The sequence below is a fragment of the Micromonospora cabrerizensis genome, from assembly GCF_022230955.1.
Classification (GTDB): domain Bacteria; phylum Actinomycetota; class Actinomycetes; order Mycobacteriales; family Micromonosporaceae; genus Micromonospora; species Micromonospora cabrerizensis.
In genome coordinates, this window is the sequence record NZ_JAKKFI010000074.1 from 1 (window position 1) to 56,475 (window position 56,475).

The window sequence follows — 56,475 nt, forward strand, 5'->3', positions numbered from 1 at the left end:
GCCCCGCGCCCCGAGCCCCGCGCCCCGCGCCCCGAGCCCCGAGCCCCGAGCACGGCTCAGGGCGCCGCGGGGCGGCGCCCTGAGCGTCTGCGTGCCGCCGGACCAGCCGACGCGGAACCGCCGCCGGACTAGCCGATGCGGAACCGCCGCCGGACCAGCCGACGCGGAACCGCCGCCGGACTAGCCGATGCGGAACTGGTCGCCGTAGACGGCGAACGTCAACGGCGTGTTCAGGTTGAAGTTGCCGTTGTTGAGGAAGACCCGCTGGGCGGTGTCGACCCGGGACGTGTCCGAGTGGGCCGCTTCCTTCTTCATCTCGATGACCCGCTCGTCGAGGAACGCGTTGAGCCAGGTCCGCTCGTCGCCGCCCTGCGCCGGGGGCTTCGCCCGAGCGAGGGCGCGGTTGCGGATCTGGCGCATGCCCTCGTACCCGTGCATGACCGCCGCGTCGTAGTAGGCGAACTGACCGAGTGCCCGGACCTGGTCGTTCTTGCCGTCGCGTACGGACGGGTTGAAGTAGACCCGGTCCCGCTCGGCCTCCTGGGCGGCCCGGAACACCGAGTCGTTGGCCGCGGTCCGCCAGTCGCGGGGGAAGTTCGGGTCGAGGCCCGAGTGCGAGGGGGTGCCGTTGACGGCGCGCAGCGCCGGCAGGTAGCCGGCCAGCACGTTGCCCGGCTTGGTGGTCGTGTACCGCTGCACGAGTTCGAGCATGTCGCCGGTGCCGGAGCAGAAGCCGATGATGCCGGCGGTGTAGCCGCGTCCGTCGCCGATGTCCTCGATGTAGGAGAACTGCGCACGCCAGTCGAGCGAGGAGTTTTCCGCAGCTGAGACGAGCTGCATGGCGACGTCCTTCTTCGCCGGGTCGTCGAGGTTGGTCCCGGCCGGGGTGGTGGGCGTGGGGTTGCCGCCGCCGCCGGGCAGGGTCCACTGCTGGTTCGAGGTGCCGCCGCAGGTCCAGATCTGCAACCGGGCGCCGTTCGCGGTGCTCCGGTCGGTGACGTCGAGGCACTTGCCGGAGGCGGAGTTGACGAGGGCGCCGTTGCTGGCGGTCCACTTCTGCGCGCCGGTGCCGTTGCAGTCGTACAACTGGATCTTGGCGCCGTTGGCGGTCGACGCGGCGGTCACGTCGAGACACTTGCCGAGTGCCCGGATCGAGTTGTCCGTGTTGCCGACGGTCCACGTCTGGGCCGCGCTGCCGTTGCAGTCGTAGAGCTGCACCGCCGTGCCGTTGGCCGAGCTGGCGGCGGCCACGTCGACGCATTTCCCGCCGAGGCCGGTGATCGGGCCGGCGGTCGCGGCGCTGGCCGACGGCAGGCCGTAACCGACGGCGGCGACGCCGATCAGCAGGGCGCCCACGACGTAGGCGGCTGTTCTCTTGTGAACCATGGTGTTCCTCGGGGAAGGGGCGGCGTGCCGCCGGCCGGTCGGTGCCCGGCGCGGCGGATCGGCCCCGGCGGGCACCGCGAGCATCAGGAAACTGTATTAACAGATATCAGTACGTCGGTGCCTCGTCAATCGATGTCAGCAGGCCGTGACGACGCGTGTTCATCTCGGTGTTGGCGGGCGTACCGAGTAAGGACGGGCACCCGAGAGGTCGATGCCCGGCCCGCACAGTTAGATGTCGTCAGCAGTGCCGCGTTCCGGGCGAACAGACCCGGAACGGCACCGAGACGCAAGGAGCGCTTGATGGCAGTCCCTCTCCGCCGTACCTGGTCGCTGTGGGCCACGGCCGCCGCCGTGCTCGTCGTGGCGGCGTTGTCCGCCTGCGGCGACGCCGACGCCGCCGACCCGGTCGCCGCGCCCACCACCGCGCCGACCGAGGCCACGCCGACCGGCGCCGCGCTCCCGGCGGTCAAGGGCAAGCTGCGCGGGTACGGCACGGTGCGGCAGCTCAGTGAGGCCGCGGACCTGGTGGTACGGGGTGAGGTCGAGGCGACCGGGTTCCGGGTGGACGAGGTGCTGCGCGCGGCGAACGGATCGTTCGTCGGGGTCGGGGCGCGGATCACGCTGGCCAGCCTGGACCGGGGCGTGGCGGACATGGCGCACATGTCCACGCTTACGGCGGGTCAGGTCGTGGTGCTGTACCTCGCCGCGGACCCGGCGGCCCCGACGTTCCGCACCCTCAGTGGCGACTTCGGGGTGTTCGACGTGACCGGGGCCGGTGACGACGCGGTCGCGGTGTCCCGCTCGCAGGCCATGGCCGTCAGCGGCCTGGTCGCCGAGGACCCGACCGCGTCCGGCCGGGGCTTCCGCACCACCCTCGGCCAGCTCCGCGCCGTCGCCGCACAGGTGAAGTAGGACGACTAATTCGCGGGCGGCACCCACCGGGGTGCCGCCCGCGTGCTCACTGCTCCCGGTAGGTGGCCAGATCGAAGTCGGCGTACGCGCCGTCACCGCCGAGGTCCTGCACCCACAGGCCCAGGAACGCCCCGGTGAAGCCCCACGCCGCCGGCTCACCGTCGATGATCAGCGCGGCGTGCTCGTCGGACAGGATCGTCGCGTCCAGGTCGACCGGTAGCCGCTGCCAACCGGTGCCGAGGTCATAGTCGAAACGCACCACCGGCCCCTCGAACACGGCCCGCAGACCGACCCGCTCGACGCCGCTGGCGTCGACGGTCAGTTCCGGGTACGGGGTGCGCCGCCCGTTGTCGGAACTGAGCAGCTCCAGCACCGTCCGCCCGTCGTCGGCGCGGGTCAGGTAGAGGTGGTGCCAGTTGAGGGTGTTGTAGTAGGCGGTGAGCCCGGCGAGCTGACGGTGGTCGACCGGGTCGAACTCCAGCACGGTCTCCAGGGAGCAGTGCATCGCGCCGACGCGTCGCCCGACCAGGCTGGGGGCCTGTCGACCGACCGGCGACTGCCCGCCGTGGATGCGAAGGTGCGACGGGCGGCTGTGCAGGTCGACCCAGTCAGCGGTGGCCGGCCGGCGCAGCGTCGACCAGCACAGGCCCAGCTCCGGGGCCTCGAAGTGGTCGGTGTCGGGCTCCGCCGGCCACGGGTGCGCGGGCAGGTCCGGTGCGACGACCTCGTCTGCTGGCACCCCTCCGGCGATCTGCGGCCAGCCGTCCGACGGCCACTCGACCCGCTGGATCGCGGTCTCCCGGCCGAGCACGCAACTGCCCAGTGGGGAGTAGGGGCGACCCACCAGGTGGGCCAGGTACCACTCGCCGCCCTGCGTACGGACCAGGCTGCCGTGACCCGCCTTCTGCAACCGGAGTTCGGGGCGGCCGACGGAGGTGAGCAGCGGGCCGTCCGGGTCCACCTCGTACGGCCCGAACAGCTCCCGGGACCGCGCCACGGTGACCTGGTGCTCCCAGCTCGTGCCTCCCTCGGCGGTGATCAGCCAGTACCAGCCGTCGTGCCGGTAGAGATGCGGGCCCTCGGTGACCCCGACCGGCGTGCCGGTGAACAGGATGCGCGGCCGGCCGACCAGGCTGCGCGCGGCCCGGTCGTACTGCTGGATCTCGATGCCGCCGAAGCGGTCCCGGCCGGGTCGCCAGTCCGCGCTCATGCTCAGCAGCCAACTGGTGCCGTCGTCGTCGTGGAACAGCGCGGCGTCGAACCCACGCCCGTGCAGTTTCACCGGATCCGACCAGGGGCCGTTGATGTCCTCGGCGGTGACCAGGAAGTTCTGCGGGTCCCAGTAGCCGCTGGCAAAGCTGGCCACGTCGCTGTAGACGAGATGGAACTGACCGTCGTGGTACGTCAGGTCGGGTGCCCACACCCCGTTGGAGTCGCCGCAGCCACGCAGGTCGAGCAGGCGGCGGTCGGTGAGAACCCCGCCCAGGGGGCGCCAGTTCACGAGATCACGCGAATGGTGCACACGCACGCCCGGATACCACTCGAACGTCGAGGTGGCCAGGTAGTAGTCGTCCCCGACGCGCAGGATCGACGGGTCCGGGTGGAACCCGGCGAGGACGGGATTGCGGATCGACCGGGTAGCGGTCGCCACGTTAGCGAGGTCGGTCGACACGAGGGCTCCTCTGGACGGGGCTGTCTGGAACTTCCGGAAACTTGCGGTCCCGGATCACTGGAAGTCCTGACTACGCTAGCCGGTCTTTTCGCAATAGGACAGAGGTCTTGACCGTTGCGGAAACAGCTCGTAGCGTGCCGGCCATCGACCGGTAATACCGGCGAAGCTTTGAAAGTTCCGGAGATCCATAGGTTCCACCCCGCCGGCTCGGCCGGCGTCCGAGCACCCCGTGAGTCCCCGAAGGGATGGATCATGACCACGCACCTTTCCCGCCGAACGCTGCTCGGCCTCGCCGGTGCCGGCGCCGGCGCCTACCTGCTGAGCGCCTGTAGCGGCGACGAGGGATCCAGCGACCCGAACGCCCCGCAGACCATCAACTGGTGGCACATCCAGAACACCGACCCGATGCTGCCGGTCTGGGCCGCGATGGCCAACGAGTACAAGACGGCACACAGCAACGTCACGTTGACGATCCAGCCCCTGGAGAACGAGGCCTTCAAGGCCAAGCTCACCACCGCCACCCAGGCGGGCGACCCGCCCGACCTCTTCCAGTCCTGGGGTGGCGGTGTGCTCAAGCAGCAGGTCGACGCGGGCCTGGTCAAGGACCTCACCGACGACGTGAAGGACCTGGTCGGCGGCATCCTGCCCGCCGCCATGCAGCCCTACACGATCGACGGCAAGATCTACGGCATTCCGTTCGACATCGGCATGGTCGGGTTCTGGTACAACAAGGACCTCTTCACCCGCGCCGGCATCACCGAGGCTCCCGCCACCTGGGCCGCCCTGCTCGACGCCGTCCGCAAGCTCAAGACCGCCGGCATCACTCCGGTCGCGCTGGCTGGCAAGGACAAGTGGCCCGCCCACTTCTACTGGTCCTACCTCGCGATGCGCATCGGCGGGGTGGGCGCGTTGCAGAAGGCCGTCGACGACAAGAACTTCGACACCCCTGACCTCGCCGCGGCCGGCGAGCGGCTCAAGGAGCTCGTCGACCTGCAGCCCTTCCAGAAGGGGTTCCTGGGCGCCGAGTTCGGCTCGCCCGACGGGCAGGCCGCCACGATGGGCAACGGCGGCGCGGCCATGGAGCTGATGGGGCAGTGGGCACCGGCGGTGCAGGCGTCCAGCTCCACCAGCAAGAAGGGCCTCGGCGACAAGCTCGGCTTCTTCCCGTTCCCGGCCGTGGACGGCGGCAAGGGCACGTCGACCGAGGTCTTCGGCGGCGGTAACGGTTTCGCCGTCGGCAAGGACGCCCCGGCCGCCACCATCGACTTCCTGAAGTTCCTGCTCAGCGTCGACAACCAGAAGCGGTCCGCGCAGACCGGCGCGGTGCTGCCCACGGTCAAGGACGCCACCTCGGCGATCAGCGACGCCAACAACAAGGTCGTCGCGGAGACCCTGGCCAAGAACACCGGCTTCCAGCTCTACCTCGACCAGGCGTACGCGCCCGCACTCGGGCAGCAGATCAACGACAGCGTGGCCGAGATCATCGCCGGCAAGAAGTCGCCGGCGGCGATCCTCAAGGACATCACGCAGGTGGCGAAGACCGCCTGACCGTGATCCAGCACCCATCCGTAGCCGGCCGTAGAACCCGAGTGGAGCAGGCATGACCAGGCCATCGACCGTGTCGGACACGAGGCGCGGCGACACGGCGACCGATCCGCCGGCACCGGGGCCGGGCACCGCGCGACAGCGCGGCCGCCAGCCCCGGCCGGGCCGGGGTGGCGTCCTCGCCGTGTTCCTGGCGCCTGCCCTGGCGCTGTTCCTGCTGCTCGTCCTCGCCCCCATCGTGGTGGCCGGCTACGCCAGCCTCTACAAATGGAACGGGTTCGGGCTGCCGGAGAACTTCATCGGGCTGGACAACTACACCCGAGCCTTCGGCGACCCGACCTTCCGCGGCGACCTGCAGCGCGGCCTCGTGCTGGTGGTGCTGTCCCTGGTCGTGCAGCTGCCGGCCGCGCTGGCCCTGGCCATGCTCCTCAACCAGCCGCTTCGCGGCCGGGCCGTCTACCGGCTGATCTTCTTCGCCCCGTACGTGCTCTCCGAGGTCACCACGGCCGTCCTGTTCACCCTGGTGTTCTCACCGAACCGAGGGCTGGGCGAGGGGGTCTCCCGGTGGCTGGGCGCCGACGCGGGCGCGGTCTTCGCCGACCCGGACACGGTGCTGTTCGCCGTCTTCCTGGTGGTGTCCTGGAAGTACTTCGGCCTCTACATGATGCTCTTCCTGGCCGCCCGGCAGGGGATCCCGAAGGAGCTGTCCGAGGCGGCGGTCACCGACGGCGCCACCGCGTGGCAGGCGTTCCGACACGTCACCCTGCCCCTGCTCGGCCCGACGATCCGGATCAGCGTGTTCCTGTCCGTCATCGGCACCATCCAACTGTTCGACATGGTCTGGGTGCTCACCGGCGGTGGTCCGATCCACTCCTCGGAGACGCTGGCCGTCACGATGTACCAGTACGGCTTCCGCCGCTTCGAGGTCGGCTACGCGAGCGCCATCAGCATCGTCATGTTCCTGTTGAGCCTCGTCTTCGCCCTGCTCTACCAACGCATCGTGCTGCGTCGTGACACCGCGGGCGCGATCACCAACCAGGGAGGCCAGCGATGACCGCCACGGCGAGCCGTGCCCAGCGGACCCGCAGCGTCGTGCTGCACCTCGTCTGCATCGCCGTCGGCGCGCTCATCGTCGTGCCGGTGTGGTTCGGCGTGCTCGGCGGCTTCAAGGACAACGGCCAACTGTCCACCAACCCGCTGGGCTGGCCCGACCCCTGGGTGCCGAACTATCTCGACATCCTGGGCAACGGCGTGTTCTGGCGGCAGCTCGGCAACAGTCTCCTCATCGCCGTGAGCAGCACCGTCATCGTCGTCGGCGCGGCGGCGATGGCCGCCTTCGTCTTCGCTCGCTACGCCTTCCGGGGCCGCGAGTTCCTGGTGACGCTGTTCGCGATCGGCCTGATGTTCCCGTTCGCGGTGGCCATCCTGCCGCTGTTCGTCCTGCTGCGCGGCATGAACCTGTTGGACAACCCGCTCGGTGTGATCCTGCCCCAGGCCGCCTTCGGGCTGCCGATCACCATCATCATCCTGCGTCAGTTCTTCCGGACCATCCCGGCCGAGGTCGAGGAGGCCGCCGTCCTCGACGGCTGCGGCTCGTTCGGGTTCTTCTGGCGGGTCCTGCTGCCGATGGCCCGTCCGGCCCTGGCCACCGTGTCGGTGCTGGCCATCGTGACCAGCTGGAACAACTTCATGCTCCCGCTGGTCGTCTTCAGCGACCAGAGCTGGTGGACGCTGCCCGTCGGGGTCCAGGCCTTCCAGGGTCAGTACGCCGACGACACCGCACGGGTGCTCGCGTACGTCGTGCTGTCCATGTTGCCGGCCCTGGGCTTCTACGCCGTGGCCGAACGCCAGCTCATCGGCGGTCTGACCGGCAGCGTGAAGGGGTGACACCGCGTCACCGCGAGCAGACCTGACGCTTCCAGCACGACGAAGGGAGGACCGTGGGCACGGAGAACGGCCGAAACGTCACCATCGCCATGATCGCGCGGTTGGCCGGTGTCTCCGTGCCCACGGTCTCCCGGGTCATCAACGGTCGTTCCGACGTCGCGCCGGACACCCGGGAGCGCGTCGAGGCGCTGCTCAACCGGCACGGTTACCGCCGCCGGTCACCGGCGCGACGCACCGACGCCGCCCTCATCGACCTGGTCTTCAACGACCTGGACAGCCCGTGGGCCGTGGAGATCATCCGCGGGGTGGAGGACGTCGGCCAGAGCAGCGGCGTCGGCACCGTCGTATCAGCCATCCACTGGCGCATCTCCTCGGCCAAGCAGTGGCTCGACAACATGCGCACGCGCTCCACCGAGGGCATCATCTTCGTGACCTCGATGGTGAACCCGCCACTGCAGGCGGAGCTGCGCCGCCTGCACCTGCCGGTGGTCATCATCGACCCCGCCGGGGTGGACCCCCAGGAGTCACCGACCATCGGCGCCACCAACTGGGCGGGCAGCCTGAGCGCCAACCAGTACCTGATCAACCTCGGTCACCGTCGCATCGGCTTCATCGCCGGCCCACCGCACCTGATGTGCAGCCGGGCCCGGATGGACGGCTACCGGGCCGCCCTCGGCGCCGCCGACATCCCCGTCGACGACGCCCTCATCCGACCCGGCAACTTCTACCACGAGGCCGGGTTCAGCGCGGGCAGCCAGTTGCTGGCCCTGCCCGACCCGCCCACCGCCATCTTCGCCTCCAGTGACCAGATGGCCCTCGGCGTCTACGAGGCGGTTCGCAAGCGCGGCCTGCGGGTGCCCGACGACATCAGCGTGGTCGGCTTCGACGACCTGCCGGAGGTCCGCTGGTGCTCACCGCCGCTGACCACCGTCCGTCAGCCCCTCGCCGAGATGGGTATGCTGGCCGCACGGACCGTGCTGCGCCTCGCCGGCGGCGAGAAGACCGAAAGCCCCCGGGTCGAGCTGGCCACCGAACTCATCGTGCGCGACAGCGCCGCACCGCCGCGCGCGTCCTCGCCGGGGCGGCCACGGTCGTGACACCGTTCAGCCGGCACGCAGAGCGTCGTCGACGCCCGTCTCCCGCCGGCCGAGGTGCGCCGGGTCCCGGCCGGACAGCAGATCCAGGGCCGCCTTCAGGCAGGCGCCGTTCTCGCGGGAGGAGCTGACCCGCCAGGTCTGCTCGTACTGCCTCGCGGTCTCGTCACCCACCCCGCTGGCGTCGATGCCGAGACCCCGGCACAGTGCCACCGCGCGGGGGAGGTGGAACGACTGGGTCACGACCGTCGCGCGCCGTACCCCGAAGATCCGCTCGGCCCGCGCGCACGAGTCGTACGTGTCGAAGCCGGCGTGGTCGAGCACGACCTTGCGCGCCGGCACGCCCCGGTCGACCAACCAGCCCCGCATCGCGGCGGGTTCGTTGTAGTCCGCGTTCATGTTGTCACCGGACACCAGGATGGCCCGCACCTTGCCGGCGTCGAAGAGCCGCCGCGCGATCTCCAACCGGGCCGCGAGAAACGGCGACGGGCTGCCGTCGGTGTCCACCTTGGTCCCCAGCACCAGGGCGACGGGGGCGTCCGGCACGGTTGCCTCGCTGTAGATGTGGCCGTCGGCGGCGTCGCGGATCCACCTCACGCTGGCCACCGTGCCGCCGGTCAGCAGCACCGCGCCGACCACCGCCGCCACGAGGGTACGACGAGCGAGGCGTCCGCGATTTCCGTACCACCGTCTGAGCGCACCGGATCGTCCCCGCATGTCGAGAGAGTATTCGGGCCGCGCTCGATGCCCGGTCCGGGGCCGACCATGACGGTCCGTCGGGTTGGGGTTTCGTTGCTAGGGTTCCGTGGGCCAGGACGGGGAGGCTGCGGGATGTCGGACGGTGCCGGGGACAGCTACACCGCGCGGGTGAGCGCCTACCGCCAGGAGCTGGCGGGTATGCGCGCGGGGCCACCCAGGACGGACGCGGTCGCGCAGGGCCGCGCCGACGGCGCGCACGGGTCGGTGGCCGTCGTCGCGGCGCGGGGCCGCCTGCAGTCGGTCGAGGTCGCCGCCCCGTTGCTGCGGATGTCCGGTGCGGAGCTGAGCCCTCTGGTCACGCAGGCGTCCAACACCGCGCTCGCCGAGACCCGTGCCCTGTCGTCCGATGTGGAGCAGGCCCCGGACATCGCGCGACTGACCGACGGTGTGGTGGCGGTCCTCGCGGAGAGCGAGCTGGCGATGCACCGCCTCCAGGGGGCGTTGGCCGAGGCTGTCGCCAAGGTGGGGCCGGCCACCGGGCTCGGCGGTGAGCTTCCCGCGCAGGGTCCCGCGGAGCTGCTGCACGGTGTCCTGGACGTCTTGAGGTCGGCGAGCGCGACGACGCCCGGCCCCGACCAGGTCGAGGAGGGTGAGCGTCGGTGGACCGGGTCCGACGACGCGGGGCAGGTCCTGGCCGAGGTGGATGTCACCGGCCAGGTTGTTCGCCTGGAGCTGGTGCCTCGTGCCGGTCGGTTCACCTCCGTGGAGCTCGGCGAGTCGATCGTCGAGGCGGTCAATCGGGCGCTGGACGAGATCGAGCCGGCGGACGCCCCGCAGCACGGGCCGTCGTGGGAAGACCTCGGCGGTCGGGCGGCTGAGTTGCAGGAGGCCAGCATTCGACAGATGGCTGCGCTGACCGGGGCGTTGACGGGGATGATGGCCCGCGTCCGGGAGCCGTGACGATGATCGATCGAGGTGAGGCGTGATGGCCGGCGAGATTGAGATCAACCCGGAGGCGATCATCGAGGCGGGTGACGACATGGTCGCCTCGGCTCAGCGCATCCGCTCGGCGCTGTCCGCCTTCGACGCCGAGCTGGCCGCGTTCGGCGCGCCCTGGGGCAACGACGATCTCGGTTCGCTCATCGGGATGGTGTACGAGACGATCCGCGACCTCGCGCTGGAGAGCTACGACGCCAACCGGGTCGAGATCGAGGACATCGGCAAGTTGAGCCGGGTGATGGGCCTGAACTATCAGGAGACCGAGCGTGCCATCGTGGAGCACCTCGGCCGTTTCGGGGAGATGCTCAGCTGACATGGGAATGACGCTGCCTGCCGAGTTGGTGTCCCTGCTGGGTTTTCTGGGCTATACCTGGCCCGAGGCCGACGAGACCAAGTTGCTGGAGATGGGCCAGGCGTGGCTCGCCTTCCCGGACCGTCTGGCGGCGCCGGTGGCCGACGCGGACAGCTCGGCACGGCAGGTGTGGACCGACAACCGGGACGACGCCATCGAGCGTTTCCAGGCCACCTGGCAGGCCGGCGACTCGGCGAAGACGAACCTCGACGACGGGGCCACCGCGGCGGCGTTGATCGGCGCCGGGCTGATGGTGTGCGCCGGTATCGTGCTGGCCCTCAAGATCAACGTGATTGTGCAGCTCACGTTGCTGGCCATCCAGATCGCGCAGGCCGTCGCGACGGCGGCGGTCACCTTCGGTGCCTCGTTGCTGGAGATTCCGATCTTCAAGCTCATCACCGGCGCCCTCATCGACCAACTGCTGAACATGGCGACCGAGGCGGTACTCGGTGGGTAGCCGTGGCAAGGCAGGCCTCTTCCGGCCGGTCGAGAAGTGGCTCCGGGCGCGGATGCGCCACCGCCGCTACGAGCACATCTTTCGGGGCCACGTCAACGCCAACGCCACCCCGCCCCGCGGCACCGGCTTCCACCACCGCTTCCTGGGGGAGAACCCGCCCGGCGCCCGAGTCCGCGTCGACCCCGACGGCCGGGAGATGATCCTGGAGCGGCATGTCGACGGCACGTACCGGGCCCGGGTCGACGTGCTCGACGACGGCGGCGTCTGGCGTCAGAAGCGGGGTTCGAGCACCTTCTTCCCGGACAACTGGACGCCGCAGCGGGTCGACGAGACGATCCAGGACGCGTTCCGGTCGGGGGGTCCGCACCCGGCCGATCCGAACAAGTGGCAGGGTAGGGCCAACGGGGTGGTCGTGGAGGGCTTCTACAATCCGGGCGGCACGACGTGGTATTCGGCCTGGCCAGTGGGGGGAAGCTGACGATGGGGCACGTTGAGTTCGGCCGTAACCAGTACGGTGCGCCGACCATGACGAGCGGCGACCGGCACTTTCGCGACCTCGCCTCCCAACTCACCAGCGACATCCAGAGCTACGCCCCGGACTGCCTGGAGCTGTTGCAGTGCGTCGACGACGTGGTGTCCGGGCGTTCCGCGTACGAGGAGTACGAGGGCAACTCCGCCGTCGTGCGCTGCACGCCGACCGGTGTCACGGTGGACAGCCTCGGCCCTGTCCCCTCGGGCACGACGTACACGGTCGACGAGGCGCGCGCGGTCATCCTCACCTACTTCGACTTCCTGGCCCCGTCCGTCCAGGACAGGAAGCGGCACCTGGCGACCTGGGAGCAGGAGCACGGCGGCCCGTTCCCCGGCCGTCACCTGCTGCGCCTCGACGACTGAGGCCCGCCCTCAGCTTCGGCTCCACCGCTGGCTGGTGCTGCCGGTGCAGGTCGACAGGACCACCTGCGTGCCGTTGGCGGTTGCCGCGGCGTTCGGTGTGACGCAGAGGCCGGACTGCAGCCCGGCGACGGTGCCGTCGGTGTTGAGGTTCCACTGCTGGTTGGTACCGCCGTTGCAGTCCCAGATGATCACCCGTGTGCCCGCCGTGGTGCCCGCGCCCTCGGCGTCCAGGCACTTGGTGCCGTACACCTGGAGTTGCCTGGTGGCGGTCGGCGTCCACTGCTGGTTGCTGCCGCCGTTGCAGTCCCACAGGGCCACCTGGGTGCCGTTCGTCTGCGACCGGGACGGGACGTCCAGGCAGCGGCCGGCGTTGACGTTGCGCAGCGGCCCGGCCGTGCCGCCCGGCGGCGGTGTGGTCGGGCTCGTGGTGTCCAGGCCGACGAAGCGGACGGCCTGCGCGGCGTCGAACGGGATGGAGTGGCCGTACCCCTGGAAGCTGATCGCCTCGACCGGTGCCGTGCCGCCGGTGCCGCCGTACCGGGTACGGGTGGCACTGGTCTGTGGGGAGTCGGTGTAGCCGGGGGTCTGCGACACGCCCTGCACGTTCGTCCACTGCTTGACCTGTTCGCCGAAGTTGACGTAGCTCAGCGTGGTGTCCGTGGTGCCGTGCCAGATCTGCACCCGGGGACGCGGGCCGGTGTATCCCGGGTACGCGTTGCGAACCAGGTCACCCCACTGCTGGGGGGTCCGGACGATCCGTCCGCCGGAGCACTCGCTGTTCCACTCCGCGCCGTTGCCGGTGGCGAAGCACCCGAACGGCACCCCGGACGAGCTGAAGCCGGCGTTGAACAGATCCGGGTAGAGGCCGAGCATCACGTTGGTCATCATGGCGCCTGAGGAGAACCCGCCCACGGCGATCCGGTTCGCGTCGACCGGGTAGCGACTGCGGACGTGGTCGACCATGGACCTGAGGCCGACGGGGTCGCTGCCGCCGTCGCGCCGCAGTGCCTGGGCTGAGGAGACGTCCCAGCACTTGCTGCTCCGGGTCACCGACGGGTAGATCACGATGAAGCCGTAACGGTCGGCCAGGGTGCTGAGCCCGAATCCGCTGTGCACCGCCGGGCCGCTGCCGGTGCAGTAGTGCAGCGCGAGGAGCAGGGCCGGCTGGGCCGCGACCCGGTCCGGCACGTACAGGTGCATCTGGAGGTTCGTGGGGTTGGCGCCGAAGGTGGTCACCTGGGTGAGCGTCGCGGCCGATGCCGGGGTGGCGACCGTGACCACGGCTGTCATCGTCGCCAAGGCAGTGGCCAGCGCGGCGGCCAGCGGTGCGATCCTTGATCTCATCGTCGGTTCCTCTGGTCGTGAGCGTGGACGCTGATCGCCTCGCATCGACTGTGAGCGATAACATGCGGGTCGTCAAGATGTAACGTATGACGTCTTCGATGGGCCCGAGGCGTCTGTGCTGGTGCCGCTCGGGTCGGGGCCCTTGAGATTGTCGAACCGACCATGACATTCTTGGCCGTCGATTGCCCACCGCGCCTGCGGGGGCCGACGCCCGTCCACTGGGCAGCCGGGGTCCGACCAGGATCCCGGGGGACGGGGCACGAGCGACGGGACACCGGGGCCTGTCCGTCCACGAGATCGCCCCGCCACCGCGTCGCATCCGTCCGGCTGGGCGACCCACCGTCGTTCACCGCGAAGGACATCCGCCATGAACCTCCCGAGAAGCCGCGCGACGCTGCTGGCGAGCCTGCTGCTGGCCGCGACCGCGTTCTCCGGCGTCAACCCACCCAACGCCAGCGCCGCACCCGACCCGGCCACCGTCACCGTCGACGCCCGGGCGGGGATGGCGACCGTGCCCGACACCGCGCTGGGCGTCAACCACGCCATCTGGGACCAGAACCTCGGCACCCCCGAGACGTCAGACCTGCTCCGCGACGCCGGCGTGCAGATGATGCGTTACCCCGGCGGCTCGTACGCCGACATCTACCACTGGAAGGACCACACCGCGCCCGGCGGCTACGTCGCGCCGAACACCGACTTCGACACCTTCATGGCAGCGGTCCGGCGGGCCGGCGCGCAACCGATGATCATCGCGAACTACGGCACCGGCACGCCCGAGGAAGCCGCCGACTGGGTGCGGTACGCCAACGTGACCAAGGGGTACGGCGCGCGGTACTGGACGGTCGGCAACGAGAACTACGGCAACGGCCACTACGGGTCCGCCTGGGAGGCGGACGACCACCCGGACAAGAGCGCGACACAGTACGCGAGGCTGGTCGTCGAGTACGCCGACGCCATGAAGGCGGTCGACCCCAGCATCAGGGTCGGCGCCGTGCTCACCATGCCGGGCAACTGGCCGGACGGAATCACCGCCGGCAGCGACCCGGGCCCGTGGAACCAGACCGTGCTCTCCATCGCCGGCCCGAAGATCGATTTCGTGGACGTGCACTGGTACCCGGGCGGCACCGCCGCCGACTCGCTGGCCCGCACCAGCCACATCCCCGATGCGACGTACCTGCTGCGGCAGCAGCTCAGCCGTTACGCCGGCGCGAACGCCGACCGCATCGGCATCAGCTTCACCGAGCTGAACGTCGATGCCGGACGGACCACCCAACCGGCCGCGCTCTTCCTGGCCGACGCCTACAGCGAGCTGCTGGCCAACGGCATCTTCACCGTCCACTGGTGGAACGTGCACAACGGCATCGGCACCGTCACGGAGGTGGCCGGCCAGACCGACTACGGCGACTTCGGCATGTTGTCCAGCGGCACCTGCACCGAGGACGGTTCGGTCTGCGAACCACCACTGAACACACCGTTCGCGCCGTACCACGGGCTGAGCATGATGAAGCTCTTCGCCCGGGCCGGTGACCAGTTCGTGCGGGCCGCCAGCGACGAGCCGCTGGTCAGCGCGCACGCGGTCCGGCGGGCCAACGGCGACCTCGCGGTGCTGCTGGTCAACAAGGACCCGGACAACGCCCACCCCGTCACCGTCGACTATGCCGGGTTCACCCCGTCGACCGCCGCGCCGACGGTGTCCACCCTCACCAACGGCGCCACCGGCATCGCCACCGGCCAGTCCGGCTCCGCGACCAGCCGGACGCTGCCGGCGTACTCGTTGACCACGCTCGTGCTGCGACCGGCCGGCGCGACCGCCGGGCGGCCCTCGGCACCTGGCCAGCCCACCGCCAGCGGTGTCACCGACCGGGGCGCGACGATCTCCTGGCCGGCGGCAACGCCGGGCGGCAGCCCGATCGCCAAGTACGAGGTGTACCGGCAGAACGGCGGGGTCAGCGAACAGCTCGGCGAGACGGCGACGACGTCGTTCACGGTTGGCAACCTCGTGCCGGGCAGCCGGTACACCGTCAACGTGCTGGCCCGGGACACCGCCGGCCGGGTGTCCTGGGCCTCGCCGCCGCTCACCTTCGCCACCGGTGGCCCCGCCGCCAGCGCGTGCACCGTCCGGTTTACCGCGAACAGCGACTGGGGCAACGGCTACATCGGCGGCGTCGAGATCCTCAACACCGGGACCAGCCCGGTCAACGGGTGGACGCTCACCTGGACCTGGCCCACCGGCTGGCAGCAGGTGAGCAGCGGCTGGAGCGCCACCTGGGAGCAGGTCGGCGCGGCCGTGCGGGTCACACCCACCGACGACAACCGGCAGATCGCCGCCGGCGGCAGCGTCAGCGCCGGCTTCGTCGGCGCGTACAGCGGGCCGAACGTGCCGCCCACGGCGTTCACCCTCAACGGCACCGTCTGCACCAGCGGCTGACGCCACGTCGCGGTCCGGCTGGCCCGCTCGTCGGGCCAGCCGGAAGCCCCGTCAACCCACCTGGCGGACGGTGACCGTGGCCGACCCGGTCTCGTCCGCCCACGGGTCGAGCACGAGAGCGTACGTGCCGCCCCTGGTCAGCGGGCCCACCTCGAACCGCTCGGTGCCGCCGATGACGCAGCCACTGCCGATCGCGTCGCCGTCCGGGCCGGTGACGGTCAGGATCGCGCACCGGTCGGGAACGCTGGCCGAGGTCACCTCGACGACGAGGCGTCGACCGCCGGCGGCCGGGAACCGCAGACGGCTCACCGCGCCCGGCCGGCTGACCGACAGGGTGGTGGACCGCCCGTCGGCAACCGAGTCAGCCTGCTCGTCGCGGGCGTCGCGCAGCCGCACGTCGCCCCAACCGGTGTCGGTGGAGGTCCCGTCCACCTCCAGGACGTACCGGCCGTCGGCCGGCAGGACGAACCCGTCGACGTGGCCCTTGCCGCCGATCACGCAACCGGTGGCGACCTCGTCGCCGGCCGGGCCGCGCAACCGCAGCAGGTTGCACCGGTCGGGCACCGTGGCACCGGTGACCTGGAGGAAGATCTTCTGGCCGGCGCGCCCGGCGAAGGCCAGGCGGCTGATCGCCCCGGGCTGGGCGAGCGTCGCCCGGACCGCCGGCCCGTCCATCGTGAGCGTCCGGTCCTCGTCGGTCACCGTGACGACCCGTACGGTCGCCCGGCCGAGGTCGGCGTCCCACGGGTCGAGCACCACCTGGTGGTCGCCGGTCGCGGTCAACGTGGTCGTGTCGATGAAGCCCACACCGGAGATGACGCAGCCGGTGGCCAGCTGACGGCCCTGCGGGTCGAGCAGCACCAGCACGCCGCAGCGGTCCGGCACGGTGGCGGCGGGCACCTCCACGAAGATCTTCTGACCGGCCCGACCGGGAACCTTCATGGCGGCCGTGGCACCGGCCCGGGTCACCTCCAGGTTGACGTCGCCGACGGCGGGGACGTCGCGCTGCGTCCGGGCGGCGTCCTCGGCGAACGCCACCTGCCCGGTGAGGCCGACGTCGAGCGCGCAGTCGGCGAGGGTCTGCGGGTCGGTGACGCCGGCCCGCCGGCAGACGAGCTCGGCGGTGGCACGGTTGGGCAGGTCCCCGACGGTGAGCAGACGGTCCGGGAAACGACGGTCGGTGAACGTGGCGGTGGACTGACCCGGCTCGTAGTCGAACAGCGACCGCGGGGCCTCGACCCGCCAACTGTCGGCGTAGCCGGGGTACAGCGACTCGAACGTGGGCGGCTGGCTCACCCTCGCTCCGCCGCGGCTGGTCAGGTCGTCACCGGGGTCGCCGTCGTGGTCACCGAGAAGGCCCTCCAGCGTTCCGGCCCGCGCGGGCGGCGCGCCGACGCTCACACTCAGCCCCCACACCCCGATCGGGTGCGCGATCAGCCGCACGCCGTCCGGCCCGTCCACTGTCACCGTGCCGTCGGACCAGGTGGTGACGGTGCCGCCGCGCGGCAGCTTCACCCCGTCGGGCGCGTACACCGGCGGGCCGCCGTTTACCCGGGTCACCGGGCCGTCGGGTGTCTGGTACACGCCCACACGGTCGCCGGCCACGCGCAGCGCCACCGCGGAGTTGACGGCCACCACAGAGCTGGCCGGGAACATCGTCTGTCGGACCTGCACCTCGAAGTCGTCGGCGGTCGAGCGGGTCAGCACGAACTCCCCGGCGGCCTGGAAGTCGTAGCGGAGACCGTCGAAGGTGAGCAGGTGCGGGTCGCCGTTGCTGTTCGCGCAGCGGTAACCCTTGCCGATCACCGAGATCGAACAACCACCACCGCCGGGCGGTCGCGGCCTGGGCTGGTCGCAGTCCTTGCCGTTCGACGGCAGCTTCATCCCGCTGTACGTGGTGCGCGTCGGCAACCCCACGGCCTTGCGGTACGCGTTCTCCGCCAGCACCGCGTGCACCTCGGCGGGGTCCACCCCGCTGGCGAACTGACCACCCTGGGTGCAGAACTGGCCCCGGTCGGTGTCGTTCGCCTCGTCGAGGGCGTGGTTCATCTCGTGGATCAGGGTGGCGCACCGGTCCTCGGTGAAGCCCGCGCCCTCCTCCGGCAGCGCCCGCCCGTCGTTGTCCGGCCACCAGTTGACCTGGACATCACTGCCCGGGACGTACGTCGTGGTGCTGCTCTCCGTACCGAAGATGGGTTTGCGCACCTTGATCTGCTTGCCGGAGCGTTCCAGCGCGTCGAGCACCGCGCCGTTGCCGGAGCTGCGGATCTTCGCGACGCAGCCCGCGTACGCCGCCTGCACGTCGGTGTTGACGCTGACCACGGCGGACGCCGCCTGTGGCGCGAGCAGCACCAGCACGCCCGCCAGCACGACGCCCAGCCGCGTTCGGCTCCGCACCCCGGTCATCCGCCCTTCACCTCGAACGACACGGTGCCCTGCTCGGTCGTCGCGGCGCAGGCGTCCGCCGGCACACCCCGCAGCGGTGCCCGCAGGTAGCCCAGCACCAGCCGGTACGCCCCTGGCTGGTCGACCGGCCACCAGGTGACGGTGGCCCCGCCGCGGCCATCCGGCGCGGAGGTGGTGAACGCCGCGCCGACCGGGCTCTCGGGGTCACTGACCAGGGTCAGCTCCACCGACCCGCGCGGTGGCACCCGCACCAGGTTCTCGACGAGATGGCGGGTGAAGTCGCGGTAGTAGGCGGCCCCACCCGTGGTGGGCGCCACCGCCGCGTCGTCGCGGGTCAGCGACAGCACCGTGACCGCCCCGTCGGGTACCCGGCTGAGCTGGCACTCGGCGTCGCGGTTGTTGACCAGCTTGAGCCGAAGGTTCACCTGCTCACCCACCCGGTACGCGGGCTGTGACGCGCCGACGGTGAGGCCGACCGTCGCCGGGGGACCGGCGGGGGAGGGCGCCGGTCGGGACCGGCGGCACCCCGCCGTCGCGCCCGTCAGCAGCAGGGCGAGGCAGCCGGCGAGCGCCGCGCGACCCACCGACCCTGCCCGGGGTACGCCCATGGCCGCGCGCCTCCTCCCGGTGCCGACGTCTGTCGTCGAAGATCCCGGCCAGCCTGCGCCGTGAGGTGCCGGATGGCTGTCGTGATCCCGCCGGATAGGTGTCCGCTAGCCGACGCGAGGGACAGTCCCGTCAACCCCGGTACCTGCTGTGATGGCGGAAGAGTTCCAGCGCGCGGGCCCGGTGCGCCGGAGTGTTGGTGGGGTCCCTGGACAGCTCGGCGTTGGCCGCATCGAGGTCGCCGTCGAACTTGATGTATGCCTTGAGCGCCTCGTACTCCTGGTAGTCCAACGCCTCCAGGCCCGGCCCGGACTCGGGCACGACTCTTCCGTCCTTGGGGATGTAGGTACGTCCGTTCACCACGTAGCGCTGACGGCCGGCGTCCCAGGTAGCCCGCCCACTGTTGATGTCGTCGATGTCCTTGGCGACGTCGGCGCTGGGCAGGACGACGGTGTTGACCGCCTTGGTGCGGCTCCCCGGCTGGACTCTTTCCAGATTGTGGCGAGGGTGTGGTGGCAGCTGCGGTTTCTTACCGGCGGGTCCGGCGATGGTCCAGGTGGCCGTGCCGTAGGGGCAGCAGTTTCCGTTTGGTGCCGCGCACGGTCGCCGCCGCCTTCTCGCGGCGAGATCTTGGACAGTTTCCGTTCCCCGCTAACGAAAACTGTCCAAGATCTACGCGAATCTCACGCCGCCGGGCCGGGGTTCGTCAGCCGACCACCGACCGCAGCGGCACCTTGGCGTCGCGCAGCGCGCGGACCAGATCGCTCGCGAACGGGTGTTCGTCGACCTGGAGGCCCTGCGGGTTGGGGATCACGACGTACGCCGAGCTGTCCTTCGCGGACGTCCTCGCGTCGGTGGTGAAGCGCTCGACGATGGCCCGGGTGCGCGGCAGGTCGCTCGCCGCGACCTCGACGGTGATCGGCCGCCACCCGCCACCGAGGTCCGGCGTGACCGGCGCGGCGGCGGCGCTGGCGCGCGCCGGGTCGACCCCGGAGGAGCGCCGGGCGTCCGCGGCGCCCGCCGGGTAGAGCAGCGCGTTGGCCACCAGGTGCAGACCATTCTCGTTGTACGCCCGGAACAGCGGATTGAACGCGAACAGCACCGCCCGGCCGGAACCGGTCGGCTCGTCGACCACTGCCGCCGTGCCCTTCAGGGCGTCCGCGCCGACGGTGTAGCCGTTGGCCCAGAACGTGTCACCCGTCGGGTAGCTGAGCACGTTCGTCCCGGTGGTGCTCGGGTTGAGGATCGGGTCGCTGTTGTTGAACTCGAAGTCCTCCGCCGGGCGGCCCAGCGCGACCGGGCTGTCGGTGTCGACGTCGACCCGCAGGTGCGAGCCGATCACCAGGTAGTCGGCCGGCTTGGTCTTCTCGGTGGTGGAGGTGAGCCCGGCCGCGCGGGCCACCCGCGTGCCCTCGTTGCGCAGCCCGACGTAGGTGTGGCCCTGGGCGATCCACTCGCGCAGGTTGGCCTGCCCGGCGGCGGTCAGACCGCCGGTCGCGCTGCTGCCGTCGGGCACCAGCAGCACGGTACGCCCGGTGAACGCCTCGGTGTTGTCGTTGATGTCGGCAGTGGTGACCGGCGTGAGGTCGAGGCCCCACCGCTTGCCGAGCACGTACCGGGCCTCGCCGTGCGAGCCCGACGTGGTGGAGATGCCGGTGCCCTGGAAGAGCCCGACGTCGGGCAGGGCCAGGCTGGTGCCGGTGGGCCGCCCGCCCGGGGTGAGGGTCACCCCGAACGACTCGGCCAGCTCGTCGACCGTGCGGCTGAGCTTGGTCGCGGGGATGGCGACCCGGCTTGTCGACAGGTCACGGACCAGCGGGACGCCGTGACCGAGCAGGCGGAAGGTGAGCTCCGCGGCGGCGGCCGAGTCGAGCGGGTACGTGTACGAACCCCACGGCCAGGCGAGCGAGCCCCGGCCACCGGAGATTCCCCGGACCAGCTCGGCCTTCGGCCGGACGTTGTCGCCGGTGTAGATGGTGGAGACGCCCATCAGCAGCGGGTTGCTCCAGGACGACACGTCGTAGAAGTAGGGGAACGGAACGTACGGGTCCTCGCCCATGATGGCCTGGATCCAGTGCTTCTGCGGCTGGTCCATCGGGATCCAGTACGCGCCCTTGGGCACTGTCACGTTCGTGGCGGTCCGCCCGCCGAAGACCCGCGCGGTGGGCACCCGGGTCGGCTTCTGCACCTCGTACACCTCGACGTCCATCCGGCGCAGCCGCTCGACGAGCTGGCGGACGTCGGCGAGCTGCCGGTCCGGCAGCAGGAAGTAGGAGCGGATCTTGATGTCCGGCACCGGGAACTGGACCTCGTTGGTGGGCTGCACCACCTCGTTCGGCTCCAGGCTGCCCGCCCGGCCCTGAGCGAGCGCGTCGGTCCAGATGTCGAAGTAGCCGCCGAGCACCTCGCGCTTGTTGGCGGCGGCCCAGCCCAGCGTCGACCACTGGGTGTGGAACTGCTGCTGCACCCGGTCGGCCACCGCCGACGCGCTGCCCTTCTCGTACGTCATGCCGGCCGCACCGAAACCGGTCGTCGGCACGGTGTCGCCGTAGCCCATGAAGAACATGTCGTACGTGTCGTAGTTGAAGTAGCACTCGGTGAAGGCGGTCTCGTCGCAGGCCCCGTTGAAGCCGAAGCCGGCCTTGTTGGCCTCGCCGATGCGGTTGATCCAGTCGACCGCCTCACCGGCGATCTCGTGGTGGATCGGGTCGGCGTTGGGCGGAAAGAAGTACTGCCGGCCGCCCATCTCGTGCGCGTCGACGAACACCTGCGGCGGGTAGCGGCGCAGCAGTTCGAGCTTGCCGTCGGTCTCCTGCTGGGTGCGGGCGAACCAGTCCCGGTTCATGTCGAAGCCGAACTCGTTCTGCCGTCGCGTCGCGTCGCGGCCGTCCGGGTTCTGGGTGGGAACGATGATGGTGACCAGGTTGTCGTTGCGCCGTGCGACGTCGCAGGACAGGCCCGCCGCCAACTCGTACAGCGTCTTGAGCGCCGCGTCGGTGCCGCTCTTCTCGCCGCCGTGCACGTTCGCGGTGACCCAGACGATGGCCGGGCTGTCCTTCGCCGTCCGGTCGGCCGTCCGCGCGCTGGTCCGGCGCGGGTCGCGCAGGTCCCGTACGTCGTCGGCGATCTGTCGCAGGGCGGCCGGCCGCACGTGGCGCTCGTTGGACACCACCGCGTACGGCAGCGGTTGGCCGAGCACGCTGGTGGCCATCACGCCGGTGACGACCCGGGCGGAGGCGCTGTCCACGGCCCCGAGGTACGTCCGCACCTCGTCGTTGGTGACGACCCGTTCCTGTCCCGTGCCGAGGGGAAAGCCGAGCACGGTCTCCGGGGCGGGCACGGTGCTCAACCGTGCGGTCGGGTCGTTGCTGCAGGGGGAGGGCCGGGCGGCGCTCGCGGTCGCGGTGCCGCCGAGCAGGGGTGTCATGCCGAGCAGGAGCGCGATCGTGGCGGCACCCGCCAGCCGCTTCGGAGGGACCATCCAGAACGGACGCGACGATGGGGCCATGTCTCGGGTTCCCTTCCTGGGGAAAGCCTCGCAGTGGCCGGAGCCTATGAACCGTCGATGCGCCGGTCAAGCTTCGATCGACTTCGGTGAGTGCACGGGGTGCCGGAGGCGGGGCCGACTGGCAGGATGGCGGGGTGGGGTCCACCTCGCCCGGAAGGAGGAGACAGTGTCGGCGTCTCTGCAGATGATCACGCTCTCGGTCTTTCCGGATCTCCCGTCCGCCGACGCTCGGCGCTCGCTGGCGTCCTGGTTGCGCGCGGAGGACCGGCTGCGCGACGGGGTGACCAGCACGCCGCCGGAGGAGACACCGGCGGGCGGCACGGAGGTGCTGCGGGTGGCGGCCGACGACGCTGGCACCGTCATGGTGCTGGTGCAGGCGATCGCCGACTGGCTGACCCATCGCCGTGACGACGTGACGGTCCGGCTCAGCCGTGCCGACGGCTGGTCGGCCGAGGTGGACGTCCACCGGGCTCGGGACATGGACGAGGTCACCGCGCTCATCGAGGCCGCCGTGCGCGGGGTCTCCCCCGGGTAGGGTGCGCCGCCCGCGACCCGGTGGTCACGGGCGGCGCGTCGCGTACGCCTACCAGGTGGTCAGGCCGAGGCCGATCGTCTTGGTCAGCGTGGCGTTGTCGTCGTCGCCGTCCAGCGACCAGATCATCGCTCCGGCCAGGCCGGCACGGCGGATGTAGAGCGTCTTCTGCAACACGACCGCCGGGTCGTCGTACGTCCAGAACGTCGTACCGTCGAACAGCCAGGCGTGCCCGGCCCGGAGGTCGCGGTGCACGGTGTAACCGTTGCCGGCCAGGTTTTTGAGGTTCTTGTAGTCCTCGTAGCCGGCCTCGAAGGTGGCCGGCGCCGGCGCGGTGGCCGGCTTGAAGAGGCCGTTGCCGCCGCCGGTGACGCCGGTCCAACCCCGACCGTAGTACGGGATGCCGAGCACGAGCTTGTCGCGGGGCGCGCCCCGGGCGATCCAGCCGTCGATGGCCACCTCGACGGAGAAGTCCGGGTTGTCCGGCGAGCCCGCCGGTACGCGCAGCGCCGACTGCTGGTTGGCCACGGCCTCCCAGCCGCCGTGGAAGTCGTACCCCTGCACGGTGGCGAAGTCCAGGTACTTGAAGATCTTGCGACCCTCGTACCCGGCGTCCATGGTGGCCGGGTTGGCCGGCAGGAAGGCGGTCAGCGGGTGGTGCGCCCGGGTGGTGCGCCCGTACGCGTCGAGCTGCCGGCGGAACTCGGCCAGCAGCTTGGTGAAGTTCTCCCGGTCCTCCGGGCGGATGACGTTGCCAGGCTCACCCGCCCAGTTCGGCCACTCCCAGTCGAGGTCGATGCCGTCGAAGACACCGGTCCCGGCCCCCGGGCCGCCGACGGCGCCGTCCCCGCCCGGCAGGTTGCCCTTCAGGTAGAGGTCGATGCAGGACGCGACGAACGCCTTGCGGGAGGCGTCGGTGCGGGCGGCGTTCGAGAAGTACGTCGACCAGCTCCATCCACCCAGCGAGATCAGCACCTTGAGCTTGGGGTGCTTGGCCTTCAGCTTGGCGAGCTGGCCGAAGTTGCCGTTGAGTGCCTGGCCCGGGGCGTCCGCGACGCCGTCGACGCTCTCCTCGGCGGGGACGGGCCGCTGGTAGTCGGCCCAGGCGTCGCCCTCGCCCGGCCCGCCGTCCACGAAGCAGCGGCCGTCCTCGCTGACGTTGCCGAAGGCGTAGTTGACGTGGGTGAGGCGGCTGGCCGCCCCGGACGTGTCGAGCTTCTTGACCGGGAAGGCCCGGCCGTAGATGCCCCACTGGGTGAAGTAGCCGACGCGGTGGTAACCGGCGCGGCGCTCCTTGTTGTCGCCCGCGCTCGCGGCGCTGGGCGGGGCGGCGGTGAACAGCAGGGCCGCCAGGGTGACGACGGCGGTGAGGCGGCGGTGGCGGAATGGTCGCATCGGCACACTCCTACGAGGGCATCAGGCAGAATTAGTAAAGATACTTATCTGATTGATGAAGTTAAGCCGATCACCGTCCGGGGTCAAGAGCGCTCAGCCACATGGGGGATTGTGACGGCGTTACCCGGTGGTAACGATGTTGTGCCATGGACTCCGCCCTGACTCTGATCGGCCTGCCCATCGCCCTCGGCATCATCATGCTCGGTCTGGGTCTCGGACTGACCATCGCGGACTTTCGCCGGGTGGCCCAGCATCCACGCGCCGCCGTCATCGCCCTGGTGTGCCAGGTGTTGGTGCTGCCGGCGCTCTGCTTCTGCCTCGTCCTCGCGTTCGACCTGGCACCCGAACTGGCCGTCGGCATGATGCTGCTGGCCGCCTCGCCCGGCGGCACGACGGCGAACCTCTACAGCCACCTGTTCGGCGGCCACGTGGCCCTGAACATCACCCTGACCGCCATCAACTCGGTGCTCGCCGTGTTCACCCTGCCGATCCTGGTCAACCTGTCGGCGGCGTACTTCCTGCCCGAGGGCAGGAGCATCGGCCTGCAGTTCGACAAGGTGGTGCAGGTCTTCGCCATCGTGCTCGTCCCGGTCGCGATCGGCATGCTGGTCCGGGCCCGGCTGCCGCACGTCGCCGAGCGGCTGAACCGCCCGGTCCGGATCCTCTCCGTCGTCGTGCTCGTCGCGGTGATCGCCGGGGCCGTGCTCGGGGAGCGGGAGAACATCGCCGACTACTTCGTCTCGGTCGGCCTGGCCGTGCTCGCGTTCAACCTGCTCAGTCTCGCCATCGGGTACGGGGTGCCGCGACTCGCCGGCGTCGAGCGAAGCGCGGCGACGGCCGCCGGGTTCGAGATCGGCATCCACAACAGCACCCTGGCCATCACGATCGCGCTCAGCCCGGCGCTGCTCAACAGCACGCAGATGGCGATCCCGGGCGCCGTCTACGGCATCGTCATGTTCTTCACCGCGGCGGCCTTCGGCTACCTGGTGACCCGGGTCGGCACCCGGTCGGCCGCGACCCTGACACCCTGACGGGGGTGGTGCTGGCCCGGTCGACCCTGCGGCGGACCGGGCCAGCCGCTCAACCGACCTGGTCGTTGTCCTTGAGTGCGCCCCAGCCGTGCCAGCGGTCGATCTCGATCAGGGCGCTGACCCGGGCGCGCTCCCGCCGCGGGTACGCGTTGCCGGTGTAGTGCTGCGACAACCGGTCGATGTCCGCGAGGTCCTCGTCGGCCCGCAGCTCGACGACGTGCCCGATGATGCTGACGTGGGTGTACCAACCGGCCTCGTCGAGGACGGTGAGGGACACCCGCGGGTCGTTGCGGACGTGGTCCAACCGACGGCGGCTCTCATCCATGTTGACCAGGATCCGGCCGTCGTCCCACAGGTACCAGGTGGCGGCGGACACCGGTTGACCACCATTGCGAAGCGTGGTCATGACAGCCGGGTTCGGCTTCTGGAGCATGGCGACCGCAGCCTCGGGAAGCGGTGGCTTGGACATGAGGTCTCCTCGTCGCGTCGGCGTTTTACCCCTGCACGTTACGCACCCGCCGGTTCCGGCCGCGCTCGGTTCGGCATCGTGGCGTGGTGGCGCTGCCATCCGGCCGGGCCCCCACCCGACTGCCGGGCACCGACCGCCGCCGGAGAGGATGGGGTCATGACCGATGCTGCACTTCCGAGGCGTGTTGTCGTCACCGGGGCCACCGGCAAGCTCGGCCGCGCCGTGGTCGCCCACCTGCGTGCCGTGGGCGTCGACGTGCTGGCGGTGGACCGGGCCGGCGGTCGCGACCCCCGGGACGTGACCGGCGAGTTCCTCCTGGTCGACCTGACCGACTACGGGCAGGTGGTGGAGGCGTTCACCGGAGGCGCCGACGAGCACGCCGGTGGCATCGACGCGGTCGTGCACCTGGCGGCGGTCCCGGCCCCGGGGCTGATGTCGAACGCGACCACGTTCGCCAACAACTCCGCCGCCACGTACAACGTCTTCGCCGCGGCCAGGGCGGCCGGGATCAGGCGGGTCGTCTGGGCGTCGAGCGAGACGGTCCTCGGGCTGCCGTTCGACACCCCACCGCCGTACGCGCCCGTGGACGAGGAGTACGCGCCGCGCCCCGAGTCCACGTACTCGTTGAACAAGGCCCTTGAGGAGGAGATGGCGCGGCACTTCTGCCGCTGGGACCCGGAGCTGGTCATGGTGGGTCTGCGCTTCTCCAACGTGATGGACGTCGAGGACTACGCCCCGTTCCCGTCCTTCGACGCCGACCCGCTGCTGCGCCGCTGGAACCTGTGGGGCTACATCGACGCCCGGGACGCAGCCCAGGCGGTCGAGCGCGCACTCGCCCACGACCAGCCCGGCGCCGACGTGTTCATCATCGCCAACGCCGACACCGTCATGACCAGGTCCAGCGCGAGCCTGATGGCCGAGGTCTACCCGGGCGTCGAGATCCGTGGGGAGCTGGGCGAGCACGAGACGCTGCTCAGCATCGACAAGGCCCGCCGGGTGCTGGGGTACGAGCCACAGCACTCCTGGCGGGACCACGTGGATCAGCTCTAGGTCAGCGGGCCGCCTGGTAGGCGCGCCCGACGGCGGTCGCCTCGCTGCCGGTGCGGAAGAGCCCGGTCTGGTCCTTGTCCGTGGCGGGCAGGCCGAACCACGCGTACCGCTGGAGCCAGGACAGGCCGCCCAGCATCCGGGTCGCCGCGGTGAGGAACGCGGCCTGCTGCGCCTGGGTCGGGAAGCGAACGCCGTTGGAAAAGTCGATCAAAGCGAACTCGGTGAGCCAGACCGGCAGCTGGTAGCGGTCGTGCACCGCCTGCAGGTACGACCTGAGCTGGTTGACCGCGTTGGCGGTGGTGAAGTCGCCGCCGTACCAGTGCAGGGCGATGAAGTCGACGCGGTAGCCGCGCTGCTTCGCGCCGGCCATGAAGCGGTCGAGCCACTCGCCCGGGCGGTCACCGCCCCAGGCCACCGCGGGGCTGCCCAGCGGGAGACCGGTCGCCTGCAGCTGCGGCCACAGGTCCAACGCCTGCTCCACGGTCATCTCCGCCTGACCCTTCAGGTCCGGCTCGTTGAACCCGAGCAGGTACCTGCCGTTCTTCTTGGCCTGTTGCAGGTTGGTGGCGGTGACGCTCTTCGCCCCCCAGATCATCGGGACGAACTCGGCGCCCTTCGGGCTGGTGACGCCCTGGTGTGCCACGTCCCAGGTGTAGTACCAGCTCGCTCCGGAGCTGGCCAGCGCCTGGTTGACGCCGTCGAAGGTCCACACCCCGACACCCTTGCGCTTCGAGGTCGCCGCGGGTGCCGCCGGGGCGACCGGACGGCCGGTCGTCGGCTTCGCCGTCGGCGTCGGGGTCGGGGTCGCTCCGGTCGGGCTCGGCGTGGCAGTGGGGGTGGTCGCGGTGGCAGGTGCGGAAACCGCGCCGGTGGCCAGCAGCTCGTCGACGGCCTGTGGGGCCGCCGCGGGAGCGGATGCCGGCCCGGTCGGTTGGACCACGACAACCACCCCGGTCACCAGTACGACGACCACGGCGGCCACGGCGAGGGGCCACAGCAGACGCCTCGCACCGACCGGGAGGCGGCCCAGTAACCCGCGTCGGGGTTCCGCGTGGACGCCCCGATTCCCCTTCGCGGCGTCCGTACCACCCTGACCGGCTGTGCGCATCGTCTCGACTCCTCCGTGTGGTCGCATCGCTACCCGATGCTGTGGTGGCGGGAGATCTTGCCACCACCTTCCCCTCAGGAGACTGGCCGCCCGTACCGGGATAACAGTTTCTGCCCGGGTGAGCGGCGCTCGCGCACCCGGTGGGTCATCCCTTCAGTCCGGTGTGGGCGAGGCCCTCGATGAACTGCCGCTGCGCGATGACGAACACGACCAGGACCGGGAGCGCCGTCATCGAGGCCGCCGAGAGCTGGACGTCCCACATCGGGCCGCCGTACGCGTCGACGAACTGGGTCAGCGCCTGCGGCAGGGTGAACTTCTCCGGGGTGGACAGGAAGACGATCGGCTCCAGGTAGAGGTTCCAGCTGTGCAGGAAGGTGAAGATCGCCACCGCGCCGAGGGCGGGGCGGGCCAGCGGCAGCGCGATCCGCCAGAAGGTCGCCAGCCGGCCGAGGCCGTCCACCCGCGCCGCCTCCTCCAACTCGGTGGGCAGGGTGATGAAGAACTGCCGCATGATGAAGGTGGCCAGCACACTGGGCGCGCCGAGCATCGGCACCAGGATCAACGGCCAGTGGGTGTCGATCAGGTCGACCGAGTTGAACATCTGGAACAACGGCACGATGGTCACCTCGCTCGGGATCAGCAGGCCCACCAGCACCAGCAGGAAGAGCGCGTGCTGACCACGGAACCGGATCCGGGCGAACGCGTAGCCGGCCAGCGACGAGACCGCGAGGGTGCCGACGGTGACCACCGCGGCGATGTACGCGCTGTTGAGGTACTGCCGCGCGAACGGCTGCAGCTCGAACACCTGCCGGTACGCCGAGAAACTCAGGTCGGTGGGGATCAGCGACGGGGGAAAGGCGAAGATGTCGCCGACCGGTTTGAACGACGAGGTGATCATCCACCAGGTGGGGAAGACGAACGGGACGGCCAGCAGACAGATCAGCCCGTAGATCGCCACCCGGGCCCGCAACGGCAGCCTATTGTTCATGGAAGACCCACTTCCTGCGCATACGCCACTGCACGATGGTCAGCGTCAGCACGATCAGAAACAGCAGGACCGACAGCGTCGAGCCGTAGCCGAACTGGTGGAACTGAAACGCCTGCTGGTACAGGTAGTAGACGAGCACCGTGGTCGAGGTGCCCGGGCCGCCCTGGGTGAGCACGGCGATCTGGGCGAAGACCTGTAGCGCGCCGACCACGGTGATGATCGAGGTCAGCAGGATGGTCGGGCTGATCAGCGGCACGGTGATCCGACGGAACTGGGTCCACCGGCTCGCACCCTCGACCCGGGCCGCCTCGTACAGCTCGGCGGGGACGCCCTGCAACGCGGCGAGGAACAGCACCATGTTGAGGCCGACGTTCTTGACCACCTGCACGACGATCACCGACAGCAGCGCGGTCCACTCGCCGCGCAGCCAGTTGGGGCCGTCCAGGCCGACCGCGCCGGCCACCCCGTTCACACCGCCGTTGTCCTGCAACAGGAAACCCCAGACGATCGTCCAGGCGACCAGCGAGACCACCACGGGGGAGAAGAACAGCGTCCGGAACACCACCGTGCCGCGCAGCCGCTGGTTGAGCAGCACGGCGAGGAGCAGGGCGAGGGCGAGGTTGAACACGACCAGGCCGACCGAGAAGAACAGCGTCGTACGGAGCACGCCCGGCAGCTTCGGGTCGTCGACCAGTTCGCGGTAGTTGTCCGTGCCCACGAAGTCGAACGTGTCCGCGAGCACGTTCCACTCGTGCAGGCTGTACCAGACCACCAGGCCGAGTGGCAGCAGCACGAACAGCAGGGTGCCCACCAGCTGTGGTGTCACGAAGAGCAGGCCGGCCACCTGGTCGCGTCGGCGACTCGTCCACCATCCGCGCCGTCGGGGCGCCGTCGTGCCGCCCGGGGCGGGCCGGGGGTCGGCCCGGCCCGCCACGTCGTCCGTCAGGACCGGCATCGGTGATCCCCTACTTCGCCAACAGCGGGTTGATCGCCGAGCAGACCCCGTCGAGCACGGCCCGCACGTCGGCGTCGGCCTTCCACATCGGGTCCAGCGCCGACCGTACGGCCTGGCTCAGCTCGGCCTGGCCGGTGTGGTTGGGCTTCACCACCCCGTTGGCGATCCCGTCGATCACCACGCTCTGCAACTGCTCCGGCTTGAGCAGGGGATTGGTCTTGGCCAGCGTCGCGGCGGTGAGCAGGGGGGTACGCGGCGGCGGGAAGAACTGCGCCAGCTTGGCGGAGTTGGCGGGGTTGGTGAGGAAGGCCAGGAAGTCGGCGGCGACGTCGGCGTGCTTGCCCTTCTTCAACACACCCATGCCGCCCTGGCCGATCACCGAGTAGTCGCCCTTCGGGCCGGCCGGCAACGGCACCAGGTCCCAGCCGAACTTCTGCTTCTCCAGCAGCGAGGCCCGGGAGATCTGAGTGATCGTCATGCCGGCCTCGCCGGCGAAGAAGTCGGCGGCGGTGCCCGGGCCCGGCAGCGCCTTCGCGGTGAAGATCGCCCGGTGCAGGAAGGTCATCGCGTCGACCATCTCGGCGGCGTTGAAGCCGCAGGTCTTGCCGTCCGCGCTCCACGCCTGGGCGCCCCAGCCGGTCCAGATGGTGGAGAGGTTGTCCCAACCCTTGTAGTCGAAGTCCCGCACCACCAGCCCTGCCTTGCCGGTCCTGGAGTTCACCGCGGAGGCGGTGGCCACGGCGTTCTCCCAGGTCCAGGAATCAGCGGCGATCAGCTCCGCCGGGCTCTTCGCGCCGGAGGCCTTGACCAGGTCGGTGTTGACGAAGATGCCGAACGGCGAGGTGGAGAAGGGGTAGCCGTAGAGCTTGCCGTCGGACTGCCACAGTTTCGTCGCGGCCGGCGCCAGCTCGTCGAAGGCGTACCCGTCGGTCTTGCGCAGGGTCTCGTCCAGCGGCAGCAGCGCGCCCGAGGAGACGAAGTCCGGGGCCGCGTTCTCCAACACCCAGGCCAGGTCCGGCGGGTTACCACCGGCGATCTGGGTGGTCAGCGTGGTGGTGTAGCTCTCGAACGGGATCGGGTCGAACTTGATCTCCGCGACGTTCGGGTGACTGCTGCGATACTCCGCGGCGATCTCGTTGAACAGCTTCAGGTGTGCCTCGTTGGCCGACCAGGTGGTCATCCGCAGCGAGACCGGGCCGTCGGAGCCGGCGCTGTCGCCGCCGCCGCAGGCGGTAAGGCCGACCATCGCGGCGAGCGCGACGACGGCCGTCAACCGTTTCCTCATCAGGATTCTCCCTCAGTAGCCGGCGATGTCGGGCCAGCGCAGCTCGACGCCCTCGTCGGCGAGGCGGTTCTGGAAGTCGGCCAGCAGGCCGGGGTTGTAGCGCACCGCGCGGGGGGTGACCCGGCGGGCCAGGCAGAAGTCCGCGAGCAGACCGGCGACCTCGCCGATGTTCCACTCCACGGGGTGCAGGCGGTACGAACCGTTGGTGATGTGGGTGGTGCCGATGTTCTTCCCGGCGGGCAGCAGGTTCTCCACCCGTCGGGGGATCAGGGCGCCGAGTGGGATCTCGAAGGGACACGAGGCCACGTCCACGTAGTTGTCCCCGCCGGTGGACGGGTGCAGGTCGATGCGGTACATGCCGACGCCGACCGCGTCCGGGTAGCTGACCGCGCCCTTGTCGCCGCGTACCGCCAGGGAGAGGTCCTGCTCGACGACGGTGTACTCGGCGCGGATGCGCCGCGCCTCCCGGATGTACGGGGCCTGGGCCAGCCCACTGTGCGCGACGTCGCCGCCGGTGCTGATGCCGCCGTTGCCGGTGACGTCACCGCGCAGCCGCAGCCCGGGGAAGCCGGTGCCACCGTCCGCGCGGGGTGCCTCGGTCTGCAACCAGTAGAGCTCCGACAGGGACAACTCCCGGGCCGCCGCGACCTGCCCGGCGGGGTCGGGCACGTCGATCAGCGGCTGCTCGAAGTAGTCGATCATCGGCCAGTTGACCAGGCAGATGTCGCTGTCGTAGCTGCCCGGGACGAAGCTGCGCCGCGCGGCGATCCGGCGGAACGTCCACAGGTTGCCGTCGCCCGGGCTCAGCCGCTGGTCGGCCATCACCAGCCACGGGTCGTCGTCCGGGTTGGGGGTGAAGCTGCGCTCGGAGATCTCCAGGGTGCGCGGGTTGGGTGACCGGAAGGAGAGCATCCGGTCGCCCCAGAACGGCGGCTGGTACGCCCGCCAGAAGTCATAGCGGGCCGGCCGGTCGATGGTGTGGTCGCCGTCGACGTGGTCGACCGCGAAGCACACCGAGAACGCCTGCATGTTGTCCGGCTGCGCCTCGTCCGGCGCGCTCGGCTCCCCGGTCTCGCCGCGCGACTCGAAGCCGGTGACGTACTCGGTGCCGGTCAGTGGCAGCAGCTCGCCGGTCTCGGTGGCGTCCAGCACGTACGGCGCGACGACGTGCACCCGTTCGCCGCTGTCCCGGTGCGCCAGGGTCACCCCGGTCACCCGGTCGCCGTCGGTGTCGGCGTCGACCGGCAGGTACGGCTGGAGCAGCCGCAGCCGACCGGCACCCCGGTACGGTGCGAGCATCGCCTCCAGCACCGCGACCGCGACCCGTGGCTCGTGGCAGAGTCGACTGACGTGCCCGGCCCCCGGGTTGAGGGCGGTGGCCTGACGGGCCCGGTCGGTCAGCGGATAGTAGGCGCGGTAGTAGTCCCGGATGCCGTCGCGCAGCCTCCGGTAGCTGGCGGTGACGCCGAACTGCTCGACCCAGGAGTGCTCGTCGGGCGGTACGGCCTGGCTGGTGAGCTGACCGCCGAGCCAGTCGTACTCCTCGGTGAGCACCACCGAGCGGCCGGCGCGCAGCGCGGCCAGGGCAGCGGCGACGCCGCCCAGTCCGCCGCCGACGATCAGTACTTCGGCCTGCATGTCTGGCAAGAGCTGTCCTTTCACGGGGTCGCCCTGGGGGGCGCGAGGGTTGCACCGTCGACGGGTTGGCACGGCACCAGCCGCTGGGGCGCTGTCTCCGGGTCCGCCTCCAGCAGCCCGGTCAGTACCTCGACGGCCTGCCAGCCCATCTCCCGGCGGGGGATGCGGAAGCCGGTGAAGTCGATGTCGGTGCTGGCCGGTCGGGTCGGGTCGCCGAGGGCCAGGATGGACAGGTCGCCCGGGACGTCGAGGCCTCGCTCGCGGGCGAGCTGGGCGATGGCCACGCCGTCGGCGTACTCCTCGACGACCGCCGCGGTGACGCCCGCCGCCAGCAGGGTGTCGAGCAGGTCGGCGGGGGACCGGTCGGTGGTCGGCAGGTGCAGCGGTGTGCGCCCGGCCGCGTCGAGTGCGGCCTGGAATCCACGCATCCGGTCGGCGTGCGACTCCGGACCGGCGCCCTGACCGAGGTAGGCCAGGGCGGTGTGACCGGCGGTCAGGGCCCGGCGCACGACGGCGGCGGTGGCGGGGGGGTAGTCCGCGCCGACGTACGGCACCGGCCCGCCCGCGTCGTCGCGGCGACCGACCGAGACGAACGGCTGCCCCTCGGTGACCAGCCGGGCCAGCTCGTCGCGGTCCAGCGACCGACCGAGCAGGACGCAGCCGTCGGCCAGGCGCAGCCGGTTGTCGTCGTGGAAGATCCGCCGCCGGCCGCCCGCCACCGGGGCGCTGGTGAGCAGCAGCAGGTCGCAGCCGAGCCGTTCGGCGCACTCCTCGATGCCGACCAGGAACGGGTGGTAGAAGTCGCCGGTGCCGGTCGGGAAGACCGGTTCGTAGGTGAACACGCCGAGGATGCGGTTGTGCCGGGCGGCGAGACGACGGGCGACCGGGTCGGCGACGTAACCCGTGGTGCGAATGGCGTGCAGGACCCGCTCCCGGGTTTCCGGGGCGATGCGGACGTTGCCGTCGTCGCGGCCGTTGAGCACCAGCGAGACGGTCGCCTGGCTGACGCCGGTCATCCGGGCGATGTCGTGCTGGGTGACCCGCCTGCGCGAACCAGTCACGTTCCGTGTCCAATCGTTACCGAGGTAATACGCATTAGCGTCGGTGAGGTGAAATGGTGCGGCCCACCCGGTGTCGCCGTCAAGACCCACACGCCGAGAATTTCTTCGACGAATGTCCCTCGATAATTCGTATTAGCACCTTGACGGTCGAGTCAGGACACGGCCAGACTCGTTGGCATCCACCCCGACTGCCGGCCTGGCAGCCAGATCACTGACAGTGACACTGGCCGCGCCCTCGTCCGCGCCCTCCGGGCTGCCGCCGCAGGTCGCCACCCCCGCAACACGATCGACGAGCGTCCTCTCACGATCGGAGACACCAGATGGCACATCCGTACCCGAATGCGTCCTCGGCCCGGCCCCCGGAGCTGAGCCGGCGGGGCCTGTTGCGCGGCGCGGCGCTGCTCGGCGCCGCCTCCGCCACCGGCGGCGTCGGCGCCCTGCTTCCGGGCGCGCCGGCGTTGGCCGGACCGGCCGGCTTCCCCAGCTACCGGTACGTCCGCGACGCGTTCGACCGCCCACTGGCCTACAACCCCACCGGCGAGACGATCTTTCCCTGCGTACGGGGGGTCTACGACAAGATCACCGGTGCCAAGGGGCGTTACTACCTCTACTACGCCCCGCACGACGCGCCCGGCGGAATCTGCCTCGCCTACGCCGACCGGCTGGAGGGCCCCTACACCGAGCATCCCGGCAACCCCATCGTGGACCGGGTGCTACCCACCACGACGGTCAGCCACGTCTCGTCGCCGCACGTCGTCTGGAACGCCTCCAGCAGGGAGTTCTTCCTCTACTTCCACGGCGAGAACACCACCACCCGGGTGGCCCGGTCCCGCGACGGCATCACCTTCGGCGACGAGACGCCGATCCTGAGCACCAGACTCGTGCCGAACACCACCGAGACCTCGTACGCCCGGGTATTCGAGCATCGGGTCACCGGGCTCGGCAACAAGTACGTGATGCTCTACATGGGTGCGCACACCGTCCGGCCGGGCACCCGCAAGATCTTCTGGGGCTGGTCGCCGAACGGCTGGGACCAGTGGCAGTTCGCACCGGATCCGCTGGTCTCGCCAGCCGGTGACGGCCTCAGCGACATCTCCGCACCGCACCTGCTCACCCGCAACGGCACCGCGTACGTCGTCTACCACGGCGGCGACGGGCGGATGCACCTCACCGAGGTCGGCAACGCCTTCGACCGGGAGGTGCACCTCGGGGTGTTCCACAGCCCGATCGCCTCCGACAACGGTCGGGTCGCGTCTCCGAGCTTCGGCACCGACGGCGGGGTGGGCTACATGATCTACGAGGCGGGCCCCCGCCTGGACGCGAGGATCTGCGTGGCCCGGGCGATCTGACCGGCCGGCCACGCCCACGGGAGTGGGGCGACGGTCAGGTGACCGCCGCCCCACCGACGGATCAGACCGTGATGCGTCCGGCGCCGGCACCCGCGGTGACGCTCGCCTTCACGCCGCTGGCGGCGTCGAGCTGGTAGGAGTACGGGATGGCGGCGACGTCCCCGGCGCTCTCCGGCGCGCCGGAGTTGACGAAGACGTTGTCGCGCTGGACGAGGTCGCCCGGGTCCGATTCGGCGTAGCCGACCGCGGTCGGCCGGGTCACGTTCTCGAAGTAGTTGCCCTCGACGAGCACGCCCGCGCCCATGGTGGACGCCACGCCGTAGTCCGCCCCGAAGTAGTAGTTGTTGAACACGTGCACCGGGTCACCGAACCGGACCCGGGGGTGCCGCTCCTTGCTGCCGTCGAACCAGTTGTGGTGGTAGGTCACCCGCAGGTGCCCGATGTCGGCGGTGAAACCGTCGTCGTGGCCCAGCAACATGCTCTTGGTGTGGTTGGTGACCCGGTTCCACGAGACGGTCACGAAGTCCGACTCGCGCTTGACGTCCAACGCGCCGTCGTAACCGCCGTCGAAGGTGTTGTGGTCGATCCAGACGTTGCGCGAGTTCTGCACGTTGACCGCGTCGTCGTCCCAGCCCCGGAAGGTGAGGTTGCGGATGATGACGTTGGTGGCGCTGCTGACGTTCAGGCCGTTGTCCAGCGTGGCGTTGCCGACGCCCAGCACGGTCTTGTTGGAGCGGACGTCGTTCATCTTGTCCGGCATGGTGAGTGAGCCCTGCACCCGGATGATCAGCGGTGCCGCCGACTCCAGGGCGTCGGCGAGCGCCGCGCCGTCGGAGACGGTGACCGTCTGGCCACCCGCGCCGCCGGTGGTGCCGCCGTTCTGGGTGGCCCAGCCGACCAGGCCGGTCTGCGGCGGGTTCGTCGGGGGATCGGTCGGGTCGGTCGGCGGATCGGTCGGGTCGGTCGGCCCGCCGGGCAGGCCGACCTTGCCCACCCCGGCCTGCGCGGTCACGAGGGCCTTGATGTCGCAGGCGGTGGTGATGGTGTACGCGTACGGCGGGTTCGTCACGCTGCCGCCGGTCTCACCCGCGGGCGTGTTGACGAGGCAGTTGTTGCGGGCGACCAGGCGGCCGGGGCCGGAGGACGCCTCGGCCAGGTGGTACGGGTCGTCGACGTTCTCGAAGTAGTTGCCCTCCACGATCACGCCGGAGTTCTCCGTCGCGGCGACGCCGTAGTCACCGGTGTTGAGGTAGTAGTTGCTGTAGACGTGCACCTGGTCGCCGAAGCGGACGCGGGGGTTGCGCTGGCGGGTCTCGTCGAAGAAGTTGTGGTGGTAGGAGACCTTCAGCCGCCCGGTGTCCTGGGCGGCGTTGCCGTCGTCGTGCCCGAGCAGCATGTTCTTGTCGGTGCCGTCGGCGTGGTTGTAGGACACCGTCACGTACGACGACCCGCGCTTGATGTCGAGGCCGCCGTCCGAGCCGGTGGTCCAGGTGTTGTGGTCGATCCAGATGTGGTGGGAGAACATCTGCACGTTCATCGCGTCGTCGGACCAGTTGCGGAAGTTCAGGTTGCGCACGATGACGTTGTGGACGGCGTTCGCCGGCGGGCTGGTGACCGCGTTGTCGATCGGGAGGCCGATGTTGAGGCCGCCACCGGTGAAGCCCGAGTTGGCGCCGAGCCCGACGATCGTCTTGTCCGAGGTGACCTCGTGCATCGGGCCGGGCAGCGAGATCAGACCACTGACCTGGATGATCTTCGGCCCGGCCGAGGCCGCCTCGGCGATGAACTGCGCCGCGGTGGTCACCGTGACGGTCGGGCCGCCGGCCCCACCGGTGGTGCCGTTCTGACCCCAGGCGTCGACCGAGGCCCAGCCGTCGGCCACGTTCGGGCCCGGGTTGCCGGGCGGGTCCGTCGGGTCGGTCGGGTCCGGCCCGGGGGTGGCGCTGGTGACCTGCACGTTGTCGAAGTTCGCGCTGGCGTTGAAGGTGGCGACGCCGATCCGGCCGCTGGCGAACTGGCTGTCGGTCGCCTCGGTCAGCAGCGTGCCGTTGACGTACCCCTTCAGGGAGTTGCCCGCGACGTCGATCCGCAGCGTGTACGCGGTGCCGACCGTCACGGTGGTGTTGGCGCTGTCCAGCGTGGTGCTGGAGCCGCCGCTGAGTCGCTTGAGCTCGACGGTGTTGTTGCTGCGCAGCGCCAGGTAGTAGTAGCTGGTGCTGCTCTGCGCCCTGGCCAGCAGTGCGACGAAGCGGTTGGAGCCGTTGAACGCGGTCGGTTTCACGGTGGCCTGGACCGAGTAGTCGGTCCAGCTCGCCGTGCCGGCCAACGACCGGGCGTCGCTGCTGGTGCCGGACTGCCGGTAGACGCGGGAGCCGTCGGTGGCGACCGCCCAGCTGCCCCCGGACGCGGTCCATCCGGTGGCGTTGCCGTCCTCGAAGTCGTCGCTGAAGAGGGTGTCGGCGTAGGCGCCGGTGGCGCCCATTCCGAGGGCGAGGGCAATCGCGGTGAGCGCTGCCCCGATCGTGATCAGGAGACCTCGGCGATGCCTTCGCCAGGTGTCGGTGGTGTGCACGGAACCTCCTTGGTGGTGGTGATGGTGCGCATCAATCGATGAACATCGATTAATGGAAGCGAAGTGATCCCTTGCGGGCGGGGGCCGGTGCTGTCACCCGCCCCCGCCGCCGCTGCTAGTAGCCGAGCTTTCCGGTGCCGGAGCCGGCCGAGACGACCGACTTGATCGTGCTCGGATCGGTGACGGTGTAGGGGTAGTAGGTGCTCGGCTCCTGCACCGAGCCGCCCGCGTCACCCGGCTCGCTGGTGCCGGCGAGCACGTTGTTCCGGGCGATCAGGCGACCCTTGGACCCGGCGTAGCTGATCGACCACGGCACCTCGACGTCCTCGAAGTAGTTGCCCTCGACCACGCAGCCCGAGTTGAGCTGGCAGGCGACGCCGACGTCGGTGTTGTAGACGAAGTAGTTGTTGAACACGTGCACCGGCTCGCCGAAACGGACCCGTGGGTTGCGCTGCGGTGTCCGGTCGAACCAGTTGTGGTGGTAGGTGACCTTCAGATAGCTGGTGTCCTGGGCGGCGTTGCTGTCGTCGTGTCCGAGCAGCATGTTCTTGGTGTGGTGGTGGGTGTGGTTCCAGGAGACCGTGACGTAGCTGGCGCCCCGCTTGATGTCGATCAGACCGTCGTAGCCGTACGCCAGGTCGTTGTGGTCGATCCAGATGTGGTGCGAGAACATCTGCACGTTGATCGCGTCGTCCACCGTGTTGCGGAAGTTCAGGTTGCGGACGATCACGTTGTGCACGGCGTTGGCCGGCGGGCTGGTCGCGGTGCTCACCGGTAGGCCGATGTTCAGCCCGCCGCCGGTGATGCCCGAGCTGGCGCCCACGCCGACGATCGTCTTGTCCGAGGTCACGTCGTGCATCGGACCGGGTAGCGCGATCATGCCGCTGACCCGGATGTTCAACGCGCCGGCGGTGCCGATCGCGGCGAGGAACTCGGCGGCGGTGTCGACGGTGACGGTCGGACCGCCCGCGCCGCCGGTGGTGCCGTTCTGACCGAGCGCGTTCACCGACGCGAAGCCGATCGGCGGTGCGCCCGGGTCCAGTGGCGGCTCGGTGGGTGGCAGGGTCGGCCCGCCCGGAGGTTCTCCGGGCGCCCCGGTCTCGGTGTCCACCCGGACGTCGTCGAAGGAGGCGCTGGCGTACGACGTGGCGAGCCCGGCCCGGCCGGCGGCGAAGGCGCTGTCGGTCGCCTCGACCACCAGCGCGCCGTTGACGTAGCCCCGCAGTGTGCTGCCCACGGCCTCCAGGCGCAGCGTGGCCCAGCTGCCGGTGGTCACGCCGCCGGCGGCCGAGTCGAGCGCCACCGGGTCCCCGCCGGCCCGCTTGAGCAGTTGCACGCCGCCGCTGGCGGTGACCGCCAGCGCGTAGTAGCTGCTGCTGTTCTGCGCTCGGGCGATCACCCCGGCGTGCCGGTTCGCGCCGCCGAACCCGGTGGGTCTGATCCGCGCCTGGACGCCGTAGTCCGCCCAGCCCGGGGCGGGGGTCAACGCCCGGGCGTCGCTGCTGGTGCCGGACTGCCGAAAGGCCGGTGAGCCGTCGGTCACCACCGACCAGCTACCCCCGGACCGCGACCAGCCGGTCGAGTTGCCGTCGGAGAAGTCGTCACCGAACAGCGTGTCGGCGAAGGCGGGTGGGGTGGCGACGAGCACCGCCGCGGCGGCGAGCGCGCCGGCGGCCAGTGTCGCGGCGATCAACCGTGGCCCCGGCCGACCCCGAGGGTTCGAAGATTTCATCATGGGCCTCCCTGGTGGTGGTGGCGGGCTCAGATGTCCGTCGGCGTAACGGATATGAAATGAGCCATACACGAACGGTAGGGAGACGTACTGGCGAGAGTCAATGAATTGAGTGTGCAGGTATGTTGCAGACTATTTGGGCAATGCGTATTGCCCGGCCGCTGACGGCCGAGCTGCCAATATTCGCGCGATTCTCACCGAACGGTCGTGCTCTTTCTTTGCAGCCTCTCAACGCATCTTTCGCGGCGGCTGCTGTTCAGTTGTCGCGGTTTTCTGTGGTCGACCGGTGGTTCGTGGCGCGGGCCCGGCAGGCGGCTTCCGTCGGAGCTAGTCGTCAGTCGGCCGAACGACCCGTCGGGCGGTGCGGCCGGGGGTGCCGGCGCGGGTTGAGGAGGCCTCGGTCGAGGGCGCTCGCTGGCACCGGCAATCACCTCCCGTGCCTGCAAAGGTTTGCAGCGAAGGAACCACACAAGCTGGATCGACGTCAATGCCCTGACACGAACCTGCGGCATTTATCCGCGTTGGTGACGGTGGGAGAGGTCTTGCTGCGCCCTGCCGTTGGCTAGATCAGATACTTAGACCATGATCAATGCAACAACCGTTTGCAGGAAACGAAGATCCGTTGATTGACATGAATAAATCACCGTGCCTAGCATGGGTCCCGGAAAGCGCTTTCCGCCCTCGCACCCCACCGCCACGGATCGCCGGCCGATCCGGCGCTCGCCCCTGCCCCGTGACGCCGACGTCCAGGCGTCGCGGACCGGCTCGGGCTCGCCGCCGCGGCCCGTCGGACCCGCCCCGGTCCGCGATTCGCACCGCGAAAGGCAGCCAGATGTTCTCCATCCCCGCTCGCCGTACCCCGTCGCGCCGATGGTCCCTCGCCGCCGTCGGGCTCGCCGCCGTCCTGCTCACCCCACCCGGGCTGGCCCACGCCACCCCCACCGCCACGACGAACCCCGCCGCCAGCGCTGTGGCCGGTCCCGCTGACGGCTTCGCCAGTGTCGCCGCGCTCGGCCAGGCCGGCACCACCGGTGGTGCCGGCGGACCGACGGTCACCGTCACCACCACCGCCCAGTTCCTGGACTACATCGCCCGGCCGGGGCCGTACGTCATCCAGGTCTCCGGGACCATCAACCTGCCCGCCGGCAGCAGCGACGGAATGCACAACGTCACCTCGGACAAGACCATCATCGGCCTGGGTGCCACCGCCACGCTCTCCGGCGGTGGACTGAACATCGGTGTCCCGGTCGACGACGACGTCACCGCACCGCCGTCGAACGCGGTGCACAACATCATCATCCGCAACCTGCACCTGACCGGCGCGAGCGACGACCTGATCAACGTGCAGATGTTCTCCCACCACATCTGGATCGACCACAACGAGTTCTCCAACGGCGACGACGGCGCGGTCGACATCAAACGGGGATCGGACTTCGTCACCGTTTCCTGGAACCACTTCCACGACCACGACAAGACGTTGTTGCTGGGCCATGACGAGGATGCCGGCCCGCAGGACATCGGCCGACTGCGGGTCACCTACCACCACAATTTCTTCGACCGTTCCGACCAGCGCAACCCCCGCGTGCGGTTCTCCGCGCTGGCGCACGTCTACAACAACTACTACTACGACAAGAGCTACGGAGTCGCGTCCACCTACGACGCCGCAGTGCTCATGGAGAACAACTACTTCTACTCCGTCAACAACCCCGGTCGGGTGGAATTCAGCGGTGATCTGGGCCGGATCGTGGCACGGGGAAACATCCTCGTCGCCTGCAACCACCCGATCGAGACCCGTGGCACCGTGCCCGATCCGCGCGGTTACTACCCGTACCAGCTCACACCCGCCGCCGACGTCCCGACCACGGTCCCGGCCGGCGCCGGGGTGGGCAAGCTGCCCTCGACGCTCACCGCCGCCTCGCCGAGCGCGGCGCCGGCCAGCCAGCCGGACGGGTTCGCCAGCGTCGCCGCGCTCGGTCAGAACGGCACGACCGGAGGGGCCGGCGGCCCGGTGGTCACCGCGACCAACGCCGCGGACTTCCTCGACCACATCGACACCGTCGGACCGATGGTCATCCAGGTCAGTGGCGTGATCCGGATCAGCAGCAAGCAGGGGGTACGGCCGAACAAGACGATCATCGGTGTCGGGAACGCCGAGATCACCGGGGGTGGGCTGGACTTCTACCGGTCGTACAACGTGATCGTCCGCAACATCAACTTCACCGAGGCCGAGGACGACGCGATCAACGTCGGGCAGAACTCCCACCACATCTGGATCGACCACAACCGCTTCGCCGGCGCGGTCGACGGCTCGGTCGACATCGTGCGGGGTGCCGACTACGTGACGGTGTCCTGGAACCACTTCGACCACGCCGACAAGAGCATGCTGATCGGGCACTCCGACGGCGCGGCGTCCACCGACATCGGGCACCTCAAGGTGAGCATCCACCACAACTTCTTCGACCACAGCCGTCAACGCCATCCCCGGGTCCGGTTCGGCGATCCGGTGCACGTCTACAACAACTACTTCCTCGGCAACTCCCTCTACGGTGTCGCGTCGACGGAGAACGCCGGCGTCCTGGTCGAGGGCAACTACTTCCGGGACGTCCCGTACCCGCTGCACTCCGCGAGCGGGTACGCCGACAGCGGGCCGGGTCGCGCCGTGCAGCGGGGCAACGTGTTCGTCAACTCCGGCCAGCCGGAGACCGCCGGCACGGTGGTCGAGCCGCGGACCTTCTACCCGTACCAGCTCGACCCGGCGGCGACTGTTCCGGCGCTGGTCACCGCGGGTGCCGGGGTCGGTCGACTGGCCTGAAGCCCGCGCCGTCGTACCGTTCCCGCCGGCCGTCGTACCGTTCCCGCCGGCCGCCGGAACGGTACGGCGGCGCGTCGGTCGGCCCCGGCGATCGTCAGCGGCGGAGCGTCGCCGACGGCGACTCGCCGAACCGGGCCCGGTACTCGGTCGCGAACCGGCCGAGGTGCACGAAGCCGTGCTGGAGGGCAACCGTCGTCACGGACACGCCCGGCTCGGCCGAGCGGAGCGTCCGGTGGGCCGCGTCGAGCCGGTAGGCCCGCAGGTACGCCGTCGGGGTGGTGTGCAACTCCCGGCGAAAGCAGTCCTGCAGCGTCCGTACGCTCACCCGCAGCGCCTCCGCGACATCACCGACGGTCAGTGCCTCGCTGTGGTGGTCGGAGATCAGGGCGCAGGCCCGGCGGACGAGCCGCCCGGGGTTGGGGTGGTGGCCCGGTTCGACGAGCAGGTCGGACTGGCTGTGCCGGTGGGTCAGCAGCAACTTGCCGATGAGCCCCTCTTCGAAGCGGGCGGCGACCTGCGGATGGTCGAACAGCGACGCGTCCGTCGGCTGCGACAGCTCGTCGGCGAGAAAGGCCACCCCGCGTGCCCACGCCTGCGCGGTCGACGTGGTCATGACCATTGCGAGGTCGAAGCGGACCGGGACGTCCACCGCTCGCCCCAGGAGGCGGGCGAGTTCCCGGTCCACGGCGCGCCGGTCGGCGTAGAAGATCCGGTGTGGCGTCCCCTCGGACCACCGCATGTGTGAGGGCTCGTACGGGGACAGGACAGAGGCGGTGCCGGGCGTCGAGGCCACGGTGTGACCGGAGTGCCGGACCATCGCGCTGCCGGCGCGGGGGATCTGGACGAGGTAGAAGGTCTCCAGAGGGGGCGGCTCGATCTGCACCTCCTGCCCGTAGTCGAGGTCGATGACACCCACCCCGCCCACCCGGCGCGCCGCCATCCGCAACTGGACGCTGCGCACCCCCGCCTGCGGGGTGAGCTGGTGCGGGCAGAAGACCCTGCCCACCTCGGCGCGGGCCTGATCGACGTCGTTGGTCCGGACCGTCACCGCGTCCATCCGACACCTCCCGGGCGTCCTGGTGCGCTGACGATATGGCGTGACCGAGCCGACGGCGCACGAAAGCCGCCTACCCGACACGGGACGAACCGGCCGCGTACGGCGGACAGCCTCTGCGTCCTGCGGATAGCGACCTTCGCGGCGCGCTCATTAGCGTGCGGTCACCGCTGGCGACCACCACCGCCGCCGCGGTTCTCAGCAGCGGTTCACGCACTTTGGAGGATGCCATGAGGATTGCCGTCGTCGGTGCTGGATTCGCCGGCCTGAGCGCAGCGAAGGTGCTGCGGCAGAGCGGATTCGACGTCACCGTGTTCGAGAAGGCGCCCGACGTGGGTGGGGTGTGGAGTCGCACCCGGCGTTATCCCGGTCTGCACACCCAGAACAACAAGGGCACCTATCACCTGTCCGACCTGCCGATGCCCGCCCACTATCCGCAGTGGCCGTCGGGGGAGCAGGTGCAGCAGTACCTGGAGAGCTACGTCGACACGTTCGGGCTCGCGAGTGTGCTGCGCCTGTCCACGGAGGTCGCCTCCGCCGAACTCCTCGACGACGAGACCGCGTGGCTGGTCGCGTCCCGGCCCGCGGGCGCCCAGTCCCCGCTGACGGTGGAACGGTACGACCACCTGGTCGTCGCCAACGGCATCTTCTCCGAGGCGGTCGTCCCGTCGTTCGACGGTCACGCCAACTTCGCCGCCGCCGGGGGGCGCGTGCTGGCGGCGGGGGAGTTCCACGACATCGAGGCGGCGCGGGGTGGGAACGTTCTCGTCGTCGGGTACGGCAAGTCGTCCTGCGACGTGGCGATCCCGTTGAGTGACGTCGCCGCCCAGACCCACGTCGTGGCTCGCGACCTGCTCTGGAAGATGCCCCGGAAGCTCGGCGGGGTGCTCAACTACAAGTACCTGCTGCTGACCCGGATGGGTGAGGCGCTGTTCCGCTACATCAAGCTGAAGGGCTTCGAGCGGTTCCTGCACGGACCGGGAGACGGTCTGCGCCGAAAGATGGTCGACAGCGTCGGCTCGCTCGCGACCAGGCAGCTCAAGCTGCGCGAGCTGGGTCTCGTGCCGAACGGCAGCTTCGAGGACATCGCGCGCAGCACGGTCAGCCTCGCCACGGAGGGCTTCTTCGAGCGCGTCGCCGACGGCCGCATCAGCGTGCACCGGGACCAGGTGATCAAAGAGCTGCTGGTCGACGGCGGTCGGCCCGCCGCTCGCCTGGCCGACGGCACGGTGCTCGCGGCCGATCTGGTGATCTGTGGCACCGGGTTCCGTCAGCGCGTGCCGTTCTTCGACGACGCGCTGCACGCCCGGCTGGAGGACGAGGCGGGCAACTTCATGCTCTACCGCCAGATCCTGCCGGTCGGCGTACCGCGGTTGACGTTCGCCGGCTACAACTCGTCGTTCTTCAGCCCGCTCGGCGCGGAGATGGCGGCGGTCTGGACGGCCGCGTACCTGCGGGGCGGGATCACCCTGCCGACCGAGGGCCGGATGCGCGACGAGGTGCGAACCCGCCTGGCCTGGATGGCGGCGCGCACCAACGGGCGGCACGCCCGCGGCACGAACATCATCCCGTTCTCGATGCACAACATCGACGAGGTGCTCGACGAGCTCGGGCTCAACCTCGGGCCGCTGACCCGGGCCCGGCAGTGGCTGTTCCCCGTCGACCCGCGCTCCTACCGCAGGGTGACCGCACGCATGATCCGGCGTACCACCGGTGCGGGCGCGGCGGACCGGGTCGCAACCTCCGGCCCACCCGCGCGACGCGGTGCGAGTGGCGGGGCCACGGCGGACAGGCCCGAACCCGCCGGTTCGGTATCCGCATAAGCGCCGGGCACGCGACAAAGATGGATAAAGTACGCAGATAGCGGATGGGCGGGGTCGGTCGGCGGGGAGGCTCGGGGGCGATGGCAGCGGGACAGGTCGCCGACCATGGTCACCACCGTGGCGTGCCCGTGTCGGCGGCCCTGGCCGGCTGAGCTGTCCCGCCGTCCGTGTTGACGCGCATCGGGCGCCGTGGGCTCGGCGACAGCAGAAGCCCGAACTCGGCGACCGTCCTGGAACTGCTCTTCGACATCGTCTACGTCTTCGCGCTGGCCCGCCTCGCCGGGCGGGTCGCGGACGACCTGACCATCGTCCGGCACACGCTGCTGTCCGAGGCGGGCCAGACCGTCCTCTTCTTCACGGCGATGTGGATGATCTGGTCGCTCAACGCCCTGCTGGCAAGCACGTACGACCCCCGGCGCTCCGATCTGCAGGCCGTCCTGCTGGCCACGATGTTCGGCACGCTGGTGCTGGCTGTCACGTTGCCGCAGGCCTTCGGCCAACGCGGCGTGGTCTTCGCCTGCACCTACGTCGTCATCCAGGTCGGACGACCGCTCTTCCTGGCGTTCGCACTGCGGGGCCACCCGGTGCACGCGTTCGCGCTCCGGGTGCTGACCTGGCACGCGGTCACCGGCGTGCTCTGGATCAGTGGCGGCATCAGTGGAGGCCTCGGTCGAGGCATCTTCTGGACCATCGCTCTCGCCATCGAAATGATCGGCGCCGCCACCACCTACCCGCTTCCCCGCATGGGCGGGAGACAGCTCAACAGCCTGGGGGTCACCGTATCGGAGGAGCATCTCGCCGAGCGGTACAACCAGTTCTTCATGATCGCTCTCGCCGAGGTGGTGCTCGAAGCCGGCGCCGCGGTCAGCTTCCCGGGGTTCTCCACCACGGGAACCATCACCCTCATCGCCTCGTTCGTGGCAGTGGTCTCGTTCTGGCGGATCTACTTCTACCACGTCAGGTCCGGCCACGCCTCGACCCCGAGCGGTCAGGGGGTCCGGCTGTCGCGGTGGGCGAGCTACAGCCTGCTGTTGATCGTCGGTGGCATCATCTGCACCGCCGTCGGCTTCGGGCAGGTCATCGAGGACCCGCACCCGCCGATCGACTGGGCGCTGGTGGCCATCATCTTTGGCGGTCCGGTGCTGTTCCTGATCGGGCGCAGCTCCCTGGAGCGGGCGAGCAGGACCGCTCCGCGGTGCCGGGTGCTGTATCTCGGCGCGGTGGCGCTGGTCGTGGTGGCCCCGACGATGGTGCTGCTCCCGCCGGTCGCCGTGGCGGCCCTCGCGGCGGTGATCCTGGCCGGCATCGCCGTCTTCGACCAGCGAGCCCACCAGCGTGGGTCGGAGACCAACCCGACGCTGTGAAACCCGTTGCGGGCCGGCGATCGACCGGCGTATGTTCTTGCGGCACGCCGTCGAGCCGGGAGGAGGTCAGAACAATGTCCGATGTTCTGCGCCCCCACCGCGCTCCGGCGTCCGCGCGGATCTGACCCGGGGCGCGCGCTTCCCGGAGGACCCAAGCCATGACTGATCTGGTCATCCGTCCGCTCGTCGCGGGCGAGGAAAACCTGTTCGACTCCATGCCTGACCCCCTGCCCCAACTGCGCCAGGTCGGCTACGCCGACGGGGTCGCCGGCGGCGGCTACCGGCCCGAGACCACCTGGGTCGCCCTGCGCGGCGACCGGGTGGTCGGCCGGGCCGCCTGGCTCCTTCCACCGGGCGCCGTCGGCGCCCCCTGGCTGGACCGGTTCGATCTGGACGCCGAGCCCGAGGTCGGCGCCGAGTTGCTGCACGCCGCACACCAGGCACTGGGCGGCCCCGGCCTGTACTACGCCGCCCTGCCGGCGCACTGGCGACGCCGCCCCGAGGTGCGGGCCGTGGTGGAGGCGCCGATGGCCGCGGCCCGGCTCGCCGGCCTGGTCGAGCGGGGGGAGCGGCTCCGGTGCTCCTGGACGGGCACACCCCTGCCGGCGTCCTCCGGGCGGTACGACTTCCGCCCGCCCGTCGACGCGACGGAGGTCAACACCCTGGTCTCCAGGATCGCCGAGCCGGACGTGCTGACCGGCGTCGAGATCGCACGGGTGGTCAGCGGCGTCGACCTCGCCACCGACCCCCTGGCCTGGTTGGGGAACGGGGTGCAGGGTTGGCGCGTCGCGCTGGACGCCGGAGAGCCGGTGGGCCTGGTCGGCACCGCCGGGGACGCCTGCTATCCGCTTCTCGTCTACCTCGGCCTGCTCGACGAGGCGGCCCGGCCCGAACTGTTGGCCGAGGCGGTGCGGATGCTGGCCGCCGATGGCGCCCGGGAGGTCATCGCCGACGTCGACGCGCGCCGGGTGGCGGTGCTGGCCGAGCTGGAACGGACCGGCTTCCGGCAGTTGCGCACCAGGGTCGTCTTCGCGCCGGCGGACCAGCAGGAGTAGCGGATCGGGGGGTGCGCCCTGTCACCGGGGCGCACCCTGACACCGGCGTCGACCTCCAGCCCTGCCAGCATCTGGCCATGCTCATCGTCGGCGTACTGACGCTGGTCGTGGCGGCGGTCGCCGTGCTCTGCCTCGGGCGGTCGCTGCGCCGTGAGCCGCCGGTCGCACCGGCGCAACCGCTCGACTTCGACGCCGCCGTCCGTGCCGCCGAGGCCGTCATCGCCGCCGAGGCGGCGGACCCGGAGGTCCGGCCGGAGTCGCGGAGCCGTCTTCTGAGCCACGGCTCTCAAACCGGCAGGGTCGTGCTGCTGCTGCACGGATACACCCTCGCCCCCGACCAGTACGACGGACTGGCCGAGGAGTTCTTCGACCGTGGCTACAACGTCTGGGTCCCGCGGGCCCCGCAGCACGGCACCGTCGACCGGCTGGCCCACCACCGGGTCCAGGCCGGTGCGCTGACGACGTACGCCGCGCAGGCGTTGGCCGTCGCCGAGGGCCTGGGAGACGAGGTGGGCGTCGTGGGGATCTCCGGCGGCGCCGTGCTGGCCGCCTGGCTGGCCCAGGTGCCAGGCACCGTCGTACGCCATCTGTTGTTGCTGTCGCCGTTCTTCGGCCCGGACCCTCGGCAGGCGCCGGCCTTCGCGGTCCGCCCGCTCATCCTGTTGTACGGGCGCCGCGTCCTGCCCGACCGCGTCACGTCGCGCGGCTACTCCCTCGCCGCCGTCACCCAGTACCTGAGCATCGCGCGCACTCTGCCGAAGTCGCCACGACGGACCGGTCTGCGGACCGCGGCGGTCGCGATCAGCCCCCTCGACGGTGTGGTGGACCTCGCTGCGGCGGTGCGGGTGCCGCGCCGGATCGCCGACGCGAACGCGATCCCGCTCCAGGTCTGCACTCTCCCGGAGGCGTTGGGCGTCGGCCACAACACCCTCAACCTCGGCGCTGACGGGCCCGAGTTGCGCCGGCTGTACGTCGCGCTCTACGAGGGGGAAAGAGGATCGAGCCCGATCACGCGGGCTTGAGCTGGCGCGGGTCGGCCGGCGTGGGGCCCTCGCGGCGACATCGCCGTCGCGAAGGCCCCCTGCCGTTGCGCTACCGCGTGGGCGGGGTGGCGCCGTTGAACACCGGCGGGGCGTAACCGGCTGGCTTGTCGCCGATGCCGAGGCCGGGGCTCACCACCCAGGACTGGTACTGCGGGGTAAACATGCCGTACACCAGCCCGAGGTTCGGGGCGCTCGCCTCGTCGAGCCGCCGACGGGCGTCCGCCGGGATCTCGAAGTCGAGCGCGCCAAGGTTGCTGGCGAGTTGCTCGGGGCTGCTGGCCCCGACGACCACCGAGGCGACGGCGGGCTGGGTGGCCACCCAGTTGATCGCGACCTGCGCCATGCTGCGCCCGAGATCGGCGGCCACACTCTCCAGTGCCTCGATGACCTGCCAGTCGCCGGGGCTGATCTCCCGACCCGCGGCGTCCGGGTTGGTCAACCGGCCGGTCCCGCTCATGCCCTCGCTGGTCCGGCGGTACTTGCCGCTGAGCAGGCCGCCACCGATCGGGCTCCAGGCGGTGATTCCCATTCCCAGGGTCTGCGCCATCGTCACGAACTCCGCCTCGATGTGCCGGGTGACCAGGGAGTACGGCAGCTGCACGTTGATCATCGGAGCCAGCCCGTGCGCCTCGGCGTAGCTCTGCGCCCGGGCCGCGTACCAGGCCGGTACGTCGGAGAGCCCGGCGTACCGGATCTTGCCGGAGCGCACCAGGTCGTCGAAGGTGTGCACGACCTCCTCGACCGGCGTGATCCGGTCCCAGGTGTGCAGCAGGTACAGGTCGATGTAGTCGGTGCCGAGCCGGCGCAGCGACGCCTCCACCGCCCGCGTGATGTGCTTGCGACCGTTGCCGCTGGCGTTCGGGTCGGTCGGGTCGACGGTGTTGGTGGCCTTGCTGGTGAGCACGAGCCGTTCGCGGACGCCGGCCCGGCCGATCAGGCGGCCGAGGATCTTCTCGCTCTCCCCGGCGGTGTAGAAGTCCGCCGTGTCGATGAAGTTGCCCCCTGCCTCCAGGTACTGACGGAAAATGGGCTCCGCCTCCTCCTCGGTCTTGCCGTAGGCGGCGTGGAACCCGTCGACGCCGAAGTTCATGGTGCCCAGCGCCAGCCGGCTCACCCGTAGGCCGGACCGCCCGAGCAGGTAGTAGTGGTTCATCGCCGATTCCTCTCGATCGCGTGTCGGCCCCAGGTGGGCCGTTGCAGACCTTTGCTCGGGAAAAATGGACCGGCAAGTCCAAAGCCCGCGCTAGGGTCGGACCGGCAGGTACGGATGCTCACCGGTGACGGAGGTCGCATGACACGGGCGTTGACCCGAAAGGGCGAGGCCACCCGGGCGCGGATCGTCGCCGGCGCGGCCGCCGAGATCCGCGAACGCGGTGTCGACGAGGTACGCCTCGAAGACGTGATGGCCCACACCGGCACCAGCAAGGGACAACTCTTCCACTACTTCCCCGGCGGCAAGGAAGACCTGCTGCTCGCGGTGGCCCAGCACGAGGCCGATCAGGTGCTCACCGACCAAGAGCCGATGCTCAGCAACCTGACGTCCTGGCCAGCCTGGCTGGCGTGGCGCGACCGGCTCGTCGAGCGCTACCTCGCGCAGGGCGTGAAGTGCCCACTCAACGGGCTGCTCGGTCAGACCGGCCGACGCGCACCGGGTGCGCAGGCCATCGTGACCGGGCTGATGTGGCGCTGGCAGGCGGCGATCACCGAGGGCATCCGGCACATGCAGTCGACCGGGGACATCGGCCCGGACGTGGACCCCGAGCGCGCCTCCGCGGCGCTGCTGGCCGGCATCCAGGGTGGCGTCCTGCTGCTGCTCTCCACCGGGAAGATCGACCACCTCGAGGCGGCCCTCGACCTCACCATCGACTCGCTTCGGGCCAGCGCCCTGGTGACCAGAGAACAGGAAGGGCGCGACAATGAGTGACGACGACCGGCCACCGTTGGTGCTGCTGCACGGCCTCACCTTCGACCGGCGACAGTGGGACCCGCTCCGGCGCGAGCTTGCGGCGATCGACCCTGCCCGGCAGGTCCTCACCCTCGATCTGCCCGGTCACGGCGACGCGCCACGGCGGCAGTCCTACGGGATGGCGGAGGTCGCCGAGGTGCTGCACGACCAGGTGACCGAGGCCGGTCTCGCCCAGCCGATCGTGGTGGGACACTCGGTCGGCGCGGTGGTCGCCACGACGTACGCGGCCCGCTATCCGGTGCGCGGTGTGGTGAACCTGGACCAGATCCTGCTGCCCGGCCCGTTCGGTGCGGCCGTACGCCAGGCGGAGCCGACACTGCGCGGCCCGGACTGGCGGCGGGTGTGGGACGCCATGCTGGCCGGGATGGGCGTCGAGTCGTTGCCGGCCGAGGCGCGCGAGATCGTGACCACCGCGACCGACCCCCGGCCGGACCTGCTGCTCGGCTACTGGGGCGAGATCCTGCGCGGCTCCGACGAGGACATCGCCGCCGAGCGGCACCGTGACCTGCGGTCCATCGGTGAGCGCCGGATCCCCTACCGCTGGGTGACCTCGTCCGAGCCGCCACCCCGTTATCTGACCTGGCTGACGGCCACCCTGCCGGAGATCGTGGTGACCGTGCTGCCCGGTGGCCACTTCCCGCACCTGGCGGAGCCGGCGACGATCGCCCGGCTGCTGGTGACCGGCGCAGAGGGCCGACGGTGAGCTAACCTCCGAGGCGAGTTGCCGAGGATCGGAGCAGGCGTGGCAGGTGACGACGACATCTCCGGGTGAGAACCCGGACCGGCCGCCGACGGGCGCGTGAACGCGCCACCGTCGCCGCGGCCCCCGTCGTCATGCCCTGCTCCCGCCGGGCCACGCGTGTGCGCCCGGATCTCCCCCCTCCGAGGTCCCCATGTCTGTTCGACCTGCTCTCATCGCCCGTGACCTGGTGCGGGTCCACGGCACCCGTCGGGTGCTCGACGGCGTCTCCCTGACCGCCGCGCCCGGTCACCGGATCGGCCTGATCGGTGAGAACGGCACCGGCAAGACCACCCTGTTGCGGGTCCTGGCCGGTGTCGACGAACCCGACTCCGGCACCGTCACCCGCCCGGCGGACTGCGGCTTCCTGCACCAGGAACTGCCCTTCACCCCGTCGATGACCATCGCCACGGTCCTCGACGACGCGCTTCGCGAGGCCCGCGCGGACCTCGCCGAGCTGAACCGGATCGGCGACGCCCTCGCCGAGTCGCCGGAGGGCGGCGCGGAGCACGGCCGGTTGCTGACCGCGTACGGCGAGGTTCTGGAGCGGGCGCAGGACCGCGACGCCTGGGACGCCGACCGGCGGGCCCTGACGGTGCTCGCGGGCCTCGGCCTCGGCGGGATGCCCCACGACCGGACGCTGGCCGTGCTCTCCGGCGGGCAACGCGGCCGCCTCGCCCTCGCGGCGATGCTGATCCGCCGCCCGGCCGCGCTGCTTCTCGACGAGCCCACCAACCACCTGGACGACGTCGCGGCGGCGTTCTGCGAGGACCAGCTCCGGGCCATGCCCGGGGTGGTCGTGGTGGCCAGTCACGACCGGGCCTTCCTGGACGCGGTCTGCACCGACATCGTGGATCTGGACCCGGCGGTCGACGGACCGGTCCGCCATGGCGGCGGCTACACCACGTACCTGGCGGCCAAGCGTGCCGAGGCGCAACGGTGGCGTCGGCGCTACGACGACGAGCAGGCGCTCCTCGCCGACCTGCGCGACGCCGCCGCCGTCACCGGGCACCAGGTCGCCCACGGGCGCGCACCTCGCGACAGCGAAAAGATGGGGTACGGGCACACGGCCGGCCGCGTGCAGAACCAGATCTCCCGCCGGGTGCGCGACGCCGCCCGTCGACTGGAGACGCTGGAACGCGACCAGGTCCCCGCGCCACCGGAGCCGTTGCGTTTCCACGCGCCCGTTGTCGCCATCGGGGACGGCGACGAGCCCATCGTCACGGTGACCGGGCTGGAGGTCCCCGGCCGGCTCCGGGTGGCGCATCTGGACCTCGCGGCCCGTGACCGGCTCCTGGTCAGTGGTGCCAACGGCGCGGGCAAGTCCACGCTGCTCGCCGTCCTGGCCGGCCACCTGGCTGGTGCCGGAGCTGGTGCCGGAGCTGGTGCCGGAGCCGGAGCCGGAGCCGGAGCCGGAGCTGGTGCTGGTGTCCGTGCCGGAGCTGGAGCCGGTGCTGATGCTGGTGCTGTCTGGCGACGACCGGGTCTGCGCGTCGGCCTGCTCGGCCAGGACCCGGTCTTCGAGGATCCGCACCGGACGCCCCGGGACATCTTCGCCCGGGCCGTCGGGGTAGAACGGGCCGAGGCCGTGCCTCTGTCGTCACTCGGTCTGCTCGCCGCGACGGACCTCGACCGTCCGGTGGCCGAGCTGTCCGTCGGGCAGCGTCGTCGGCTTGATCTCGCCGTGCTCGTCGCCGACCCGCCGGAGCTGCTGCTGCTGGACGAGCCGACCAACCATCTCTCGCCGCGACTCTGCGACGAGCTGGAAGAGGCCCTCGGCGCCGGACCGGGCGCCGTCGTCGTCGCAAGCCACGACCGGCGGCTCCGCTCCCGCTGGCAAGGCCGCGAACTCCCCCTCACCCCCACCCCTAACCCACCCCACCCCTGACCCACCCCACCCCTGACCCACCCCCCTCGCCGGTGATCAAGAGGTTTGCGTCACGACACGCCGGGGCGGATGACCGAAACCTCTTGATCGACGGTGACCTGGGGGTGGTGGGGGTGGTGGCGGTGGTGGTTGCGTTGGTCACCGACGGGCGTCCGGAAATTCGTCCGGGCCGGATGGTTGGTGTGGTTCAGCCGGCTATCGTTGGCGGGTCGGACATAGTGTCCGACATAGCGTCCGACAAGTGAAAGTGCAGCCCATGACCTCGATCCGCCCCACGCTGTTGCTCGTCCACGGCGCCTGGCACCAACCGGCCGTCTGGGACCGGCTCCGGGCAGAGCTGGACGTCCTCGGCTACCAGACCCGGGCCGTCGACCTGCCCACCTCCGGGCCGGACGCCCGGGGAGGCATGCCGGACGACGCCGACGCCGTGCGCAAGGAGATCGCGGCGATCGGTGGCCCGGTCGTCGTGGTCGCCCACTCGTACGGCGGCATCCCGGTCAGCGAGGCCGCCACCGGTCTCTCCGAGGTCGAGCACCTCGTCTACCTGACGGCGTACCAGCTGGACCGCGGCGAGTCGATGTTCAGCTTCCACGGCGTACCGGACCCGGCGGAGACCGACGGGTTGATCCCCATCAGCGGCGACCCACGGGAGGCGTTCTACGGCGACCTGTCGGCGGCCGAGGCCGACGCGGCCATCAGCAAGCTGGTCGACCAGCGCCTGCGGGCCTGCGTGGACCAGGTGACCGAGCCGGCCTGGCGATCGATCCCCTCGACGTACGTCATCTGCACCAACGACCAGGCCATTCCGGTGCCGCAGCAGGAGCAGATGGCCGACCGCGCCACCGACGTCCGGGGGATCGAGTCGAGCCACTCTCCGTTCCTGTCCCGCCCGGCTGAACTTGCCGCGCTGCTCGACGACATCGTCACCGGTCGCGGCTGAGCGCTGCGGCCCGCGTACGGCGTGGTCGTGCTGTAAGGCGGGCCTACGCTCTCGGTGGCCGGTCCAACCGGTCGAGTCGGGCGAGCTCGGTGCCGCCGACCCGGACCACCTCCGTGGCCAACGCGGTGGTCGCCGCATACACCCCGCTCCGCTGCTCCGCGGTGGCGATTCGGACGGCCTGTTGCAGGTGTGCTCGTACGTGCTGGCCTACCAACCGTTGGAACGCGACACCGGTGACCGACCGCAACGCGGTCAACTCCTGCTCGGTGACCATGCCCGGCATGTCGTGGCCCTCGTGCGGGTTGGTCGCCGGGGCGCCGGACTCGGCGAGCAGCCGTCGGGCGGTGCCCAGGTCGGCGCGGTGCGCCGCGGCGAGCCGGGCTGCGAAGGTTCGCCACGCCGGGTCGGTGGTCCGGCTCGGCACCATGTCCAGCACCGGTAGGAGGCGTTCGTTCATCGCCACCGTCAGCTGGAGCCATGCGATGTCGGTGGCACTGAACGGGCCGGCCGTGCCGCTGGGCGAGACCTCACCGGACGGCACGGCGGTTGCGGTGGTCGTGGATGTGGCGGCCGAGGGCGCGGTCTGCGCCGGTGATCCGCTGGCGCAGGCCGCGACGAGCAGCGCTGCGAGGAACAGGGACATGGACGCGCTCACGGGGGTACGCATCCGGCCTCCTCTCGCCCCCGGACGGCGGGCCCGGTTGGACCGGACCCGCCTCCGTGGTGGGAGCCTGTCGGCTCAGATCGGTCGGCCGTCGTGACCGCACTTGATGACGGGGCGAATGCAGTCCTGGACCCGACGGGCCATCTCCGCGACCGGCCAGGCGTTGAAGAAGTCACCGTGCATGGTGTAGCCCGGCCCGGAGGCGAGCCGGAACCGCGACGGGTCGCCGGTGACCGGGTATCGCAGCACCTGCCGCAACTTCGGCACGTGCACCGGGTGGGTGCTCGGGCAGGCCTGGTTCACCGGGTACGCCAGGTGGCTCTTGTGGTCCGGCGAGTCAAGGTCACGGCCGTTCCAGCACTGCGGGAAGTCCAGGTACGACTCCAGCATCGTGCCGGACGGGCAGTTGACGAAGTTCTTCGACGGGGGCACGTGCCCGGCGTGCAGGCACGACCAGCGGGCGATGCTGTCGTTCGGTCCGGCGGCCTTCGCGTTACCGGCGACGAGTCGCAGCCCGAGCGGGAACGGTTGGGTGTTCGCGACGACGTCGGAGCGTACGCCCTCGCCCAGGTAGTAGAACGTGGCGATCGCCGGCTCCACCGGCACGTTGTCGCGGTACAGGGTCGGCACCCAGTAGGACGAGACGTCCACCCGCGGGTTGCAGGTGCTGGGGGAGTTGACCAGGTCGGGGAGGGTGGTGTTGGCGTTCGTCACCGTGGCGCCGAAGAAGCTGTGCATGTGCGAGGCCCCGGGCAGCCCGGGGAAGATGATCGGGTCGTCGGGCAACCGGTGGCTGTAGGTGCAGTCGGCGGGGAACTCGGCAACCCGGATGGCGTTGGCGACCGGGGCGGCGTCGGCCCGCTCGGTGGTGGAGACGACGTACGTGCCCAGTAGCACCAGCAGTGCGCCGATCGCCGTTGCGAGGCGCAGCCAGCGGTGGGTGCCGGAGAGGGGTGCGGCCCTGTCCATCGTGTGACTCCTGTCGGGGGGACGGGTCAGGGCAGCTCCGGCGCCGCCGCCGAAGACATCGGAGATTGCCCTGGCCAGACTGGTGGTGGCCGGTTGAGGCCGGGTGCGAGAGAGTACGAGAGAGCGCTCTCAGCAAGTCAAGCCTCGCTCCGATGTCGAAACTTGTCAATACGTTGCGCAATTGGCGGAAATGAAAGACGCCGAAGGGCCGGGCCCCGTGGTGGGGTCCGGCCCTTCGGCTGTTGTTCGGTGTGCCGGTGCGGGTCAGCTGGTGGCGTAGCCGCGGGTGGCGATCCAGTCGGCGAGGTGCTCGACGGTGATCCAGTAGGAGGCGGTGTTCGGGTCGGCGGAGTCGGCGATCTTCACCGTCTGGCCGTTGTCGCGGTAGCCCACGACGCTGATGTAGTGCCCACCCTCATACGAGTGGCTGACGCCGTCGGTGTCGGTGCTGGTGCCGGCGATGTTCGCGACCACGGCCCGGCCGTTGTCCACGGTGCGGACGATGTCGGTGCGCAGCTTGTCGGTCTGCGGGGCGTCGGCGTCGGGCTTGCTGATCTCCACGCTGTGGTAGGCGTCGGCCTTACCGGTTTCCTTGTTCAGTACCGGGGTGATGTCGTTGATGGAGTTGGTGCCGGCCTCGGTGGTGCCCATCTCCTTGGCCATGTCATCAACGTTGATGTTCTTGCCCTGCACGCTCAGGGCGTTACGGGTCGCGGCGGGCCCGCAGTAGTAGAAGTTCGGCTGCGCCTCGTAGCGCACACCCAGCTCCCGCTCACCGTGACCCTTGCGGTCGGTCTGGGTCTG

The 56,475-nt window shown here is 70.5% G+C and carries 47 protein-coding genes; 24 read left to right on the forward strand and 23 right to left on the reverse strand.

Annotation, left to right across the window (positions count from 1 at the left end):
* Positions 1-180: 180 nt before the first annotated feature.
* On the reverse strand, positions 181-1,386 hold the full coding sequence (locus LADH09A_RS18535; RefSeq protein ID WP_238646722.1) for a chitosanase: 1,206 nt from the start codon (positions 1,384-1,386) through the stop codon (positions 181-183).
* Positions 1,387-1,686: 300 nt separating this feature from the next.
* Here LADH09A_RS18535 and LADH09A_RS18540 point away from each other — a divergent pair, with 300 nt between their 5' ends.
* Positions 1,687-2,298, forward strand: a complete 612-nt coding sequence (locus tag LADH09A_RS18540; RefSeq protein ID WP_238646723.1) for a hypothetical protein — start codon at positions 1,687-1,689, stop codon at positions 2,296-2,298.
* A 46-nt stretch (positions 2,299-2,344) separates the two neighbouring features.
* Here LADH09A_RS18540 and LADH09A_RS18545 read toward each other — a convergent pair whose 3' ends face one another.
* Positions 2,345-3,970, reverse strand: a complete 1,626-nt coding sequence (locus tag LADH09A_RS18545) for a glycoside hydrolase family 43 protein (RefSeq protein ID WP_238646724.1) — start codon at positions 3,968-3,970, stop codon at positions 2,345-2,347.
* A 252-nt stretch (positions 3,971-4,222) separates the two neighbouring features.
* On the opposite strand from LADH09A_RS18545, the gene LADH09A_RS18550 reads away from it, so the two are divergent.
* From LADH09A_RS18550 to LADH09A_RS18565, 4 genes are read left to right on the forward strand one after another with little or no spacing between them, the layout of a single operon-like run.
* Positions 4,223-5,518 (forward strand): extracellular solute-binding protein, encoded by a 1,296-nt coding sequence (locus LADH09A_RS18550; protein ID WP_238646725.1) that lies wholly within the window; start codon positions 4,223-4,225, stop codon positions 5,516-5,518.
* A 52-nt stretch (positions 5,519-5,570) separates the two neighbouring features.
* Positions 5,571-6,569, forward strand: coding sequence for a carbohydrate ABC transporter permease (locus LADH09A_RS18555; protein WP_238646726.1), 999 nt, complete (start codon positions 5,571-5,573; stop codon positions 6,567-6,569).
* Positions 6,566-7,402 (forward strand): carbohydrate ABC transporter permease, encoded by an 837-nt coding sequence (locus LADH09A_RS18560; protein ID WP_238646727.1) that lies wholly within the window; start codon positions 6,566-6,568, stop codon positions 7,400-7,402. Before LADH09A_RS18555 ends, LADH09A_RS18560 begins: the two co-directional genes overlap by 4 nt.
* Before the next feature lie 53 nt (positions 7,403-7,455).
* On the forward strand, positions 7,456-8,499 hold the full coding sequence (locus LADH09A_RS18565; protein ID WP_238646728.1) for a LacI family DNA-binding transcriptional regulator: 1,044 nt from the start codon (positions 7,456-7,458) through the stop codon (positions 8,497-8,499).
* 6 nt (positions 8,500-8,505) lie between these two features.
* Here LADH09A_RS18565 and LADH09A_RS18570 read toward each other — a convergent pair whose 3' ends face one another.
* Positions 8,506-9,213, reverse strand: a complete 708-nt coding sequence (locus LADH09A_RS18570; protein WP_238646729.1) for a SanA/YdcF family protein — start codon at positions 9,211-9,213, stop codon at positions 8,506-8,508.
* A gap of 114 nt (positions 9,214-9,327) precedes the next feature.
* On the opposite strand from LADH09A_RS18570, the gene LADH09A_RS18575 reads away from it, so the two are divergent.
* Genes LADH09A_RS18575 through LADH09A_RS18595 form a run of 5 tightly spaced genes read left to right on the forward strand, consistent with a single transcriptional unit; the run spans position 9,328 to position 11,897 of the window.
* Positions 9,328-10,155 carry a hypothetical protein gene (locus tag LADH09A_RS18575; RefSeq protein WP_238646730.1) on the forward strand — a complete coding sequence of 276 codons (828 nt, stop codon included), beginning with the start codon at positions 9,328-9,330 and terminating at the stop codon, positions 10,153-10,155.
* A gap of 25 nt (positions 10,156-10,180) precedes the next feature.
* Entirely contained in the window at positions 10,181-10,507 is a 327-nt protein-coding gene (locus LADH09A_RS18580) for a hypothetical protein (RefSeq protein ID WP_238646731.1), read from the forward strand.
* 7 nt (positions 10,508-10,514) lie between these two features.
* Positions 10,515-11,003 (forward strand): WXG100-like domain-containing protein, encoded by a 489-nt coding sequence (locus LADH09A_RS18585; protein ID WP_372492306.1) that lies wholly within the window; start codon positions 10,515-10,517, stop codon positions 11,001-11,003.
* The gene (locus LADH09A_RS18590; protein WP_238646733.1) at positions 10,996-11,481 is read left to right on the forward strand and encodes an EndoU domain-containing protein; all 486 of its coding nucleotides are present in this window, start codon (positions 10,996-10,998) and stop codon (positions 11,479-11,481) included. The genes LADH09A_RS18585 and LADH09A_RS18590 overlap by 8 nt, the downstream gene beginning before the upstream one ends.
* Before the next feature lie 2 nt (positions 11,482-11,483).
* Positions 11,484-11,897 carry a hypothetical protein gene (locus tag LADH09A_RS18595; protein ID WP_238646734.1) on the forward strand — a complete coding sequence of 138 codons (414 nt, stop codon included), beginning with the start codon at positions 11,484-11,486 and terminating at the stop codon, positions 11,895-11,897.
* Positions 11,898-11,906: 9 nt separating this feature from the next.
* Here the strand turns inward: LADH09A_RS18595 and LADH09A_RS18600 are convergent, their stop codons facing one another.
* Positions 11,907-13,241 carry an extracellular catalytic domain type 1 short-chain-length polyhydroxyalkanoate depolymerase gene (locus LADH09A_RS18600; protein ID WP_238646735.1) on the reverse strand — a complete coding sequence of 445 codons (1,335 nt, stop codon included), beginning with the start codon at positions 13,239-13,241 and terminating at the stop codon, positions 11,907-11,909.
* Between the two features lie 367 nt (positions 13,242-13,608).
* On the opposite strand from LADH09A_RS18600, the gene LADH09A_RS18605 reads away from it, so the two are divergent.
* Positions 13,609-15,669 carry a cellulose binding domain-containing protein gene (locus LADH09A_RS18605; RefSeq protein ID WP_238646736.1) on the forward strand — a complete coding sequence of 687 codons (2,061 nt, stop codon included), beginning with the start codon at positions 13,609-13,611 and terminating at the stop codon, positions 15,667-15,669.
* 51 nt (positions 15,670-15,720) lie between these two features.
* On the opposite strand, the gene LADH09A_RS18610 is transcribed toward LADH09A_RS18605, so the two are convergent.
* The 4 genes from LADH09A_RS18610 to LADH09A_RS18625 all read right to left on the reverse strand — a co-directional run bounded on the left by LADH09A_RS18610 (position 15,721) and on the right by LADH09A_RS18625 (position 22,162).
* Positions 15,721-18,075, reverse strand: a complete 2,355-nt coding sequence (locus LADH09A_RS18610) for a VWD domain-containing protein (RefSeq protein ID WP_238646737.1) — start codon at positions 18,073-18,075, stop codon at positions 15,721-15,723.
* Positions 18,072-18,683 carry a hypothetical protein gene (locus LADH09A_RS18615; protein WP_238646738.1) on the reverse strand — a complete coding sequence of 204 codons (612 nt, stop codon included), beginning with the start codon at positions 18,681-18,683 and terminating at the stop codon, positions 18,072-18,074. The genes LADH09A_RS18610 and LADH09A_RS18615 overlap by 4 nt, the downstream gene beginning before the upstream one ends.
* Positions 18,684-18,813: 130 nt before the next feature.
* The gene (locus LADH09A_RS18620) at positions 18,814-19,041 is read right to left on the reverse strand and encodes a hypothetical protein (RefSeq protein WP_238646739.1); all 228 of its coding nucleotides are present in this window, start codon (positions 19,039-19,041) and stop codon (positions 18,814-18,816) included.
* 346 nt (positions 19,042-19,387) lie between these two features.
* Positions 19,388-22,162: a M14 family zinc carboxypeptidase gene (locus tag LADH09A_RS18625; protein WP_238646740.1), complete on the reverse strand. Its 2,775-nt coding sequence runs from the start codon at positions 22,160-22,162 to the stop codon at positions 19,388-19,390.
* A gap of 193 nt (positions 22,163-22,355) precedes the next feature.
* Between LADH09A_RS18625 and LADH09A_RS18630 the strand changes: the two genes are divergently transcribed.
* Positions 22,356-22,724, forward strand: coding sequence for an effector-associated constant component EACC1 (locus tag LADH09A_RS18630; protein ID WP_238646741.1), 369 nt, complete (start codon positions 22,356-22,358; stop codon positions 22,722-22,724).
* 48 nt (positions 22,725-22,772) lie between these two features.
* Here LADH09A_RS18630 and LADH09A_RS18635 read toward each other — a convergent pair whose 3' ends face one another.
* A complete protein-coding gene (locus tag LADH09A_RS18635) occupies positions 22,773-24,116 on the reverse strand; it encodes a glycoside hydrolase family 18 protein (RefSeq protein WP_238646742.1) in 1,344 nt (447 codons plus the stop codon).
* Positions 24,117-24,262: 146 nt separating this feature from the next.
* Between LADH09A_RS18635 and LADH09A_RS18640 the strand changes: the two genes are divergently transcribed.
* A complete protein-coding gene (locus tag LADH09A_RS18640) occupies positions 24,263-25,147 on the forward strand; it encodes a bile acid:sodium symporter family protein (protein ID WP_238646743.1) in 885 nt (294 codons plus the stop codon).
* A 49-nt stretch (positions 25,148-25,196) separates the two neighbouring features.
* Here the strand turns inward: LADH09A_RS18640 and LADH09A_RS18645 are convergent, their stop codons facing one another.
* Positions 25,197-25,616, reverse strand: a complete 420-nt coding sequence (locus LADH09A_RS18645; RefSeq protein ID WP_238646744.1) for a PPOX class F420-dependent oxidoreductase — start codon at positions 25,614-25,616, stop codon at positions 25,197-25,199.
* A 156-nt stretch (positions 25,617-25,772) separates the two neighbouring features.
* On the opposite strand from LADH09A_RS18645, the gene LADH09A_RS18650 reads away from it, so the two are divergent.
* Positions 25,773-26,666 (forward strand): NAD-dependent epimerase/dehydratase family protein, encoded by an 894-nt coding sequence (locus tag LADH09A_RS18650; RefSeq protein ID WP_238646745.1) that lies wholly within the window; start codon positions 25,773-25,775, stop codon positions 26,664-26,666.
* A 1-nt stretch (position 26,667) separates the two neighbouring features.
* Here LADH09A_RS18650 and LADH09A_RS18655 read toward each other — a convergent pair whose 3' ends face one another.
* The 6 genes from LADH09A_RS18655 to LADH09A_RS18680 form a co-directional block, all read right to left on the reverse strand.
* Positions 26,668-27,606, reverse strand: a complete 939-nt coding sequence (locus tag LADH09A_RS18655; RefSeq protein WP_238646746.1) for a glycoside hydrolase family protein — start codon at positions 27,604-27,606, stop codon at positions 26,668-26,670.
* 313 nt (positions 27,607-27,919) lie between these two features.
* On the reverse strand, positions 27,920-28,762 hold the full coding sequence (locus LADH09A_RS18660) for a carbohydrate ABC transporter permease (RefSeq protein WP_238646747.1): 843 nt from the start codon (positions 28,760-28,762) through the stop codon (positions 27,920-27,922).
* Positions 28,752-29,717, reverse strand: a complete 966-nt coding sequence (locus LADH09A_RS18665; protein ID WP_238646748.1) for a carbohydrate ABC transporter permease — start codon at positions 29,715-29,717, stop codon at positions 28,752-28,754. The genes LADH09A_RS18660 and LADH09A_RS18665 overlap by 11 nt, the downstream gene beginning before the upstream one ends.
* A gap of 10 nt (positions 29,718-29,727) precedes the next feature.
* Positions 29,728-31,002, reverse strand: a complete 1,275-nt coding sequence (locus tag LADH09A_RS18670) for an ABC transporter substrate-binding protein (protein WP_238646749.1) — start codon at positions 31,000-31,002, stop codon at positions 29,728-29,730.
* A gap of 12 nt (positions 31,003-31,014) precedes the next feature.
* Complete coding sequence (locus LADH09A_RS18675; RefSeq protein ID WP_238646768.1) at positions 31,015-32,640, reverse strand: FAD-dependent oxidoreductase; 1,626 nt, start codon at positions 32,638-32,640, stop codon at positions 31,015-31,017.
* A 20-nt stretch (positions 32,641-32,660) separates the two neighbouring features.
* A complete protein-coding gene (locus LADH09A_RS18680) occupies positions 32,661-33,701 on the reverse strand; it encodes a LacI family DNA-binding transcriptional regulator (RefSeq protein WP_238646750.1) in 1,041 nt (346 codons plus the stop codon).
* A gap of 320 nt (positions 33,702-34,021) precedes the next feature.
* Between LADH09A_RS18680 and LADH09A_RS18685 the strand changes: the two genes are divergently transcribed.
* On the forward strand, positions 34,022-35,050 hold the full coding sequence (locus LADH09A_RS18685; protein WP_238646751.1) for a glycoside hydrolase family protein: 1,029 nt from the start codon (positions 34,022-34,024) through the stop codon (positions 35,048-35,050).
* Positions 35,051-35,111: 61 nt separating this feature from the next.
* Here the strand turns inward: LADH09A_RS18685 and LADH09A_RS18690 are convergent, their stop codons facing one another.
* Both LADH09A_RS18690 and LADH09A_RS18695 read right to left on the reverse strand, forming a co-directional pair.
* Positions 35,112-37,622, reverse strand: a complete 2,511-nt coding sequence (locus LADH09A_RS18690) for a pectate lyase family protein (protein ID WP_238646752.1) — start codon at positions 37,620-37,622, stop codon at positions 35,112-35,114.
* 115 nt (positions 37,623-37,737) lie between these two features.
* Entirely contained in the window at positions 37,738-39,357 is a 1,620-nt protein-coding gene (locus LADH09A_RS18695) for a pectate lyase family protein (RefSeq protein ID WP_238646753.1), read from the reverse strand.
* 829 nt (positions 39,358-40,186) lie between these two features.
* On the opposite strand from LADH09A_RS18695, the gene LADH09A_RS18700 reads away from it, so the two are divergent.
* A complete protein-coding gene (locus LADH09A_RS18700; RefSeq protein ID WP_238646754.1) occupies positions 40,187-42,166 on the forward strand; it encodes a pectate lyase family protein in 1,980 nt (659 codons plus the stop codon).
* A gap of 94 nt (positions 42,167-42,260) precedes the next feature.
* Here LADH09A_RS18700 and LADH09A_RS18705 read toward each other — a convergent pair whose 3' ends face one another.
* On the reverse strand, positions 42,261-43,223 hold the full coding sequence (locus LADH09A_RS18705) for an AraC family transcriptional regulator (protein WP_238646755.1): 963 nt from the start codon (positions 43,221-43,223) through the stop codon (positions 42,261-42,263).
* 227 nt (positions 43,224-43,450) lie between these two features.
* Between LADH09A_RS18705 and LADH09A_RS18710 the strand changes: the two genes are divergently transcribed.
* From LADH09A_RS18710 to LADH09A_RS18725, 4 genes are all read left to right on the forward strand, one after another.
* Positions 43,451-45,043 (forward strand): flavin-containing monooxygenase, encoded by a 1,593-nt coding sequence (locus LADH09A_RS18710; RefSeq protein WP_238646756.1) that lies wholly within the window; start codon positions 43,451-43,453, stop codon positions 45,041-45,043.
* Positions 45,044-45,210: 167 nt separating this feature from the next.
* Positions 45,211-46,407 (forward strand): low temperature requirement protein A, encoded by a 1,197-nt coding sequence (locus LADH09A_RS18715; RefSeq protein WP_238646757.1) that lies wholly within the window; start codon positions 45,211-45,213, stop codon positions 46,405-46,407.
* Between the two features lie 158 nt (positions 46,408-46,565).
* Positions 46,566-47,462, forward strand: coding sequence for an acetyltransferase (locus LADH09A_RS18720; RefSeq protein WP_238646758.1), 897 nt, complete (start codon positions 46,566-46,568; stop codon positions 47,460-47,462).
* A gap of 11 nt (positions 47,463-47,473) precedes the next feature.
* Positions 47,474-48,484, forward strand: a complete 1,011-nt coding sequence (locus LADH09A_RS18725; RefSeq protein WP_238646759.1) for an alpha/beta hydrolase — start codon at positions 47,474-47,476, stop codon at positions 48,482-48,484.
* 70 nt (positions 48,485-48,554) lie between these two features.
* On the opposite strand, the gene LADH09A_RS18730 is transcribed toward LADH09A_RS18725, so the two are convergent.
* On the reverse strand, positions 48,555-49,658 hold the full coding sequence (locus tag LADH09A_RS18730) for an aldo/keto reductase (RefSeq protein ID WP_238646760.1): 1,104 nt from the start codon (positions 49,656-49,658) through the stop codon (positions 48,555-48,557).
* Positions 49,659-49,796: 138 nt separating this feature from the next.
* On the opposite strand from LADH09A_RS18730, the gene LADH09A_RS18735 reads away from it, so the two are divergent.
* From LADH09A_RS18735 to LADH09A_RS18750, 4 genes are all read left to right on the forward strand, one after another.
* On the forward strand, positions 49,797-50,429 hold the full coding sequence (locus tag LADH09A_RS18735; RefSeq protein WP_238646761.1) for a TetR/AcrR family transcriptional regulator: 633 nt from the start codon (positions 49,797-49,799) through the stop codon (positions 50,427-50,429).
* Entirely contained in the window at positions 50,422-51,174 is a 753-nt protein-coding gene (locus LADH09A_RS18740) for an alpha/beta fold hydrolase (protein ID WP_238646762.1), read from the forward strand. The genes LADH09A_RS18735 and LADH09A_RS18740 overlap by 8 nt, the downstream gene beginning before the upstream one ends.
* A 190-nt stretch (positions 51,175-51,364) precedes the next feature.
* Entirely contained in the window at positions 51,365-53,098 is a 1,734-nt protein-coding gene (locus tag LADH09A_RS18745; RefSeq protein ID WP_238646763.1) for an ABC-F family ATP-binding cassette domain-containing protein, read from the forward strand.
* A 256-nt stretch (positions 53,099-53,354) separates the two neighbouring features.
* Positions 53,355-54,038, forward strand: coding sequence for an alpha/beta fold hydrolase (locus LADH09A_RS18750; protein ID WP_238646764.1), 684 nt, complete (start codon positions 53,355-53,357; stop codon positions 54,036-54,038).
* 43 nt (positions 54,039-54,081) lie between these two features.
* On the opposite strand, the gene LADH09A_RS18755 is transcribed toward LADH09A_RS18750, so the two are convergent.
* The 3 genes from LADH09A_RS18755 to LADH09A_RS18765 form a co-directional block, all read right to left on the reverse strand.
* Positions 54,082-54,705, reverse strand: coding sequence for a DUF305 domain-containing protein (locus LADH09A_RS18755; protein WP_238646765.1), 624 nt, complete (start codon positions 54,703-54,705; stop codon positions 54,082-54,084).
* Positions 54,706-54,777: 72 nt separating this feature from the next.
* Complete coding sequence (locus LADH09A_RS18760; protein WP_238646766.1) at positions 54,778-55,671, reverse strand: DUF1996 domain-containing protein; 894 nt, start codon at positions 55,669-55,671, stop codon at positions 54,778-54,780.
* Positions 55,672-55,935: 264 nt separating this feature from the next.
* Positions 55,936-56,475: C39 family peptidase (locus tag LADH09A_RS18765; protein WP_238646767.1), on the reverse strand; the 540-nt coding region annotated here is incomplete at its 5' end.

What these genes read in the sequence shown, in the direction of transcription:
- LADH09A_RS18535 (WP_238646722.1), bottom strand. Translation starts at nt 1,386, where the DNA reads ATGGTTCACAAGAGAACAGCCGCCTACGTCGTGGGCGCCCTGCTGATC.
- LADH09A_RS18540 (WP_238646723.1), top strand. Translation starts at nt 1,687, where the DNA reads ATGGCAGTCCCTCTCCGCCGTACCTGGTCGCTGTGGGCCACGGCCGCC.
- LADH09A_RS18550 (WP_238646725.1), top strand. Translation starts at nt 4,223, where the DNA reads ATGACCACGCACCTTTCCCGCCGAACGCTGCTCGGCCTCGCCGGTGCC.
- LADH09A_RS18555 (WP_238646726.1), top strand. Translation starts at nt 5,571, where the DNA reads ATGACCAGGCCATCGACCGTGTCGGACACGAGGCGCGGCGACACGGCG.
- LADH09A_RS18560 (WP_238646727.1), top strand. Translation starts at nt 6,566, where the DNA reads ATGACCGCCACGGCGAGCCGTGCCCAGCGGACCCGCAGCGTCGTGCTG.
- LADH09A_RS18570 (WP_238646729.1), bottom strand. Translation starts at nt 9,213, where the DNA reads ATGCGGGGACGATCCGGTGCGCTCAGACGGTGGTACGGAAATCGCGGA.
- LADH09A_RS18575 (WP_238646730.1), top strand. Translation starts at nt 9,328, where the DNA reads ATGTCGGACGGTGCCGGGGACAGCTACACCGCGCGGGTGAGCGCCTAC.
- LADH09A_RS18580 (WP_238646731.1), top strand. Translation starts at nt 10,181, where the DNA reads ATGGCCGGCGAGATTGAGATCAACCCGGAGGCGATCATCGAGGCGGGT.
- LADH09A_RS18585 (WP_372492306.1), top strand. Translation starts at nt 10,515, where the DNA reads ATGACGCTGCCTGCCGAGTTGGTGTCCCTGCTGGGTTTTCTGGGCTAT.
- LADH09A_RS18595 (WP_238646734.1), top strand. Translation starts at nt 11,484, where the DNA reads ATGGGGCACGTTGAGTTCGGCCGTAACCAGTACGGTGCGCCGACCATG.
- LADH09A_RS18600 (WP_238646735.1), bottom strand. Translation starts at nt 13,241, where the DNA reads ATGAGATCAAGGATCGCACCGCTGGCCGCCGCGCTGGCCACTGCCTTG.
- LADH09A_RS18605 (WP_238646736.1), top strand. Translation starts at nt 13,609, where the DNA reads ATGAACCTCCCGAGAAGCCGCGCGACGCTGCTGGCGAGCCTGCTGCTG.
- LADH09A_RS18610 (WP_238646737.1), bottom strand. Translation starts at nt 18,075, where the DNA reads ATGACCGGGGTGCGGAGCCGAACGCGGCTGGGCGTCGTGCTGGCGGGC.
- LADH09A_RS18615 (WP_238646738.1), bottom strand. Translation starts at nt 18,683, where the DNA reads ATGGGCGTACCCCGGGCAGGGTCGGTGGGTCGCGCGGCGCTCGCCGGC.
- LADH09A_RS18625 (WP_238646740.1), bottom strand. Translation starts at nt 22,162, where the DNA reads ATGGTCCCTCCGAAGCGGCTGGCGGGTGCCGCCACGATCGCGCTCCTG.
- LADH09A_RS18635 (WP_238646742.1), bottom strand. Translation starts at nt 24,116, where the DNA reads ATGCGACCATTCCGCCACCGCCGCCTCACCGCCGTCGTCACCCTGGCG.
- LADH09A_RS18640 (WP_238646743.1), top strand. Translation starts at nt 24,263, where the DNA reads ATGGACTCCGCCCTGACTCTGATCGGCCTGCCCATCGCCCTCGGCATC.
- LADH09A_RS18645 (WP_238646744.1), bottom strand. Translation starts at nt 25,616, where the DNA reads ATGTCCAAGCCACCGCTTCCCGAGGCTGCGGTCGCCATGCTCCAGAAG.
- LADH09A_RS18650 (WP_238646745.1), top strand. Translation starts at nt 25,773, where the DNA reads ATGACCGATGCTGCACTTCCGAGGCGTGTTGTCGTCACCGGGGCCACC.
- LADH09A_RS18660 (WP_238646747.1), bottom strand. Translation starts at nt 28,762, where the DNA reads ATGAACAATAGGCTGCCGTTGCGGGCCCGGGTGGCGATCTACGGGCTG.
- LADH09A_RS18665 (WP_238646748.1), bottom strand. Translation starts at nt 29,717, where the DNA reads ATGCCGGTCCTGACGGACGACGTGGCGGGCCGGGCCGACCCCCGGCCC.
- LADH09A_RS18670 (WP_238646749.1), bottom strand. Translation starts at nt 31,002, where the DNA reads ATGAGGAAACGGTTGACGGCCGTCGTCGCGCTCGCCGCGATGGTCGGC.
- LADH09A_RS18675 (WP_238646768.1), bottom strand. Translation starts at nt 32,640, where the DNA reads ATGCAGGCCGAAGTACTGATCGTCGGCGGCGGACTGGGCGGCGTCGCC.
- LADH09A_RS18685 (WP_238646751.1), top strand. Translation starts at nt 34,022, where the DNA reads ATGGCACATCCGTACCCGAATGCGTCCTCGGCCCGGCCCCCGGAGCTG.
- LADH09A_RS18695 (WP_238646753.1), bottom strand. Translation starts at nt 39,357, where the DNA reads ATGATGAAATCTTCGAACCCTCGGGGTCGGCCGGGGCCACGGTTGATC.
- LADH09A_RS18700 (WP_238646754.1), top strand. Translation starts at nt 40,187, where the DNA reads ATGTTCTCCATCCCCGCTCGCCGTACCCCGTCGCGCCGATGGTCCCTC.
- LADH09A_RS18705 (WP_238646755.1), bottom strand. Translation starts at nt 43,223, where the DNA reads ATGGACGCGGTGACGGTCCGGACCAACGACGTCGATCAGGCCCGCGCC.
- LADH09A_RS18710 (WP_238646756.1), top strand. Translation starts at nt 43,451, where the DNA reads ATGAGGATTGCCGTCGTCGGTGCTGGATTCGCCGGCCTGAGCGCAGCG.
- LADH09A_RS18720 (WP_238646758.1), top strand. Translation starts at nt 46,566, where the DNA reads ATGACTGATCTGGTCATCCGTCCGCTCGTCGCGGGCGAGGAAAACCTG.
- LADH09A_RS18730 (WP_238646760.1), bottom strand. Translation starts at nt 49,658, where the DNA reads ATGAACCACTACTACCTGCTCGGGCGGTCCGGCCTACGGGTGAGCCGG.
- LADH09A_RS18735 (WP_238646761.1), top strand. Translation starts at nt 49,797, where the DNA reads ATGACACGGGCGTTGACCCGAAAGGGCGAGGCCACCCGGGCGCGGATC.
- LADH09A_RS18740 (WP_238646762.1), top strand. Translation starts at nt 50,422, where the DNA reads ATGAGTGACGACGACCGGCCACCGTTGGTGCTGCTGCACGGCCTCACC.
- LADH09A_RS18745 (WP_238646763.1), top strand. Translation starts at nt 51,365, where the DNA reads ATGTCTGTTCGACCTGCTCTCATCGCCCGTGACCTGGTGCGGGTCCAC.
- LADH09A_RS18750 (WP_238646764.1), top strand. Translation starts at nt 53,355, where the DNA reads ATGACCTCGATCCGCCCCACGCTGTTGCTCGTCCACGGCGCCTGGCAC.
- LADH09A_RS18755 (WP_238646765.1), bottom strand. Translation starts at nt 54,705, where the DNA reads ATGCGTACCCCCGTGAGCGCGTCCATGTCCCTGTTCCTCGCAGCGCTG.
- LADH09A_RS18760 (WP_238646766.1), bottom strand. Translation starts at nt 55,671, where the DNA reads ATGGACAGGGCCGCACCCCTCTCCGGCACCCACCGCTGGCTGCGCCTC.